We start from the raw sequence: 54,539 nt of genomic DNA on the forward strand, positions 1-54,539 counted from the left end.
GCAACCTGCCGCGGCATCAACATCACGGGTCGCGGGAGCGGGGCTGTTCTCAAATACGATGTGTCAGGGGGTCGGGCTCAACAGCCCGCCATGGAACGCTGCCCCGCGACGGACGTTGTTGCCGACGAGCGATTTGTCGCGAAAGGCACCGCCATGAAGAAAATCTACCAAAAGCCGACGCTCGTGAAGCGAGGCAGGCTCACCAGCCTGACGGCTCAGATCGTCGCTTCTGGGGTCATTCTGGGGGAATGATCCCCAAGATAACGGAAGGGATAAATCGATGAGCGAGCGCGGCGTTGATTTCCTGCAGGGCTGGATCCACGAGCACCTGCCGGGCGAACTGCCTGCCGACAAGGCAACGGCTCGAACCCTAACCACGCGAGCTGCCCTGGACGCTCGGCATTTAGGCCTTGAGGTCAGCGAGATCGAAGAGGATCTCGGTCCGCTGGAACGGGTGATTTTCGAGGCGCTGGATCAGCCCGATATCTGAGCCCCGACATCTGAGCCCCCGATATGAGCCCATCGCAGGCGAATATCGGCCCATCGCCATCTTGGCGGGGGGCTTTTCCGTGATGGCATCCGTGGGTGCGCAGCCCTAGGCAGCCCGCGCAACTGACGCTCCCCGTGCCGGCGGCAATTCGAACACAGTGGCGCCGTTCTCTCGGCCGCGTTCGACATAACCGATGACACGGAACCATTTGCCGACGTCGGCCCGCTGCAGCCAGCTGCGCGAGTGGATGGGAAGGTTGCCGGCCAGCGCCTGAATGTGGCGGATGTGGCGCCTGCAGAAGCGGACCGTCGCGGCGCTGAAGAAACCCTCCTGCGCGGCAAACAGCGTGTCGGCGGCGTCGCTGTTCTCGTGCCAGGCGACGATCGCCACCGTCTTGTCGCCCTCGACCAGCGCGTGCGCTCGGCCTTCCTTCAAATTCATCATCAGATTGTCGTAGGCGACCTTGCTGTCCTTGCCGGCGGCCACATACTCGTCCGACATCCGCGTGGACAGATCACGGAAGACACTTTCGAGATCGCCGATCGTAGCTGCGCGTGCTCGCATTTCTCCTCCTGCAGCCCCGGCAGGCAGTTTGCCCCAGGGAGAGGGGATCACCAAGCAAAGCGAATCCGCCATTTGGCCGATGGGCGCAAAGTGATTTCATTGGGCGGCAAATGTTGGACTCCGCCATCTCCTATCGCGGCAAGCCTGTCATTCGCGTTGCGCCGGTTTTCGTATTTGCTTGACATTGGGCTGATGGAGGCGCGGGTTGCGCCGGGCGTTTGGCCTTGGGGCATATTTCAATGAAAAAAGTATACGAAAAGCCGGTCCTGCACCGGAAGGGCAAACTTGCGGCGCATGTTGCTTCGCCTACGTCAGGTGGCGGCGGAACCATTGACGTTCCGCCATCCACTGACGAGACTTGATACAGACCTCCACTGAGCGCGAGACTTGCTGATCAACAGAAAGCCCGCTGGCTCAGGCTGGCGGGCTTCTTTCGTTTCTGGAACATTTCAGTGCATGCCGAATTGACTCGCGATCGCGTTCGGGAGGGGAAGCATGCAAGACCAGCATTTCGATGAGCCGGTTCGCGTGGCGCTCGGCAGGTCCGGAAACACCATCTACAAGGTGGAGCGCGTGGCGCAGGCCGCCGATATCCTGATGAACCGCTGGCCCGCGAAGACGGGCCGCTATCACGTCGCCGCCCGCAAGGCCTGCCTCGGCGTTCTCGAAGGCCTGAAAGAGGCGCACTATGCCCGCGCTGCCTTCGTCAATGCGGCGATCGAGGCCGATATCCTCGTTGAACGCGACGCCTAGGCTTGAGCGGCCACCGCTCAAGTCAGTTCAAATCGTGCTGTGGGGCACAGGCCGTGGCTTCCCGGCCTACTCAATGATCGAGAGGCCACGCTGCCTGAAGTGCCGCAACGGTCCCCCCGTAGACATTTAGGTCCATGTCAGGGTCGGTCCCCGGTACTCGGTATGGGCAGGAAGCAGCAGAGCAGTTTATCTCACTGGAGAATTGCCAGAGCGTGTAGCCGTGCCAAGGCCCTTCGGGGAAGTCGGTTACGTGCCGCTTGAAGCGTGCATACCAGAGCGGGACGCCGCCGAACTCGGTCGAGCCGTGCCAGTGGCGGGAGAGCTCTTTGGCGACGGAATGGTTCACATAGAGCAGCGGAAACCGTCCAGTCTCCGACTTCATCCTGCGAAGCGCGCTCTCGATCTGCACGAAAGTGACCTTGAACGTTCCATCCTGGCAGTCTGAGGACGTGGAAAGGCATTCCACATCAACGGCATGGGTCTCTGTCGTATCGTTTCCGACCACCTGGAGGTAGTTGCTGATCTGCCGGTCAACGTCGCTTTTTGTCAGGAGGTGGTATGAGCCCCATTTGAGACCGAGCGCCTTTGCCTCGCCTTTGCGGGTGGCATATGCGGAATCTCTGCCGAGCCCCTGCGTCGCCTTGTGAATAACCGCGGCGACGCGCCGGTCCGTCTTTACTTTGTCCCAGACGATGCCGTTGCCCTTGAACGGATCGAGCACGATTGCGTTCTGCGAATTTTCCCAAGGCGCTGAAAAAGGATCAGAAGTATCGGAAGGCGCCTCTTGCCGTGCAGCCTCCTCGCCATTGCCGGCCACGCAGGTACCCTTGGCGATGGCCCCGTCCGTCACCTCCACGAACTTACCGTCCGCTCCGGCGTAAAAAATTGTGAGGGCCGGCGTCTCGGTGGTGATTTCGCCCCCTTGCATCAAACCTTTCGCATGAACGAGAGCGGCGAGGGCGCCGTCCAGTTCAACGAATGTGGCGTCAGAGGAAGTGCTGCCCTCTGCCTCAAGATCTTCGGGGTTTGATGCGACCATCTGGTAAGAATAGTTCGAATGCTCTGTGTTGATTTCGATAAGCCGGCTGCCATCGACGCCAGCCTGCCCCTCATAGGTACATTCGAGCGATTTCGCGCCACTCGGCGAATTCATGGCGATCGGGAAAAGCACCGATATTCCAAAAATCCACACGCGCACAATGCCTGACATGCCAGTGCCTTCATAAATATCAGAATTTGCCCAGCACAGTGCTACTGCGCCGCACGAAAATAGACAACGATCATTCAAAAGTGAGAAGCCGACAGGAGAAGGTTAATTTGATCTATTGTAAAAATCCAGTGGCTATTTCAGCGTCTTCGAAAATACCTGAATGCCATGGAAGGAATTGAGCGTGTATCGAGACAAAGACTTGAAGTGCGTCGCAGGATCCCGTTTAAATACGACGCGCTTCGGAAGAAGCTGTTCAAAACGGACAAAGCAAGTCAATCGTCTGCTCCACCCGTTCCCGACGGCTGTGCCGCATCGCGCGTTTGGCATGTTCTTGACGGGCCGGCGGATGGATTGAGCGCCATGACATGGTCGATTGACTCTCGCAAACTGAGCGCCTCGCTTGTGGCTGCGTGCCTGGCGGTTGGCTGGAGCGGAGCGGCGCTTGCGCAGGCTCCGCAACCTTGGACGATCCAGGGCAAGCTGACAGGCAAGCCGAAGAATCTCGAGGGATCGGAGAGCAAGAATTCCAAAGATGTGAGCGGCATTGCCTGCGCGACGGAAAGTGGCTTCCCGCGGCTTTGCCTCATTGCCGATGACGAGACGCAAGGGGCACAGATCATCATCCTGCAGGACGGTAAGCTGATCGCCGGGGATTTCGTGCGGCTGATCGACGACAGTTTCGTCGGCAAGCCTCTCGAACTGGACGCCGAGGGCGTGGCCTTCGCCGGCGGAGCCTTCTACGTCATAGGTTCGCATGGCCGGCCGCGCCATGAATCCGGCGTCGACGCCGCCGCCGAGGTCGAGGCGAGGGTCATGGCGAGCAGTGAGATTTTCCGCATTCGCTTTGCGCCCGATTCGATCGATATGACGACCGGCAAGCTCATGGCCGAGCCGGAAAAGAGGCGATCGACGGAACTGCCGGCAATCGTGCGCGCCCAGCCCGAGCTCGCGCCCTTCGCCCAAAGCCCGCTTGAGGAAAACGGCCTCACCATAGAGGGCGTGGCGGTGCGCGACGGCGCCCTTTTGGCGGGGCTGCGCGGGCCGGTTCTGGAGGGCAACCGGGCCGTCATCCTGTCGGTGCCGCTCGGCATGCTGTTCGATCACGGGGCGGGCGGCGCGACCCTGCTGAAGCTGGAACTCGGAGTCGACGGCGAGGGACATGCGCGCGGCGTGCGCGATCTTCTCGCCTATCAGGGAAAGCTGCTCGTGCTCGCCGGTCCCGTCAACGACCCGCCCGAAGGCCAGCCCATCAAGCTCGGCGACTACTCAGTGTTCTCCGATGGCGATCAGGCCGATAAGCTTCTCGATCTCGAAGGCTATGGCGCCGAGATCAAGCCGGAAGCGCTGCTGCCGCTCGGCGAGGCCGATGGCAGGCTGCGCGCGCTTCTGCTGTTCGATGGGCCGGCCGGCGGTCAGCCGACGCCGGTCGAGTTCGGACTGAAATAACCGGCGCTAATCGGCGCGGCGTTTCGGATGGCTGCAGGCGGAGTTCAACTCACTGGCGGCGCTGACACCGCGATGTGCAGCGCGGAGGCATTGCTCAGCTATGTGTCCGGAATGGACCCTAGGGTGATGGTGCCCAGAGGCGGAAAAGGCAGAACGCAGAAAAAACCTAGCAAAATCAATAGCCGGGGCAGCCCCGATTTGCGACCTGTGTAACACCGATGTGGTGTAAAAGTCGAATCGATGTCGTTGACCGCGTGTAGATCATACGCCGAAGGAATATGGTTCTGTCGCGACAAGGGAAATTATGCCTGACCTCTCTGCCGTCACTAAAACCGCGTATTGCGGTTGGGGCTGCCGACAGCCTTTACGCGATCAGGGCCTAGCATCTCCGCCGACTTCAATTTGCCCAAATGGGACTGCCAACCCTTATCGTCACGCTGAGCCCTGTCGAAGCCGAGGATCAGGAGTCGGGGCTTGCTGTCGATGATTGGCGGCGACGAACTTTCCGCGATGCTGTTCACTAGCGGATCAATTTGAACTGCAAAGATACCTCCCGCCACAAGCGCTCGCATCGCGGATATCCTCAGCAGAGCTCGCGCGACATTGAAATATCCTTCGGCCAATGAAGCGGCGTTGCCAGACAAGGCCGTCTCATAATCCGTAATTTGCTCCAGCACAGCCGGTCGTGCGTCGCCGAGCGCTCGCAAATCCCCGTTCGAGAAATGCTTCGCCTCATAGAATGTAATCACGGGGCCTTTCGTCGAGCCACGAACCACCGCGGCATCCAGCCGATCCTGTCGCCTTGCCGCCGGAGGGGCGAGGATTTTCTCTCCTTCCTCTTCGTCTTTCTCGGCTTCTGTCGCTCGAACGAGAGCAATTTCAGCATCAATCACCCTCGGATCGTTGACCAGCATCGGATGCAGTTCGGTCTTCTCCCATCCTGCAAGCTTCTTCGCGGCCTTTATCATCGAGTCGAGTGTTTTGGGTCCCGCATAGTTTCGCCAAAACAGCTTATCCATGGTGATCTCGAACCCAGTGTCGGTCAGAGGGATATAGTTTTGCTCCTGCTTAACGAGATATTTGGCATGTGTGGACAACGACACAGCTCGGCCGTTCCAGCCGACCTTAAAGATCGAAGCACCGTGATTGTAGACATTAATCGAATTGCGGCGAATGGCTATGACGAGGTCAGGTCGCAGCAACACGTCACGCCACCAGTTCCCCGCAGATGACCTAGCCAGATCGTCAAGCGCCATCAAAAATTCTTCGTCGAGATATCGAAGAGCTGCTGCGATTTCAGACATAAGTCACCTCTATTGGGTCCGGAAAGCTTCTCAGATTTCGACCCAGTTCCCGTCGGACGAGAGCTGAACATTATCGAACAACTCGCCGAACTGGCTTGGGAAGAAGGTATGAATCGGAACCAGCCTAATTGGATTCACCGCAGCTGCGTATTGTTGCAACGCATGAATATCTGCGTGGCCGGATGTATGGATCGTCTCTAGTGGAATTTCGAGGCTTCGGCATTTCTCGGTGAAGGCTATGCCCGACTCTGAGGTTAGGTAGCCATCCCACTGGGACCACACAGCTCGAGCGCCTTCAAGAGCCCCGACTTCTTGCAAATCGGTCAGCATCCAAGGGCGGACGAGCATTACAGACCTGCTAGCTTGGCTAGGCAATTTCTCAGGGAAAATTCGCCTTCCCCTATAACCGTCCACCAAGTGAGCGATCGCGTTCTTCACAAGCAAGCGCCGTTGAAACTTTGGTATGTAGACCTTGACGTTATCCCAATCGCCTGACGGTTTTGGAATCGAGGCTGTGTCGGTCGCCTTCAGGATCTCCGCACCATAGGCGTCAACAACGAGTTGGCGTCCTGAGCGCTTGGCCGCTCTGTAGACACTAACGACTCGGTCGATATTTTGCACTGAACAGGCCACAAGAAGCATCCCCTCGGTGGCCGACATCGTCTCAACTAGACGCTGCTCGATAGCGGCCTCAGTGTCAAAGCGCTGCTCTCGCGACAGTCGGCCAAGACTCGACCCCTCCATCAGCAGTACGCCCACCGGGGTGGGGGCGTCAGCCAAAAACTTCCGAAAGAGAGCTGCCTTTCTTCCGTGCGAGCGGATATCGCCTGAATAGAGCAGCGATTTCCCGTCAGCGCGGATCAGCAAACTGTATGCATCGAAGCCGGAATGATCCACAAGATAAGGCGTCACTTCGAATGGCCCTACACTAAAAGGGATACGATCCTGGTAAGTGATCGCCCGTTCGGGGACATACCCGCCGGGAACAAAAGGCCGCGCTGCGGTCATAATCGAGAGGGTCTTGCGACCTAGGTAGACGTCGATCGGCCAAGGTAGCTTGGGTAGCAATCCCCAATGATCGCGGTGTCCATGGCTGAGCAAAACCGCGAGAATATTCGAATTCGGTTCGTCCAGTTCTTGGATTTCTGGCAGCCGAGCCGTGTCAAATTCTTGATCAAGCGGTAGCCCAAGGTCCACGAGAATGCGGTTGCCTTCATGTTCAAGCTCGACACAGCTTCCGCCAATCTGTTTGCTGCCACGATGAATGCAGAACTTCATGGGCGGGTAGCCTACCTCAGCTCAGGGCCTTGCCCACTGCTTTCCAATCAGCCGCGATGGCCGCAAGTCGCTCTGAATAAGTTGCACTTGGCAGTCGGCCGTTGATCCCGAGTTGACCGGGATGAGCGAGTGCAAAGATCGACAAGTGACCGTGCCTAACCGGCTTCCGGGCGTTCATATGCGTTCGCCAATCAGCGGAACTGCCCAGCCAGCCCATCACACCCTCGAAAGCAGGCTTTCCGAGACAAGCTACAACCTTCAGGTTCGGCATATTCTTGGTCACGAACTCAAATACCGAAGCCGACGCCCTGACCCCCTTCGTTGGGGAGACATTCCCTTCCTTGAGGAAGAATGACGCGTTGCCGTAAAGCACTCCACTGTCGAACGATTTTCTGCCTGCGAGGTCAACGTTTCTGCCGAAGCTTCCGAGATGACGGCAAATGTTCTCGTTGGTGATCATTCCAATGCCGTAGCGACCATCGCCGTCATTGTGACGCCAAGCGCCTTTCGAGCCATGCTTTTTGAGAACTGCTCGCACTTCGTCGGCGGGCGCGAAATCCTGCGCCAACAGCAATAGATCACCATCCCAATCTCCGCACAGGGTTTCCGTGCCAAATAAGTTCGGGCCAACTATTCCGATTTGCAGCGGGTTGACGAAATCTAGCGGCGGCTTCAACCGACGAATGCTGTCGGGGATCGAAGGTGTCTTAAACATGAGGCTCACTCCCTTTTGCCCCACGTTTCTTTATCGGCTGTGGGGTACAATTTACTAAGAAAAACTGATCTGTGATGCAAGAAAATCTGCGTGTAAAAACTAGCACATGGGATTAGCGAGTAAATTCAATGAGATGTAGAATTTGGAGGAATCGTCCGAGAACCATTTTTACTGGCAGGTTTTCGGAAAATCTGAAACTGACGTCTTTCGCGAAGGCCGCCAATCCAGATGTTCCTGTACCGGCGCGGCTCGGAATTTGATTGGCTGAAGAGAGTGTAAGCCATCGTTGCTGAACGACGCCGATGTCACCGGGGCCTAGTGGCCCGCTCCAACCTTGATGGCGAAACGGCCGGAGCTAAAGCGCTGATTTTGCTTGGATTATTGACATAGGAATATTTTCCTTGTATACTGGTAACGGCGAGCTGTGTCGGCTGACGCGGTTAGGCCAGATGCTAACAGGAGCTAAAATATGCCTATGACAAAGCGACCCGGCACCTTGTGTCGGCAGCCAGCACAGCACACCAAAGGGGGCCTTTCGGCCCCTTCTTCATTTAAGGAGGTCTTGCAATGAGCGTCGCCTCCGAGACTACCCCCTCGCTGATCGTGTTCGGAAGGGATGAGACCAGCAAGGCTCATGCCTCGGTCTTCCTACTGCCCGATGTCGAGGCCGCGGAAGATGCAGCGAAGCTGATGGGAATGCACTCGCACCGTATTGAGCCGGGAGAAGCCGTCGATATCTCGATGCGACTACCACGCGGCAAGCTGTTCGACAGCGGCAAGGCGTTCGTGCCCTTCGTCAAGGGCGATCTGTATGCTCGCATCGCGGCCCTCGCGGGTGTCGCTGACGAGCCGCGCCGGGCTTCGACCGACACCGATGCCCTCGAAACCGCCGAAAACGCTTCAGCGTGCTCGCCTGAGGCCGTGGCAGGCAATGCCGAGGGCGATGGCGGCGGCGGTCAGGGCGGTTTGGCCGACCCATGGGCCGGTTTGGCGATCGGCAGCATCGTTCTGGCGTCGGAAGGCCCTGACGAGGGGTATTTCGAGGCTCGGATCATGAAGGTCAAAGCAAAAGGGATGTTCACGCTGAAGTTCCGTGACTACCCGGACGCGCCTCAGGTTGATCGTGCCTACTACCAGCTCGGGCTGATCCACCCTCGGCAGCTGGCGAAGAAATAGTAGCGCTTTGCAGCGGGCCGGGCCCACGTCCTGGCCCGCCAAGCGCAACTGAACCAATCTCAAATCAAAAAGGAACTGGCCATGACACGCTCAAAGACGCGCGTCGATCGCACAGATGCGGTCGCAAAACCGACTCGCGTTCAAACCCTCAACGACCAACTGCGGCAGACCGGCGTCGGCGGGCGCGTTGTGCTCACAGCTGGCATCGCCTCACTGCCTGCAAAAGACATTGCCGAAATCCTGCAGGCAATCGCCAAATTCGATGCTTTTGACGGCAGCAATGACCCATGGGGCGATCACGACGCGGCATTGCTCCACGTCGGTGACCGCCAGCTTTTCTGGAAAATCGATACCTACGACCGGGCGATGACAAACTTATCGCCGGACCCGGCTGATCCTGCCGTCACGATCAGAGTCATGACCATTATGCTGCCGGAGGAGTACTGATGTTGACCTCCGCACAGTGCACAGGCGTCCGGTGGCTCGCCCGTCTAACCGACCTTGGGCTTTCTGCCCGACCTCAGAGGGGCAGGTTCCTGCGCGCCAGCAGGCGGCTCGGCCAAGAGAGCCGCGGGGGCAACCTTCAGCGCACCGGCCAAAGCTTCCAGAGTGTCCGTCGTAACGTTTTCAGACCCGCGCTCGACACGGCCGACATACGCGCGATCGATGTCTGCTGCCAACGCCAGTCGCTCTTGCGACAGACCCTGCTCCACGCGGAGCTTGCGAAGGTTCCAACCAATGATCTTGCGCACATTCATCGTGGGCAAGAAAGCAATACAAACGGCTTGACAATCGACGGACTGACAGTCCCCTATTTAGCACGAAGAGCGCGACACGCTCGTTCAAACAGCTGCCTACAGTTTTGGGGGGAATAAAATGAAGGTCGCAATCGGAATTATCGGAATCATGCTTGGCTTGGTCGTGCTTTTGCAGTCTTGCGCGGTCGCGACCGGCGGAAATCTGACGTCGAACCATGACCTTGCCGGGGCTGGGTCAGTCGGCGTGTTTGTCGGCCTGCTCTTCTTCGTCGGCGGGGCTTTCGCGTTCGGCTTGCCGTTGGTTTCGGCGATCGTTTTCGTGCTGGGAAGCCTGCTCGCCTTCCTGGCCGCGAGTTCGTTCGGCGACATGAAGATTTGGGCGTTCGCGGACCTGATTCTAGCGGCCATGGCCTTATTCGCGTGGCGTAGCGCCCGCAAAGGCAAGATCGCTTCCGCGCTAGGACAAAAGCAATGAAGCGGCTGGCAACTCTGGCGCTCGTGCTCACATTACCGCTCTCGCCCGCCGCCGCCCAAACGGCAGGTGATTATCTTTCCAACACCCCTCAGATGACTAAAGGCATGACGTGCTATGTCACCTACAGTCGTTTGATGAGCATTCCTGGACCACAGGAACAGGAGGAGGCTTGGACGTTTGCTGCTGATGACGAGGGGAATTTGTATGTCAATGGCAAGGCGGCAAGGCCAAGCGATGCGGGAAAGGCAACAATTGCAGCCGATGGCACCGGCGTAGACTCGCTGGCGAATGTGCTACTCGCGGGCTTCGTCGGACTGAAAGGGCCGGAGGCCGAGGTACCCTTCAACCTGATGATCTTGCCCGTTTTGCAGCATCGGGCGAAGGAGCGATTTGTGGTCCTGGACTTTCCGTCAAAGATTGCGGCCGCCGACTGGGACAAGGCCAATCAGAGGTTTGTCAACGCGACCGATATTCCCTGCGAACCCATTGAAGGTGAGTAGCCCGATCGCGGGAATCAATGAATTTAGTATTTCTCGCTTTGATGCATCTTGTAATTCACGTTACCGGCCGCCAACGCTCGGTTGTGGGCTACCGAATAGTACAGAGAGGTTTTTGGGAGGTCTTACGCGGTGCAAAATCTGTTGAACAAGTTATTCAAAAGGCCATAGAAGAGGCCATTCAGGGCAACATCGTCTCCCTGAAGAAAGCCGTGGCATTTATCCGAACGAAGCGCCCTGACCTAAAGGAAGAGCTGGACGAATTGGGCGAGGACAATCCTTTGTGTGAAAGGGTGGTCTTAATGGCCTCACAGAGCGGAAGAGCCGTTCTCTTCGACCTGCACGATTAGACAGGGGCGGCGACAGCCCAGCACAAGTCAACGACGCTCTCTCTAGACTCTTTTCCGAGACGGAAGCATTCTCCCTGCGGGAGATGGCTATGGGCAATTCTGTTCAGCCGTGGGTTAGACGGCGAAGGCCTTGGTGGCGTTTGCTTCTGCGCGCTCGCCTCCCTATTTCTCTGGCGCTGCTTGGCATGGCGTCCCTCGCTTATGTCTCGACAGGCACCCGGCACTCACTTTCAAACGTTCATTATCCCGGCACGTCAACCACCTCCGTCGCCATGCGCAGCGTGGGCTGTGACATCAAGGGAAACATCAATGATCGCGGGGAGCGTATCTATCATGTGCCCGGCCAGGAATACTATTCGGCTACACGCATAAACCCGGCGCGTGGGGAACGCTGGTTCTGCTCCCAGTGGGAGGCTTGGTGGGCTGGATGGCGGAAGGCAAAGTTATGAGACGGCCTGACGGCGCGGTTGAAGGCGGCCGAGGAGCACTGCCGCGAAAAATGGGAAAGAACCAAAGCCATGAGAGAAGAAATTACCGCCGAAATGAGCAGCGGGAACGTGTTTGCGGACCTGGGCTTTGACAATCCCGACGAAGAATTGCTCAAGGCCGAGCTGGTCCGCGAAATCCGTGCCACTATTAAACGCCGCCGCCTGACCAAGGCGAAGTCGGCTGAAATGCTCGGTATAAAACAGCCCGACGTCTCCGCCATTGTCACGGGCCGCATGGGGAAGTTCTCTATCGATGACTTTGTCCGCTGTCTTGATCGCCTCACCACAAGGTCGATGCGAAGGACAAATAGACATTAACTCCGACACCGTTCTTAGTTGAACCGCGTCCAGGCCCGGAGCTTCCATGTTATATGCGCGACCGTGACATATCCAATTGTGTTATGCAGACGACGAAGGCAGTCCAAGGCTTTTCGTCCGAGTAGTGTCTTGCTTACCTCAGCGTTTAGCCGCCTCTAAAATCGCCCTCTCTCTTTTCCGCGCCCCTGAGCGTGACTCTGAGCGGGTAGTTGGGAATCCTGCCAACCCATAGGCTTGGAGTATCGAGCCAAAGCGCGACCTGAACACACTAGCCGCAGGAAGGTCCGGGTCGGCATTGATGAGAGAAGAGGTAATATATCCAAATTTTTCGTGTAGCCGTCGGAGTCCATCCAGAAGTTGATCATTCGTTAGTCCCCACTTAAATTTGCAGTGAGGATGTGCCGTCGCCCTTTTCATCCCCGCGCGAACCGACTCAGATACAGTTGAAGGAAAACCTGCCCGCCCATAGGCCCGCATTAACGAACCAAATCGGAACGTGAGCACACGAGCCACTGGAAGGTCTGGGTCTGCATTGATCATTTTAGCTGTGACATATCCGAACTTGGTATGTAGTCTTCGTATCCCCTCGATTAGATAGTCATCGGTATATCTCAGACCTTGCTGCCAAAGGCATTTATATCCAACGAGTTCATAGGATGCTACGAGACTACCAAAGTGGTTAACATACGAACTCGAAGAAGCAGTGTATGAACAGGCATCAATTATTCCCTGAGAGAGCTTTCCCTTCTCCCTGAAAAGCCTCCTCAACCTATCGATCATGTCCGTCTTCGCATAGGCATTGCCGACTTTGCGTCTCATCTCCTGTTGGACCTTCGCGAATTGTTTTGGGTCAACAATCGGATCCATTACCCGCGTTCTGATCCATAGGTCGGCAGGATTTCGTCTGGACGGCCCTTTCAGCCGCCGCGTTCGTACGTTGTAGACGTAGTATCCTATCATCAACTCGCTTGTGAGCAGGGTCCTGACGCGCCTCTGGGTCCAAGGCTGACCGTGTGTTGAAGGGACACGTTCAAGGTTCAGTTTCCAGGCGATGGTTGTCGTTGTTCGATGCTGGCTAACGAACATCCGGAAAATGCGGCGCACGGTTGTGATTTCATCCGGTGGACCGGGCACAAAGACGACGCGATCTGTGCTTAGGCCTTTTTGCTCGCCTAAACCCAGGAGAAATCGATGCTCTCCATCTTCGCTGACCAACAGGCGTCTTACGCCGTAGAGCACCCCACCGCCCTGTCTAAACCCAAGACGCGCTTGCTGTGTTTGCGCCCTTGAGACTCTGGCAGACAGTTCGCGGCTGTACTCACCGGCCATCACCCGCTTCAGGTTTTTAACGATCATCGAGACCATACTGCCGTCGTTCTCGAATGGTTCGCCGCAATACTCGACCGCGACCCCGGCGTCCCGACAGATGAATTCGTAATGCGCAGATTGGTCCGTATCCTGAAAGCGGCCCCATCGGCTGACGTCTAAAACGAGAATGGCAGAATAGGTGTGTTGGCCGGTCACAACGTCAGCCAACAACTGCTTCAGGCCATCTCTTCCCTTCAAGGTTAAGCCACTTTTACCGGCATCGGCGTAGGTATCAACGATCGCGAATCCCCGTTTTTCGGCATACTCCGCGATGGCAGCCATCTGGTTCTCTAAAGAATATCGCTGATGCTCTGTTGACATACGGAGGTACTGCGCAGCCGGAACACGGAGATCGGTTGTAAGCTCAGCCACTATAGTACCTCCGCGTGAGCTGTATTTCATTGCGGCAGGAATGACGCTGATGGCGAAAGCGCATATTACATCTACTATGTGCTGGAGCAAACGTTCCGAGCGGCCACGGGTGTTAATGTTGCGCCCGCTTTGCGGCAAGGACTTATAATCCTGGACTCCCCATCGAAGATTGCGGCAGCATAAGGGAATATCGGTCGCGTGGATAACCTCTGATTCTAACCCCTACAACGGGACTCGCCGATGCCGGATTGATCTGGGTCGACTTCGGCCTTGGACAATGGCTTAGTGGACGGGTCTCTCAGCTGTCCAACCCGTTCAATTCTTCTAGCATGTGTTCGCCGATTTCGATGACAGTAGAGAAATCGCAAAGCATTTGCCCATGAAGCCAGACAGGTCTCGCATTTTCTCCAAATGAATGTGTCACTACAGGTTCAAAACGACCCAAAGCCTTCTGGGCGCAAAAAAGAGCATCATACTCATCAAAGTTCCCGGCTTTCGCGGCACGGACAAGCTCTTCCTCGATCCTTCGCCACTCGTCGCCGTCTTCATTGCTAAGCGTTTTTGGAGGGATGTAGACCGGTATCCGGTGGGCGACCGCATGGCGGTAGTTTGCTAGATATTCGAACCAGTGAGCAGCGCCTTTAAGGTAGTCCTGTAAATTGTTCGAGAGGCTATCCCGAACCGTTGTGTTTTTGGGGCCGAGGCCAATTTGCCCGTCCGCGAGAGGTCTTCCCTTCCCGTCTTTCACTTCGGCTTCCCAACACCAAATTCGAGCGATGTTGTCCAAGCCACCGTAGACGCTCACCAGAAATGAGTGAATAAAGGCAGTAGCATCCATCAGCTGATCGCGGCTTGGAGGCTCCTCCGCTTCCGGCGGTATCGCTTCAAACGCGCGATCGATGCCGTGACGAAGGCTTTGCAATCGCCTCGACAATCCATGCCGCGCGTACTCGGATGCCTTCTCACTTCGATAGGCTTGAACCATATAGGCCGTCATCAATTTTTCTTGGCGGGGGACCCATTGTTCGTAAGCCTCTTCGAATTGTTTGATCGTTTCTCCGGAATACGCCCCCACAATGCCCTCCCCGCAGCTAATTGAAGCCGACGCTCTCCCAATAAAGGCGTCGAAGCTTGGAACAAGGCCTTAGCCGTTCGTGAAAAAGTATCCAAGCAGCTTACCGACGTGCGAGCTCAAAATTTGTCCAGCGTAGTCGGCACAGGCGAACCTAGGATGGCATTGCGCCCCGTGCCAGCCACCTCGATGCAAACGACGAGTACATTACCGACTTGCATTGAAGGCAACAACGTGAGACATATATAAGATCAAGCCAATAGTCATTGTAGCATCCTGCCTAAGGTATGGAGTTGCTGATGTCGGTTGCACCAGATCCCCTTCCTGTGGAAGAATTTATTGCTGAGCTCTCCAGCATTCGCGACGAAGCTCTCGTCGGGCTTAGAGAAGGTAGGTTTGGTCAGCCCGTCTTCTTAGCGAACGAACATGCAACTGAGGCGCACAAGCGCCCGGAAATCATTTTCTTGCTGCAGCTCGGGGTCTATCCGGAGTTTAGAGAAACTCATTTTCTCTCTCGTCAAATCCAGCGATTGGACGACGTTGACTTAGTGTATCGAGTTGGACAGCAAATTTATGATGAAGCTAAGCATACGAAGGTCTTAGTAGATCAACTCCGAAAATGGGGCGCTCCTCCGCTGGTGTTTTGGGATGAGCCCATTTATGAGTGGTCCGCCGCTTTTGATTACATGGATAAACAGACGAATCCAGCAGAATATTTTGTTGGGTCTAATTTTATTGGTGAAGGATTATTTCTAGCTTCGATCATGGCGCCTATGGCGAAGTATGACCCCGAAACCTTTAACGTGTATGTTGAGCAGATAATGCCAGACGAACCGAGACATATTGGCATCGGCAAAGATATTGTATCTAAGTACTGTACGACGTTTGCCCTTCAAAGGCGAGTTAGCCACGTGGCGCGAACGGTAGCTAAGCAATATTGTCTTGGTTTCGCCGCCGCCATGAAATATGCATCGGCAGCGAAAGACGGGCAAAACTTGTCTGAGGTTCGTGACAGCGGTTACAGTTGATTTGGGCTAAACGAGATCTTGTTACTATACTAAGCGGAAGTAGATCCATGAAGCCGCTTCCCCAAGAAAGATTGCAGAGAATCGCGCGAGCACGAAATGTGCACTACGAACCACTGCCCAATGACAATCCGTTGATTGTAGCGACCCGCATGTCAAGAGAATTTCCTCTTGCGAGGGATACGGCTTTTGCACTCTTCGCCGATCCAGCAACCCACGTGCGCCTATTTTCGATCATCAAAGGATCTTCTACAATTCCTAGGGAACCAATAGCAAAAATGGTTCCCATCAATCAATTCTACGCTGTAGAACACGTCGAGGAGCGCGATCCCACTCCAAGATTTATGTTAGTTCGATACACGCTCAGCCCACCAGATGTTATCCTCAAAGAGGGTGTGCCCGATCCGTTTGGAGACCTTGATGGCCTTGGGGATGTTGGGCCTCTTGACAAGAAAAAAGCCAAAGTCATGATTCGCCTCGAAGACGCGGGGGAAAATACGTTCCTCCTAACCACTGAATCAGCTTTTGTGGCCGAGACTGGTGAAATATTTGTACGCGGTCTGATTGACCACGTCTGGCTTAATTTCTACGAAAATCTAATGGTGGAGTTGAAAGAGATTAGACCAGACCAAATCATGACGAGGCCGTGAACCCTAGAGGGCCATTGGGGATTTGTATCGTGGATGCTCAGGAAGTTATTTTAGTAGAGAATAGCTTCAGGAAACTCGGCCTGACAGCAGACTCGGTTGCACAAGAATTCTACGAGAACCTCATTGAGCGGGCGCCAGACGTAATTGGTCTGTTTCATGTCACCAAGCGGGACCAGTTTATGAGACTGACTACCGGTTTGAGTACGTTGGTCCATACTTTGGGCAATCCCGTGGAAATGAGCAGACGCGCGTCCCAGCTTGGATCGCGACATAGGAAATATGGGGTGCGTGATGTCCACTACGATCATGCAAAATTCGCCCTTATGGAGGTCCTGCGTCATCGCCTAGGCAGGCAGTTCAATTCACAGATTGAGGCGGCTTGGTCGAACGCGTGTGATGAGATCTTCTCAGCAATGCGTTCGGCATAACCTCTTGCCATCCAGTAGGCAGTCGTTTGTGGCGCCAAAAAAGTTCGAAGGTGGCGGTTAAGTCTCGCCAATCAGATGGCAAAAAAAGTCGTGAGCAAGCGGACCGCAAAACGCGACTTCGGGCTTAGACTGAAGCTTGCGTTCGTTGAGACAAGCGAGGGCAGGCGCCTCGAACAATTCTATGGCGAATTGTTGCGTCTACCCATTAGAAGGCGGTTCGGGGAAGACTGGATTGAATACGATGGTGGCGCAGCAAACGTAGCTGTCCATCAAGTGGCTGAAGAGCCGTCGAACGAACCGCGTATATACCTGTCCTTCGAAGTGGCAGATATCGATGCCCTCTGGAAACATCTGGCAACCAACGGTGTGAGAGTGTCACCTATCAGATCGAGAACTCGGGGCCGTTTTTTCGTGTGCCAGGATCCGGCGGGCGTACGACTCCACTTCATAACCTTCGAAGAAGGATGGCGAGCGGACACAGATTATTAGTGCGCTCAAAATGGAGGTGTCCGGCCGAGGCGGTCCAAAGTCGGCAGCCGGAATATCCTCATAAACTTCGGCGCCTAGCAGGAGCCGAGATAGGACACGACAAAGGGAAGTCTGCGCGAACAGTTTGCGATAGAAGCGATGTCAAGCTGTCGGAGGTGGTTGTCTCTATAACCGGTTCGAGAATGCGCTCGTTTTAGATAGAGACGCCCGGCGGTTCTTTGAGAATGCGATACACCTGCATCCTCGAGCATCCCATGATCTTAGCTATCTCGGAAGCTCCAATTTTGCTGCTATACAGTTCGAATATGCGTCTGCGGTCAATCCGAGCTTTCCCACCACGATAAACGCCAGCGCCCTTGGCCCTTTCGACGCCTTCACGCTGCCGTTCTTTGATGAATCGACGCTCCATTTGAGCCACCATCCCCAAAACCGTCAGCACGATGTGGCCGATCTCTCCACGGGTCGAGACATGAGGGTCCAGGACTGTGACAAAAGCTCCTCTTTCCTCGCATTCGTGGATCAAGTTCAGGACGTCGCGCGTGTCGCGGCCGAGCCGGTCCAACCGTGTCACGACCAGTTCATCCCCCGGCCGTAAAAAGTCGATGATGGTCGCCAGTTCGGCCCGGCCATCGCGGCTGGCACCAGAGACCTTTTCCGATCGGATGATGTTGCACCCTTCGGCCTTCAGCTTGGCTATTTGGGTGTCGAGGTCCTGATCGATCGTGCTGACGCGAGCGTAGCCTATCCGGCTCATGTAGTGTCACCTCAAGGTTTAGGCCCGAGGCTACCTTGTCACAAATAGTCGCTGTCAACTCCGATGTTACGCATGAAGGCCACGAGCTTGTTACGTCACGCCGGGGTATACCCTGATGTTTATTTGTCGACATGAAGCTTGCCCTTGCCATGCCGCTTCCGGGCGAGAAGGCGGATGCATCACTTTCCAAGGAAGGCAAACGCGGCTGGCAGGCGAAGCAGGAAGGGGCAGAAGCAGAAGCAGAATCGACCACGCGGTTATCGGCAGTCGCGCGACAATACCATGAGGAGGAGGCCCGGTCCTTCACACCATTATCAGGCGGACTGGTTTAAGATGTGGCTAGGCTTAACTCCTTAATGCCCACTCAATTTCGGGCGGTGGGGTTCTGGCGATAATCGCTGAGTATACTTCCTCATTAACACGGTAGGCATTGCGAACTAGGACCTCAAGCTCCTGCTCACGAGACCGGATGATATGCCAAAGGGTGTCAATGGTTGTTTTTGCCTTTGTGTATCCACTACGCAGTAGTTCGTTCCGCGTCGATGAAGCCGGACCATAGATTTTGGAGGCGCGCGCGAGAAATGCTGCCTCTGAAAGTGTCCAGAACTCGCCGAGTTCAGATAAAGTTGCTTCCGGGTGCGCAGCTGACAAATCTACGTTGGCGTCACGCAAGGCGTCACGTAAGCCTTGCCATTTTGCCTGGAGATCGAGCGCTGCGTCGCCCAGCGCTGCCATTGTGGCGGGACTCATTCTGGGTATGGGAACGCTGGCGAGGTCAATCTTGCTAACTTTGGGAAACTTATCGCCAAAGAGACGATTAGCCCTTCTTTCATAGCTTCCAGTGATGAACCTACTATTCAACAACGCCAGAACACATGCCAAAGTTACACCGCGTGCATTGTAGATAGCGAAGAGCGTATTAAGGTACATCTCGGGCTCAGTTGGAGCCTGTAAAACTGCAGACAGGCGTCGCCAAAAGATTTGCTGAACTAAGATTCGTGGCTCTGCATAGTGAGCTAGATCGCGCTTATCCCTCAGCCGATCATTGAAATGGAGCCACTGCGTTGTGGACTCCTTGCTGTAATACCGCTGGACGTCATTTGCATCAATGTATGGATACCAATCAGACCCCTCTCGCATCGCGCTGTGGAACCCGCGTCTTTTGATAAACTCCTTTGGCACCTTCGTGTGGTGATAAACTTGAATCCCAACTGTCACATCTGCAACCGCGTCCAACCGGCGGCATCGAGCAGCAATCTGGTCGAGCTCCAGCGCGGCTTTCTGAGGGTAGATCACCTCAAATCGGTGATTGGTTTGGCCATACTGAAAATCGTGCGTTGTACGGTGCCCGATGGCCCACGTTGCCTCCGCAAGCTGCTTCAGCTTTACGCTCTCGGAGCGGCCCCGTTCAACCGCTTGTACCCGGAACTCTTTAACTCCGTCGGGGCTGCCCGGGGGAACAAGTGCGATGGGCATCGGTCGCTTACGGGCGATCAGGATGCTGGCGTCGTGATTTACGTCGGCGAACACCTTCCAAACATTTGTTACCTCGACGAATTCGAAGGCTTGCAACAACCAATCGCGAAAAGCCGAATAACCGTTAACTGTTAGCCAGGAGTTGGGAATGATGAACGCTAAAACTCCGCCCACCTTGAGCATTTCCCATGCGCGGATAACAAAGATAGCGTAGGAATCAATCTCGGACCCTGAACTTGGGAAACGTTCGACAAGCGAGCCCTCATCCCACCCATCCAGCGTCGCCCCCCAAGGTGGATTCCCGATAACTGCATCGTAAATGTTGTGATCGGTCGAACGCAGTGAATCACCGGTTACGATGGTTTGGTCGAGGGTTTCGAGTTTTTCACCTCGCTTTGCCGTCCTCAGCCATATGCTGAGTCGCGTGATTTCGACCGACTCGGCAAGGATGTCTCTTCCAAGCAGGTTTTCTCTCAAGATAACGCGGTCAAGATCGAGGAGGGATAATTGACCTTTTGCGCCCGTCAGCTCCGACAATGCGCGATTGACCTTATCGTATTCAGACTGCAGCTGATCGAGCGCCTCAACGAGAAATGCGCCGGAACCGCACGCGGGATCCATGACTTTGATCGTACGTAGTTTAGAAGCATAGCTTGTGAAATATGCAGTTTTGGTACGCCGGTCACCGCTTCGTGACGGCGTGGCCATCGCCTTACCGATTTTCACGGGACTGCTCTCGGCTTGCCCAGCAAACTCCTCGAAAATGAGTTCGAATGCGCCCCGGACCATATGGGCCGTGATTTCGCGTGGCGTATAGTAAACGCCACCAGACTCTTGGCTGCTAACGCCCATCTCCCCGACGCCACGAACGAGGGCTTCGCCCTTCTCGATGTCTTTTAGGCTTTGTTCAAAAATGGCGCCCAAGGCCTGAACGTTCAAATCCTCGCCAAAGTCATAGATATCAAACCCAAAAATACCGGTGATCTCGAGACTTTGTCGCCGTCCTTTGCCTGCCCGGAACCGCCTTGTGAAAAGCGTGGTCGGTATCTCGATAGCGTCGAAGTAGGGGTCTTCAGCAAACAGGCCACCGTTGAATGCATTGAGCGCCATCCCACCCAAGCCGCCGCCTGTGTTAAGCGTTCGAAACAATTCCTTGTATTCCCGCCAATAGCTTCCCGATGATGAATTGGCGCGAGCTCGGTTGACGACTTGCCGAAGAGTATCGCGCGGTACCAGCTCAGCGGGATGCTGCTGACAAAACGCTATGAACAAAACGCGGTTGAGGAGTTTGTGGGTCTTCCCGTAGAGATCGGTTCTGGACAACGCGACAGAAGCAGGCTGACCCGAAAGCTCTGCTATCAAAGCCTCCTGCACAGCCTTATACAAACCGTAAAACCCTTCTGTGAGGTCACGACCAGCCAAAATCGATTCTTGAAATGCTCGGCTCGCGATTGGCTCGCGGCCGCGGTTCAATAAGCCTTCCGGCCTTAGTAAGGCATAGAACTCGAAGAGCTTCGACGGCTGGATCAGTTCCTCAAGATTCCAACCGTGATAGTTGCCAGCATAACCGTTCTTGTACAGGCGAACTTCGCGAAAATTAGTGACCAGAATCCACTCGACGCCAGCTCTTCCTTTGGTCGCGTACCTGAAGGCCTGCTCGACCGGTGTTTCCTTGTTTGAGCGTCCCATTTGCGGCTGATCGAGATCAGTTTTAGACCCCTTTATCTCCCCTACGACCGCCCATTCCTCTAGCCCTGCACTAAGGTCAAATCGTCCGAGCACAAAGTCTGGGATGTCGCGCCCAGATGGTCCTGTTCTCTTGGGCATAAGCGAAGCCTCAACTGCCGTGCCAATCTGCTCATAGCCGAGGACGGTCCCAAAAATCTCCTGGTTAAAGGTTTGCTCCGCTGAACTCTCAGTCATTTTGTCGAGAACACCTCGGCGAAGCTGGTCCACCCAATGAGCGATGCGTTCAGTTGCAAGTTGTGGAACGGCAACCCCGCGATCCTCCTCCGCGCGAAGGATTTTCTTCAGAATTCGCTTTTTGAAAAGTGGATCGCGCTTGTGGATCAAAGCCAGACCTCTTTGCCCGGGAACCAAGGCTTGATGGAAATATCCCCGGACATAGGCGCTCGGGTCATTTGGCGGATTTGCTTAGGTAAGGGGCTTGGTTGATGTACATTATCCATCTGGTATCGCAATCGTTTTGACTTTCACAGACGGAAAAAATATTTACGATGCAAACGGGTCCTTTACCGCTATGAGCCTTCGGGTCCAGAAAAGCAAACACACCCAGTAAAATTGTATTTTCCAGATTCGCTACACCGTCTGCGTTCGACGAGTCTTGCTAAGTCCACGATTAGCCCTAGCTCCGCTGAATGCCCGACGACAGGAGCGACATTGACCGATGTCAGTGACCGTTCCGCATTAAGTCTGCTCACCGAATTTCTATGCGGCGTTGAGCAGCCTTGTGCATTCACTAACAACATACTCTGGCACACTTTCGAATTTGTGGGGGTTAAGCTGCATCACATACTCGTTTTCGATATGATAGGACTCATTGATGAATTTTGTTATGATGTCATCCTCATGCTTCCCTCTAATAATGCGAAACAATTGTATCTTTTCGTACCCAACATCAGTTGCAAAGAATTTCTCTTTCATGGCTTTATCATCGCACACTACGTGCAATAAGGAGTCGTAATCGAATTCCGGAATACGTTTTTTGATATCTAACTCTGCTTCAGCTTTTTCAGCCCCAGTCATATTTCGATTTTCCGTCGCAGATTGGACGGTTGGCGTCGCTCGCTTTTTGAACAAACTTGCGAGGAGATTGTACTCCAGACTCATGTTATCTGTTATCTCATAGTAACGTCGCAAGTATATGGCTTTTATCAGCGTATCGCCGTGCACCCCCAATATCTCTGTGCAGATTTTCGCGAACGTATGAATGTCGCTGGACGTAATTTCTACCTCCGTTATCGATCCATTCCTTGACGACAAGAAGGTCGCGGAGGGATGAGACCCTTGAAACACCTTGGCCGTGCTCTTGATCACATCGATTGCTGGCTCTATATCGTGTGTCAGCATAAGTGTCGTGCGATCTCTGAGACTTGCCTTGCCCCGAAAAAGTTCGTGCAGAATTGCGAACTTCTTGTTTTTATCGAAGGACGATATAGGATCATCGAGAATGATGATATCAGGATGTTCGCTGATAACCTGATGCATGAAAAGTACTAACGCAAATGCGTTCTTTTCACCATAGCTGAGGTGTTTGGAGGCTGAATCGATATGGCCAGTTAAATCTTGATGTAATAGCTTCATTTTATAGGAGTCTGGCTCTGGAATAATAACCACAGAATATTTGTAACCTGCGGATTTCAAGAAATGATTGATGCTGTCCTGATTTTCTTCGATGGTTTTCTTAATCTTGGCTTTATGTTTGTTGATGCTACCTTTTAACGCGCCGACTTGCTTTATAAGCTCTTCGAGCTGCGAGTTAATTGGGTCAGTCACTTTGCGAGTTTCATCTGAGTCCAGCTTGTCGATCATGCCAAGGTCGATTTTTAGTAGCTGTATTTTGTCGCCGATCTCACCCACGTCTCGCAGAGAAAAGAATGAGATTGTTCGAAGATCTTCAAGTTTCACAATGAGCGCTTCGATATCCGTCTTGAGACCGCTCAGGAAACTTTTCTCAGGTGCTGTTAATTCGAGCTTCGCTTTGGTAATCTTTTCAAGATTTTCCTGGCATTTGGCGCTGAAATATTTTCCGAGACGTTCAATTACTGCTTTGAGAGTGTTAAGATGACCAATCGCGGTCGCGTCATATTCTTTGGCCACGGCGAGAGGGATGTCCTTTTGCGGCCCCTCGGGCAAGGCTGTTGAGCAGTATGGACACGTATTCCCGAGCTTCAAGAATTCGTTGCCCCTGATCTGCCAGCCAATCCATTTCGATGGGTCCGTGCTTTTGATAAACGATTCAAAGGGCTTAAGGGCTTCCGGAATATTTTCGATTTTGTTGCCCGAGCCATAAGCCTTGAGTAGTTTGCTCGACTTTGGGATGGAGCCGTCCGCATTAGTTTTGCCGAATGCATCACGGAGCTCCTTCAGGTCCTTTGTCGTCTGTTCTATTTCCTCATTGTCCGAAAAAGCCTTCTTGATCCCTGCAAATAGGGCTTCAATCTCAATCATGGTTGTGGAGTACTCTGGTGTTTTTATAAATATATCGAAGCTGTTTTTAACAACTTCGTCCTGCTGAAAAGCAAATTGATTTACGTATTCTTCGTCAAATACCAATGCAGAAGCGATTTCCTCGATGCCACTTACCTTCGGTTGGTTAGAGCCAACCTTGCCCCTGCCTTTGAATGGCGCCAAGTCCTGCAAAGTACCGTCATTGCGAGCCTGACTAACTATGGCTTTGGCGATAGAACTTTTGCCTAAACCATTTGGTCCATATTTTATGTTCAAGCTGCCTTTTTTTAATACAATATTGGCGCAATCGATACTGTTGCAATTTTCGATTTTAATCTCATAATCGGCCATGTTGCCCCCTCCTATTGTGAATCGTCCGGATACGCTCTCTGGTGGTCGTTAGGCAAACGCAATCTTGGACTTTGCCGCTTGGCTTGGGAAGAGCGTTCGGCCGCGATGGCGCCGTTGAGAGTAGGGTATCTAGCGTGCCAATCAGCTGAAGGTGTGCACGTCGGCAGCAGCTCATGTTGGCCTTTCGAGATTCAATGATTTACTTGCCGAGTCCCTCAAGCGTCTCGGCGACGAATGCCCAACCGGCCTGCGTGACTAAGAACTCCCCAGCGCTTTCGTCGACCGTTAGGTAGCCTTTCTTGACGAGCGCTCCTGCGACCCAGACGTCGGGCCTGAAGAAGGTGCCGTGCATTTCGATTCCGCGTAGCGGGATGCGACCTCCCGAGAAGATGAGATAGGCCATGAACAGGGCCCGAGTCCGCGGCGTGTCATTTTTCGAGTCGTTGTTGTCCTGGCCCCAGTTGCCATAATCAGCAAGGTTTTCATAGGGAAACTGGTTGAAGCTCTTCGCAGGCGACGGCTTACCGTCTATGGCGACGGCTATCGCGTCGATGATCCGCGTTGCCGTGTCGCGTTCGATGTCCAGCATTATTCCCACGTGTCAGTGTGACGATGGTTCAGTCCTCGATCTAACATATCCAGCAAGGTCTGCTAAATGCATGAACGTACCAGCTCTGCGCTATTCGTAACTTGGAACGTCGAGCGGAAAAATCCGAGCAGCCGCCAAGCTCTAACGATGGTCGAGCGCATTGCCGCGCTTTCGCCCGATGTCGTTTGCCTAACGGAGGCGTTTGAGGGTTCAACTGCAGAACTCGGAGGGTTCGTAATTTCGGTGAAGGGCGTGTCCTGGTCTAGGGAAGTGGCACTTGAGCGAAAAGTTGTCCTATGGAGCCGCAACCCTTGGACTTACGTCGACCCGTTAGGCAATCAAGAGCTTCAAACCGGTGGTTTCATTGCCGCGACTACCAGAACGCCTCTGGGAGATATCAGGGTACTTGGTGTGTGCATTCCCTATCATCTCGCTTCGCCCATGGGCGTTGTGCCAAGGTGCCCGGCATGGTCGCAGCAAATCTTGTTCTTGGAAGGCTTGAAGCATGTAGTCGCCTCCAAAAGCGCTGAACTCCCGATGGTAGTCCTTGGGGACTATAACCAGTTCGTGCCCCGGATTTGGGGACCGAAAGCGGCCAGCCTCGCTCTTTCTGAAGCGCTCAAAGGCCTGTCAATTTGCACCGGCGGTCAAATCAACGGAGTTGACCGGCCCGCAATCGACCACATTGCTCTAAGCCCCGAGCTTCAGTCTTTATCAGTCTGGGGAATTGATGAGCACGATGGTGACGGTCGGAAAATGAGCGATCATTTCGGGGTGGCTGTCAGGGCGGACTTGGCATTGAGCCCCTTAGACGAAAAATATGACATTTCGGGATCTCTGCTGCCGTGATCTTGAGTGTAAGCTTGCTGAGAGAGTTTCGGCTTCCGCGCAACGAATTTTGACGCGATGCCGCCAGCGGTTGGGCCGCGAAAGTTAGAGTCTGGCAGATAGCCGCGCTCGCACTCGACGAGCCGGTTCTTCAAGCCGCAAAGCTCCCTGACGTCTCCGATGGGCTACACGTAAGAGGGCGCGGTTGTCATTACAGCGATCTCGAAGAAAAGCGGCCATTCGCCAGCTGCCGTATCTTTATTAAGCAATAAAGATACGGCAGTTGGCAGTTGTCGCTGTCGGAAGTTGTTGCTATACGTCTTCAGGTCGCGCGCTGATTTGGCGTATGCAGGGAGGGGTCAATGAAGTTCCAACGTGCTCTCAGCACTGCGTGTGGGGCAATTCTCGCCTGTGCCGTAACCAGCGCGGCTTTCGCAGCTGATTGCGGCAACGTTAGTTCCAGTCCGCGCAAGATCACAACTGGCGTGGTGTTCGCGACGTCCCTCCTGAATGTCGATGCGGATGGAGCTCCCAATTCCTATCGGGTAGACGGCAAAGGTTTATCCTACACCTGCGACGGCGTGACTGCTGTCGGATCCACGCCGAAGAGCGATCCGGATCATTGGCAACAGAAATGCCGGGCGGCTTGGGCAAAGGCTGTAGCTACAAAGGACTATTCAGGGGTACGCATTTTCGGCTTTGCAAAGGACGCTCATGGTGTGCCCGTCGTGCAAACGGACGGCGATGCACTGCCGAAAGATGCTTTTGTCAGCGAGACTCGGGTGCCGGTTCCTGACGGGCCTGTTGGTACGCAGCGGCATTGGGTCGATGCCACCAAGATCCCATATGTCGTGCTTACCAGCAGCTTTGTCGCGAAGTACCACGTCAAACCCGGCGATCTCGCAGCGGTCTATTGGCCGAACAGCCACAAAGTGGCTCTCGCTGTTTACGGGGATGAGGGCGGTCTGGGTGAGGCCTCGGTGCGATTGCATTATGATTTAGGCAACGACCCAATGGTGAAGAGTGGCGGCGTTCAACGCGCGAAAAACGCTATAGGAAGCCGCGTTATTACCGTTGTTTTCCCGGGTTCATCCACCAATCCGACAGTCAACAGCGATAAATGGATTGCGCAGATTCGAAGCGATGGCGGACAAGCTCTAAAGGACTGGGGTGGCGAGGGGTTCTTGAAATCCTGCCATTAGTCTTTTTCAGCGCCGTAGTAGATACGGATGTGGCCTGCCGATGAGATATCAGCAATAGAGCCAACTTCGCCATTCAATTGTGGATTCCGTTGGCCTGCCTTTCAGAAGAGGCGCCTGCGCGCATGGGTGTATATCCTCTTTTTCGTCGTACTGGCTGTAGCCCCTTATTGCCCTCGCAGCTGGATCGTGCAGTGTGCCGCTCAAGATGAGCATCTTGCGTTGGATTCTCCCCGTATTCCTTCCGACAACTCTGAGGCCGATCACCTGATTTCGTCAGGCTAAACACTGGAGGTCCAATGTCTCGATCTTGGTTGATAAGACTCGGCAAGTTTGGTGAGCAAGAGGCAGCAGCTCTCGCCTCAGGAGAGTTGGCCACAGGATGGGCGATTCCGAATTTCCCTGCTCCGCCCACAAAGGAGGGAATCGCTGCAGCCGTTCAAGCTACCTATCCCGAGCAAAAATCCGGAACCTTACAGAACTGGTCCGTTCAACTAAACCAGCTCGCCAATGGTGTTCAAGACGGCGATCTTGCCATAGTGCCGCTTAAAACCACGGGTCAGATCGCGATAGGACAGGTGACGGGCGATTTCTTTTTGAACTCTGAAAATCGCCCGGCGAGACGCGTGAAATGGCTACGCACCGACCTCCCTAGGGACGCCGTGAAGCAGGACCTACTTTACAGCCTAGGAGCATCTCAGACAGTTTGCGAGGTGCAGCGGAACGATGCCGCTACTCGGTTCAAGGTCCTGCTTCAATCCGGCCACGATCCGGGACCCAATGGGAAGTCGTTCAACACGTCCGGCGCGGAGCAGAACACAGCTGACTCGCTGGCTGACGCCCAAGTCGACTTTATTATCCCGGCACAGGATCAAATCGAACGGCATATCTCAGCCAACTTTGTCGGACATGCCTTCACAGAGCTCGTGGCGGCCATCCTTCGCGCCCAAGGTTACCAGACGAGGGTCTCGCCCCCGGGTGCCGACAAAGGTGTAGACATCGTGGCAGGCCAAGGTGCGCTTGGACTCGAGAGCCCGCGGCTTGTGGTCCAGGTCAAATCGGGAGACATCGTTGTTGATCAACCAGCACTCCAAAGTCTGCTCGGGACGATTCAGGACACCCATGCCGAATATGGCCTTCTCGTCAGCTGGTCCGGATTCAAAAGTTCCGTTCGCCAACGCACCAACGATCTGTATTTTCGTGTCAGGTTTTGGGGCCGACAGGAACTGATTGAAGCGCTCTACTCGGTTTATGACCGGCTCCCCGAGGAGATTAGAGCCGACTTGCCGCTCCGCCGCATCTGGGTCCTTGTGCCAGAAGCCTGAAGCAGACCCACTCGTATTTCCCCCATGAGTGTCGGCAACCACCCTACTGCCTGACCCTGCGTTGCGTCCAGAATGCGGGAGGGACCGGCTTCCATGCCAGTTGTTTTGAAGCGGTGGCCAACCGTGGTTGGGGCGGCATTTAGATCTGACACCAAGGCGCCCCCGAACTCGGCGAGCCCGTTGTTAACGCCGCGCAAGGCTTCCACAACTTTTCCGGCGGATCGGCATTCAAGTGGGGGCGGTCTGCGTAGACGACAGTTCATGATAAGCCTACATCTGCTAGGAAGGATCCTTTGGGGGGTAAGATGGTCGATTTCGTTGCCGTCAAAGCAAAGGGAACTATTCGGTCCGCAATCACGGCGTGGCGAAACGCATTTAGAACGCTCGGAACGACGGACCACGGCTTCTCAGATCATCTGGTTTGGGTAGAAGCATCGGGGATTTGGTTGAATGTGCGCGGATGGGATCGAGATGAAGGCTTTAGATACTGGAATGGGCTTGGGGACCGACTAGGAGGCAAAAAGGACAGGAACCTTATTGTAGAGGTCAACCCACCTGACGGAGAATATCCTGGTCGTTTTCAAGGCTTGGTCGCTCGTGACAACGATAGGCGGCTTTGGCTCTTGCATGCTGGTGAAATGAATATGGGCACGAAACGTATTCATCTCAGCAATAATGATAGAGCGCACGGACTTACTCCAGCTATAGTGGCGTTTTCAAACGGTACGAAGAAACCCTATTATCGCGTCGCACAACTGGGTGACTCCCAGCAGGCAATAGTGGATCAGACAAAAACGTTCGTAGACGCATGTCGATTGGTCCGCATCAATTCAGCAACCGAATCAGAAATGGCATTGGGCGTGGCACAGCAGGCCCGGATCTTTGAGGAAGCGCTTGGTCGCTATCTGGTTGGCCCGCAGGAAGCGAAATGGAAGGACCGCACCCACGCCAAAATTTGGCATGCGTTGAAATCGACCCTCGAAGCCAAGGGTGTACGAGTAGCGAATGAACGGGTGAGTTCACTTGGGCCGGACTTGTTCACCTACGAGGAAGCCGTACCGCGCCTTTTCGAAATCAAGACAGCCGCTGGCTCTTCTGACTACCTTAAGGCAATCGGTCAACTGATCGTCTACGAGAAGCTCCTAAAGCGGGGCTTCAGCAAAATGATTGTAGTCCCGAAGGAGCTTCCTGCAGCAATGAAGGAAATCTTAGAAAGCCTCGGTATCGGGGTGGTCACCTACCAGATCAAGAAGGGGGTTCCGGCATTTACGGGGCTTTGACCGAACGATTCCAGAGGAAGAGACGTTGGGTGTGGCGGCATACCCCCGGGAAAGCAACTTAGGGCGATGAGCATGAAACGCGAACTCATGGTGCTGGTTGCCGTCTTCTGCTCTCAAACCGCATTTGCGGAGGACAGTTTGTGTCTGTCGAAATACAAGGTACTCAGCGATCAGTTTTACGCTTATAACGAGAAATCAGCAGTCTCTAACGCGATCATGGATCGCATTGCAGCATACACGGATGGAGTTGACCTTGAAGGTATTCACCCATCGGATGCAAAGGCTTGGCGGGCAGCTATTGAGGAGTTTGTTGCTATAGGGCAGCCCATGTTGCAAAACCTTCTCGAGTATAGGGCCATGGGATGCAGCCCGGACCAACTAATGCAGATGAACCATCAAATTAGCAAAAACACCGAAGATCTTAAACTCGCGCGGGCGCGCCTCAACGCTCTTATAAATGGCTTACCGGCGTCTACCTTTCAGTGATCGTGCCCCGAGAGGATAGTGTGGAGCAGCAAAGTCTCATTTCAGGTCAGGGACCCGGCGGCTGAACGTTGAAGCACTTCCTTGCGTCGGAGAGCAGGATGCCAAAAAAGGCTTTTTTCGTGGTTCTTGGCTGTTTGGTTGCTGGATGCGGAAAATCCGACGACCGTATGAGTGCCGCATGCGTGAAGATTTTGGAGGCGCCGTACCGTAGTGATGGTTTTTCCCGAGGTAAAACAACTGAATCTCATCGAGAGGTTACGGTTGAGGATTATCGCGCCTTTTTCGACCAGCTTTCCAAAGGTAGCAATGTCGATTTCGACGATGCAAACATGATGGACAAGACGATGAACGAGAACATTGTGGTCATGCAGCGCGAAAATCGTAAGCCCATAGAGTTCAAGAAGAGAATTGAATATGATGTGTTCGTTGGCAAGCAGGACTATCCTGAAGTGGGCGAATGCGTTTTTATGGATGGTAGCAGCGATCCTTCGCCCGACAACGCTACAGCGGTCCTGATTCAAGCGGCAGCTGGCCCTCGATACGACTAATCGAAACCAGAATATCACATAGCAAGAAGATACAGCCGGGGTATGCGCTACCGTTACGGTCACGCAACAACGTTGACTAGGGCGCAGAGCCACGATCTACGAAGATCGGGATGCCCGACGAGGTCGCATTCAAGGTCGTGGTGAGGAAGCGGCGAGAGATCAAGCGGAAGGCAGGCTGATGCTTTCTGCCGCAGCTCCCGCAACTCGTGTTTACGCAGACTGCTTGAGGTGCGCCCACAGTTCAGTCCGCCTACTTGGCTAACCACTCTGCGTAGGCACGAACATCGATCATGGGTACGGTGGCGCTCGCTTGCAACTTCGCAGTCAGTTCCAGGAGGAAGGCCGTCGCCGCTTTGCCTCCCCGTGGAACGTGGTAGGCTCCTTGAGCGTCCTTCCAGAAGGCCCCGTGCGCAGCGCAGCATCCGATATCGATACGCCCACCGGGATCGCTGTTTTCGAGGGCGGCATAGAACGGCTTACCAAAAGCGGGCGTCCATTCACTGTCGAATGACAGAATGCCACCCCAAATATGTTGAGGGGACTTTGGTGGCATTTCCCCACCGATAGTTGGGACTGGCAAACTGGTGCGCTTCAGCGCGCGCACGGTCGCAATCTTCTCATGAGCGTAGGCCATCATCGCACCATTGATGATTTGTCGCTTTCGGCCGGGATGATGACCTGACCCTCATAGTGAAACACAAAGGGAGAATATTGCCGATCAAACACCACGACATCAATTTGGTCGCTGAATGCACCAGTGCTGTCCACTACATGCGCGGTCGCAACCTGATACCGCTTCGGGAGGTATGACTCCAAGAGATCGCGCCACACCCTTTCGCTGGCATCACCCTTGACCGTTGGGTGATTGAAAACCCTTCTCGCCCTCTCCAGACGCCGCTCGATATCGTCTGCAATGCGGAAAGGAGAACTTGTAGCGACCAATCGCTCATCGCACGATTTCCTCCCACGTCCTCGCCGCCAAAGTATTTTCAGCGGCTCGCCTGATAGCCATCTTCTCACTGGCGGTGAGGTCGTCAGAGATGATGTTATTGGTGTTTGCAGGATCGATCACCCTCGCGGCCAAGAAACTGTCTCGCAAATATTCGAACACGCGCCACACCCTAGTAGACAACGTGCCGCCACACCCGCGAAGAGCTTCGATCACCGTTAGCTCGAGATAGAATGAGGGAAAGTCCACGCCTTTCTGATTACGCCATAGCTTCACAATCCGGGTTTCCATCTCACGCCCGGCACCAGTCACGACCGCGATATGGCGCTCCACATTTGTCTTCGTCCACGTGTCCGCCTTGCGGCGATATAGACTGTGATCAGAGCTATTATTGTCGTGCCGTTTTGCCGGAACAAGATCGACGTCATATCCACCGACTCTGATATTGATCGAAACGTTCTGTCGCCTTGGCTTGTAACCAGCCTTGGTCAAGGCATTGAAGAGCGTGTTATGAATCTCCGCCAACGAGAATGGCGTATTCGAAGCAAGGGAAAGGAATAGGTCGATATCGGTGCCACTCTTGTTCGCCGTCCCCTTGGCAAATGAGCCGCTTGCGCCGACGCTGCTCAGATGTCCTGCACTCCAAGTTTGAATGAGCGGAGCGAGTGTCAGCGCAACGGCTCGCACGGGAGAGTTGATGCTGCGATCCACAGCTTCGCGCATCAAAATGCCACCTAAGTAGTAATCGGCAGTCATCAATATCCCTACAGAAGCCGAGACGTCGAATCGGCATATGAAGATGATACTAGCGCAAGCACCTTAATAGCGCCTACGACCATACGAGGAGTGCCGCTCGCAATAGACCTACTAGCTGCCTGAACGGTCAGACTTGCGGTCTAGATACTTGTCGAGTTCTCTGTCTTCATGATGCCCCTCCATGGCATCCATGATGGATAGTACGACCGCAGCTGTCGTTATCACATCGAAAGTCATCCGAAAGGTAACAGCTTCATTTGGGTCGCTATCTGGCGAGATGCCGGGATACGTCGCGCCGATTTCAGGAGCATCGTCGGCGAACTTGAGGGCCTCAATGCAACATTTCCGTGTTTTCCAGCTTTCTTGGGTTTTTGTGCCATAGTCTCTCCGATGCTTGCAAAGCCACTGGCTAAGGGCGGTGAAGAGCTGAGTTGGAAAGTCGGTCAAAGGTGGCTGGGGCTTCCTGAAAGCAAAACAGACTGGTTCTGTTCGCGAAGGGTAGACGCAGGCCTGTGCGAAACCCCCGCTGTAATTGGCAACCACATCCGTTGCTCACGGCTGACACGCCGCCAAACTGCCCGATGCCCCTCAAACAACCTGTTGTGTCAACTCGTGCACGGCTGGTGCGATGTCCGGAAGCGGGCGCTAGGGCTGCTGATCATTCGGGCTTGCAGAACGAGCAACGCTTCGTCAACGAGCCGCCGCCGTCGCCTCTCGTGCGAAGTGCTGCGCTTAGATCAGCTACTCTGTTGCCGCACAGCTTCCGGTAGCCTCGTTCCGTGAAAGCGCCGTACGGCGACTTCGACCCGGAAATGAGAGCGCAAGACGCGCGATGCAGCACCGCATACCCGCTTGACGGCCCACGTCGAAGATTGACGACGAAACCATCTGGGTGAGCAACAAGCCAAGCGTGGTATCCAGCTTCATCCAACCAGAATTCCAAACAGTTGCTCATGGCGACGCCTGCTGATCAATCAGCTGTGCGAGCGTCGCCAGAAAAGCAGGATCATGTTTCTCCGTGACGTGGCGCTGGTTCCATAGCCCTGATCCAACAACGAGCGGACGGTTCGATGCAGAGCCAAGCCAACTCGGTGTAGCCGGATCAAGTGCCGGTCGCTCAAAGTTGGTCAGAAGTGCTATAGATTGCCGCTCTATGGTCCCGCGGAGGCTGACAGGTCCCGGTTCATCGTCTACCGACAGGCGGGCAAACGACAGCTTCAATAGGTAGCACGACACCGCTTCCTCAACCGGTAGTTCAGACGCCGTCAGCTCGTCACGCGCAATCCCCACGGCAAGGCCAGCCTTGGCTGGATCGCCCTTCACTCCCCACGAAAGGCTTTCAGGTACTGCACCACTTGAGAGCAAGGCCTGCCCGACCAACAACCTAAAAATCGACCCTCGATGGTTTCCACCACCACCATGCTTTCCGCGATGCTGTGCCAACCGCTGGCGCAATGATGATGCTGAGCCTGCAGTAAGGGCGTGGGTGCCAACCCTAACAACGCGCGGCCCTGAACCACTGTCGCTACGCGGTTCGCGGTCATCGAAAAAGAAGTAAACGCCACGCCTTGGGATGGAGGAGCCAAGTTCGGCCAAGCGGCTCACCCCGCCTTGAATGTGGATGAGCCGGTCCATCAGTCCATAAAACTGCTGTAGGTCATTCAGCCGCATTTTGGTCACGCGCGAGCCAAGCCAGCTGTTCGCCCTGCCGGAGGTTTGCCATCGGCACGTTGACCGCTACACCACGCCTCAACAACGCCGGTTCTAAAAACTCACGATAGCGCTTGCCTGCGAGGATGGTGACCCGTTTTAGGTTAGGTTCTGCCTTAATGAGTTGGTCGAAGGTTTTCGTTGCCCATGCGCGCCGCTCAGCCACCGCCAGAGAGTTCAGGGTGTAGTCGTATGGCGCTATGACAGCATCCGGTTCAACCAACCCATAGAGTGCCGAGAGCACGTACCACGAGCCGCCCGCTGCCTCTGCAAAGCGGCGTGAACCTCGGAACTGGGCAGAAATGTACAAGTCCTGAGCTTTCGCCTTGTTTGGCAGCTTCGACTTCACGCATGAGACAAGTACGACGGTATCGCGAGCCACGAGTGACTGGGGCACTGGTGTGCCGCTGGCTTCCTTCGGGAGAAGAGGTGGCGGAAGTGGCGACGGCTCCATAAACGCAGGTTGATCCAGGACCTGAAAGCGAAATCGCGCATTTGATCCGTTTGACGGTCCAGTTCGCTCAATCGTCCTGACACCCGCAAATTCTTCAAACTTGTTGCTGCCGAGAGCACTGCAGACAGCTGGCATTGCATTTGCAAGGGACATTTCCCGATGTACGTCGCCAGCTCTAACCTCGACCTCGCTGAACCTTCGGGCGCGAGCAGGACCGATGTACGCGCTCACCACAAAATCTCGAATGCGATCAGCTTGGTTCATTGTTTTTCCTCCCCGCACGAGCCAGTCTCATTGAGCTTCAATGAATAGCAAGGCAATTTCGCAATCTCCGTCGCCATGGTCTTCAACGTGACTTCGCCATATGTGTCGGCCACCGTCCGTGCTGCTTGTCCCTGAATCGCATCCAGAATGCGGGGAGGGATACCGGCCTCCATTCCAATCGTTTTGAAGCGGTGACGCCAGCCGTGGTTGGGAGCCACATTTGGATCTGGCACGAAGGTCCGACCGAACTCAGCAAGCCGGTTTTTCAAGCCCCGCAGAGCCCCTCGGACGTTTGCACGCGGATCAACATTCAGGAAGAGGTGGCCGCTTGGAGCACCTTGAACAAACGCAGGGAATCCGAGGTTAATTACCTGCCGGTGGAGGGGCACCTCGCGAGCTTCATCGGTCTTAACTGTCCCGGCATCAGGTGTAATGCGAATGACCCACATTTCGCCGCGCAATGATACATCCTGCTTTCGCAACTGCGCCAGTTCGCCTACCCGAGCTCCTGTGAACGCACACAGCCACGGGATCCAACGCTTCGCCGCAAATGTCTTCGGATTTTCCTGCCCTCTCTCATGAGACAGCGCGCCAGCAAGGATCTCTCGGGCCTCATCGTCAGAAAAGCCCTTCGATCTATGGCGGGTAGGTTTTCCGACCTTTAGGGTAACACCGACGGCCGGGTTATGATCGACTTTTCCGTTGGCAACCCCCCAGCCGAAGACGACTTTCAGAGCTGAGAGATTGCTGTCCTTAAAGGTCTTCGCTGAAATCACCCTGCCGGTCTTTGGCGAAGGTGTGCTCAGTCGGTGGTCTTTGAATGCAATGACATTCTTGGCCGTGACCTTTGATGCATCGTTGTGTTTCAGAAACCGAGCAAGATAGGCGAAGGCGTCTCTGTAGCTCTCATAGGTGCTCGGTTTTCTGCCTGCTGCTTTGCTCTCCTTCCACCAACCGTCCACGAGTCCAGTCAAAGTCGCTGCGTCAGAGCTCTGCTTTGCAGCCGTCTTCGGCAACCGGCTGTCAGCTGGCTGGGCATTTGCCGAACGATGAATCCGCCCGGGCTCCTCTGCTGGTTCAAACTCCCCGCGTTCAAGCCTTTGTAGTGTCAAGCTAGCTCGCTGCAACGCGGCTCCTACTGCACGTGCAGTCTTGTGGACGCTCCATGGATCGTCACTGTAGTCATTGTCGGCAAGGATGGTCTCAGCCCTGCTGATGCATCCGGCTCTCATCGATTTCCAAAAGATATTCTCGATTGGCATTGTCCCCGGGATGGGATCAGCGACGCCTTCCACTCCAGCAACAGGATCGGTTGAAGGCAACGGGTACCTTTTCCACATGCCCTCGTACAGTTCGGTGTGCCAGTGCAGCTGTTCGCTGGGAACTTCCCGGAATTTTGCGATCCATTCGTCGTGCACCGCCGTGGCAAAGAGGTGCGCCTCCCGGTCCGTGATAAGACGCGGTGTGAGCGCATCTACGCCAGCTGCGGCAGGACGACCCAAGCCGCTTCCGTTGACCGAATGATTTCCGAGCCGAAGCTGCGCCCATTCGTGTTCAAACTCCGCAAGGACCTCCGCGTACTTTCGCTTTGCCTCTTCGGGGTCTTTCGTTCCGAGGGTCTTGTTGACTTCTTTGCGGCCGGTCAACACGGCAATGTCGGCGGGTACCCGCTTACGGAACCAGTACACGCCGGTCTTTCGATGTTTTGTTGGACGGCTCATAGCAAGGACCATGTGTAACACCTGTGTGTAGCACTCGGGTAGCCCTAAGCATTTAATTTTGCTGGTTTTTCAACTGCATCAACACGTTAGGAAGTTGATGGTGCCCAGAGGCGGAATTCAAGTGAAGAAAATCCCGTTTTGCTTTCAGATACTTAGGGGAATGTTAGCCGCATCTGCTACCAACATAAATACCAACAAAATATTCCTGTGGATTGGTTCGGTTCCTGCTATTTCTCTCAATGCCTTGCACCTGCACCTTGTCTCTTCCGGTTTAGTCTACATCCTTCTTGGTCATACCTCATCATGCGGGGTCGAGTGAAGACCACGGCTGGCCAAGACGACTTAATCAGAACGGATGGCCATTGCGCTCAATATCGGGATCGCTTTAGGCGGTTTCTGAAAGCCGACATCGTGCGAAGAACAGGTGGCTATTTACGGGTCCTGAGACCTTGGCCCATACACCGCTTTGTAGGGTGGACGCGGCGCAACGAAAAGCGCGGCCAGCCGTTCCTCATGTTGCTTGACCAGTGAGGCAGCAATAACAGGTAACTCTGCGGCGGACCGGTGTAGTCGTCGAGGTCGATCGGATTAGACTTCATAGCTGCTCCGTCGACGCGTAGTAGACGGTCTCGTCATACCAGCAGCCCAGCTTTGCCCAGTGCATTCTGGCTTTGCAGGCGCATGGCGGCAGAAATGATCTCGCGCCAGTGCCTGATACCGCCCTTGGCGATTTGGTCCTTGGTGAAGGCGAACTCCAATTCAACGCAGCCGAGAGACAGGATGTCGATTTGATGTCGGTCAATTGCGTAGCAGGCCATGGCATCGACCAACGCTGTCATATAACTGGCATAGTAGGATCGGCGCCTCGGAGGTGCCGGGCCACATCCCACCCGCTTGGGCCGTCCCCAAGTCTGATATCTGTCAGGAGAGCCACAACTCGCTCCGGCTCACGATCGAAAGTCGCAATCGCTTGAAGGCCCTTTCAAGCCGGCGACCACCTCGAACCCGGCCTCCCGGAGAGAGTTCTCGACGTCTCCACGATCAGCACGGAACCCGATGACATTGAAAGCCTGCTTCGTGCGCCCCAACAGTTGAACGGCTGCGAACTCTTAAGGTTCCTGGCGCGCAATAGCACTCGTTAATCCGGTGGAAAGCAGGTTGTGATCCAGCCGTTTCGAACAGGTTGCGGCAGGCGAAAAGGATTGAGGACAGCTGAACTTTGCGCGCATCATCGACGCACTGACCATTGGCCTTCGTCTCCTCTAGGCAGCGGGAACATTAGCGCCAACTAAAAGTTGGGAGCAAACACGAACAGGTTCTTGATGGCACATGATCATTCTTTCAAAATGTTGATCCGCAAGCTCCAAGCCATCTCGGAACTCGCAGAATCAGACATTGCGACCTTGGGGAACATCTCGATTCAGGAGAAGAGATATCAGGCCAACGAAGACATTCTGCGCGAGGGCGATAAGCCGAGCCTTTCGTTCGTCGTTCTTGAAGGCTTAATAGGGTCGATCAAACTAACCGGGGAGGGGAAGCGTCAAATCTCCTCCTTTTTTGTTCCGGGCGACATTCCCGACCTGCATGGTTTGCATTTGTCGGTCATGGATTGCACTTTCACCCCTCTCATGCCCGCTAGGGTGGGCTTCATGCGGCACGACGAACTTCGCGCCGTTTGCGACCAGCACTCTTCGATAACGAGAGTGTTTTGGCGCTCGACGGTGATCGATGCGGCGATCTATCGAGAGTGGGTCACCAACGTCGGTAGGCGCGACGCCTACTCGCGTATGGCTCACATTCTTTGCGAACTCATTGTTCGCCTTCGCTCGGTAGGCCGCATTGAAGATCATGTGGCCTATCTCCCCATAACGCAGGCTGCACTTGGCGACGCACTTGGCCTCTCTACCGTGCACGTGAACCGAGTGCTTCAGGACCTTAGACGCGACGCTCTGATATCCACCGTTGGCTCGCGTTTTCATGCGACCGACTGGGCAGGGCTCGTTCGCGCCGCAGATTTTGACTCTACCTATCTTCATCAAAGGGCTGCGCAGACGGGTGCCGGTTTCTGATCCTGCTGGGTCGCTCATGATCCGTTGAGCCCTCGCGATCCTCAAAACCGAATCTCCTGTAGAACCCGCACTCCAACAGGAATGTCGATCACCGCTTGAGAACTGGACCGCAGACTTACCTAGCGACGGCATGGCTTCTCAAAGATTCGACCTCAGGAGGGACTCGACGAAACCTGAGCGGTGTTTGACGCGTTCACTGGCCAACCAGCCGAGGCGTGGGGCGCTCCGGCTAAATATCTGGACGGGGAATATTCCCGCGATTTTGTAAGCCTTCTGACCGTGTCGACCTCAAGCGAAGTTTCGCCGGGGGGTAATCTCTAAAGTGCGACTGCCATGGAACACGTGCCGAGCGCCGGAGAGTGTCCAATTCCCCGGTCTGTGCATCCCGGGCACAAGCTCAGCCATAGTGGAGACGCGGCTTTGGCAACGTTCCTATAAATTGAACCCCAATTCGGTCGTTCCTGCGCCACCGCCGGACTGCCTGGTAGGCAACGCCGTCGGTCGGCACGTAAACCACGAACCGCTCAGGGACACGCGATTCCACCGGGACTTTGAGCTCAGCTCTGCCACTGTTTTGGTTCCGAATGGTGCAACTGATCTCGGAGTTTGTGATTCCGCTGATGATTGAGGCGCCTTTCAGCACCCGCTGCCTCCGTTCGCGGCGATGCTCTTCATCAACCATGTGACCTCCATCGGTCACCCGCGGCCCTATATGGTACGCGCACCGGCGAATAACTGTCCATCTAGGTCGTCGCTCGTTAGTGTCTCACTTTAAAGTTTGACGACGGAGACGGACAGCATAAATGCCCGTTGCGCCGGTGAATTCGCAACGCGAACAGACCCGAATGGGCTCGTCGTATAGCGTTGTTAATCCGGCAGCAGCATCTCCTCTTCATCGGCCGCGGCTTCGAACAGCAGCCGGAAGTCACTACCCGGCATTTTGCCATCCATCGCAGATAGGCAAGCCTCGGCCGCCAGCCGCCACTTGGGGCCACGATTGGACCACTTTAGGAGCTCCTCGGCGGCGGCATCAACCCGGTTGACACCAAGGCGAAGCCCCGGGCGCTCAGTCTTCACATAAACCGGAGGGTTGAACCAACGGTGGGGCATCACGCCTCTCGAACGTCAAAGGCGATGAACAGTCCCCAAACGGAGGCTGATTTGACGATCATTTCGACTAACTGGCAGTCAGTTTCGAGAAGATCGCCGCCGCGCTCACGGACCGCTACAATGGTCGCTTTGACGGAAATAATGTCGCCGGGTTGAGAGCCCAACAGGACCTCGCGGACCAGCTCCTTGGCCGTTTGCTGCGTAGGCCGAACAGGTGCTTGAATGTCCATCCCATCCTCCCAGAGAGATAGAACCTCAATCAGCTATTCTGTGGGTCACTTTCCGAAAAAGGCAAGAGTCGGAAACGTACAAAGTAGGTTCCCGCAAACACCGCCCTACGATGGCTAAATCCCGCGACAGGCGCTGATTTGCACCTCACCGTGTCAGCTGCCGACGCGACCATAAGGAGCGAGGGCCCGCCTCTCTCCCAAGTTCTCACGGACGAACGCGGACAACGGTCTTGCCCGCGCGTCGGTCCGTTGAGTTGAAGGTGCCGATGGCATCATCCAAGCTCGAAACCTTGCCGATGTTCGTCCGCAGTCGTCCATCGCGGATCCGCTGCACTATCTCAGAAAGCTGGGCTCGATCAGCCTCGACGACGAAGTCAACCGCCAGGCCGTCTGCAGGTCGAATATCCGTTGGTCCGACGACTGTGACAAGGATACCTCCGGCCCGGACGAGCGTTGCGGATCGCTTCTGGACATCGCCGCCGATGACATCGAACACCAGATCGACGCCGCCGACATCTTCAAGGGTGTCTTTTGCGAGGTCGAGGAATTCATTTGCACCGAAGTCGAGCGCTTTCTGGCGGTCGGCGGCCCGCCCGGTGCCGATCACATAGGCTCCGGCCTCCCTGGCAAGCTGCGCCACCATAGAACCGACGGCACCGGCAGCGCCATGCGCGAGAACGCTCTGCCCGGCCTTGATGCGGCCATGCTGGAACAGCCCCTGCCATGCGGTTAGGCCGGAGATCGGCAGGCTAGCGCCCACCGTAAAGTCGACATCGCCGGGCAGCGGCGCGAGGTTACGGGCCTCCATGGCAACATACTCGGCGAGGGTGCCGTCGCGATGCCAGTCCGCGAGGCCGAACACCCGCTGACCTATAGAAAGCCCCGTAGTGCCGTAGCCGAGCGCAGTGACCACACCAGCCAGTTCGTGGCCGAGGATCGAAGAGGTCCGGTCACGGAAGGCTCGGTCGGCCCACGTCGAGGGCCACTCCAGTTCGGTGTTGACGAATCCTGCCGCATGAACCTGTACGACCACGTCGTTAATTGCCGCCCGAGGCTCGGGCAACTCTACCAACTTCATCCCGGCCGTTCCTGCAGTCAGGTCCGTCGCTACGATTGCTTTCATGGGGCGTCTCCTCACCGTTGGGGTAAATTGCGGGCGCGGAGGGTCTTCGATGTCTCGCGCAGAGTTGGCGTTGAGTTCATCGTTGGCGACCGCGAGCGGAAGCTAAGCAATCTCGTCGGATTCTTCCAGCACGGGTAAACTTGCGTTCGTGAACACCCCTGCCATCGCAATCTCAGACACTTCAGGCATGTGGAACAAAAGCAGATCAAATACGTTGTGCCGTTCCCAACATGGAGAGCGTCATGCAAACTACACCCCGAGCCAAAGGCGAAGCTATCAGCAAGGATCCTGACGAATGGACGACGGGAGACGAGCCAATGACTCCGTCGCAAGCTTCCTACTTGAAAACATTATGTGAGCAGGCGGGCGACGACAGAAGCTACGCCGAAGATCTAAGCAAAGCCGAGGCCTCGAAGCGAATCGACGCGCTAAGGACTGAGCTCAAGCTCTAAAGGCGCTGGGAGACCTACGACAGGTTGGTCAGTTTTGCGGTATTTGGCCTCTGATCTGGACGGTCGTATTAGTGAAGGTGGTAGAGTTTGCTAAGGATCTTCAATTCTCCTGCGATCTTGAGCAGAGAAAGATAGTCGGTGAACCTTGTGGTTCCAAATTCGTCCTCGACCTTCGCAGTGGCTGCATCGCCCGCAATGTCGAGCGATGCGACTGCCCTGTTGGGGCTGGTGTTCGGCGGCAAGGCCGCACTCATCACCTCGCCGACATAGGCATCGACACTCAGCCATGGAGCTCGAAGAGATCGCGGCCATCTACCCGCTCTATCAGCAAACCGGGTATGGGCGGAAAGTGGGCGTAGGCCGACCATGTGGTTGTCGACGCCGAGATGCGCAGTGCTGGTATCGGCGCCAAACTGATGGGGCGGATCGAGAAGGAAGCAGCGCGTTTCGGCTGCGACATCACCCGCATCTCAATACGAGCGCACACACAAATTCTACAGCCTAAACGGTTAGGCCGATGATGCGCTCGTTCTGGTCAGCCACTGAGTGCGTGGGCCGAGGCAGAGTTCCCACAATGCACAAAGTAGCGACAGAGCGGGCCTAGAAGCGACATAGCGCCGGGTGTGAACGCGAACGCAGCCGGCGCCCGAATGCGTTCAGCGAGCGCCGTCGCGTTGACCTGGGACCCTTGTTCCCTCCAGTTCAATGGAGAGTCCGGAGTTTCATTTCTGGCCTCATGCGGCCTGTTTTTCCAGAGCCATTTTGATGGCGAATTCGATGGGCGTGATGTTGCCCAGGGCTGAGTGTGGTCTGTTCTGGTTGTAGTCCTCCTTCCATAGATCGATTGCTGCCCGTGCTTGCGTGAGAGTGGAGAACAACGTTTCGTTCAAGCATTCGTCGCGAAATCGGCCGTTGAAACTCTCCACGAATCCGTTTTGCATCGGCTTGCCGGGCGCGATGTAGTGCCATTCGACGCCGCCTTCCTGGGACCATTTGAGGATCGCCATCGACGTTAGCTCGGTGCCATTGTCCGAGACGATCGTGCGAGGCCTGCCGCGGCGGGCGAGGATGGCATCCAGCTCCCGAGCGACGCGGGCGCCCGACAGCGATGTATCCGCGACCAGCGCCAGGCACTCGCGCGTGAAGTCGTCGACGACGGCCAGAACCCGGAACCGGCGTCCGTCCGTGAAGGCATCGCTTACGAAGTCCAGGCTCCAGCGCTCATTCGTCCGACCCGGCGCGATCATCGGCCGTCTTGTTCCCAAGGCCCGTTTGCGGCCGCCACGTTTGCGGACCTGGAGCTTCTCCTCCCGGTAAAGCCGCCGCAGTTTCTTCTGGTTCATCACGATCCCTTGCCGTTCAAGCATGATGTGGATGCGCCGATAGCCAAAGCGGCGGCGCTCGGCAGCCACCGTCTTCATCGCGGCTCGAACGGCGGCATCGTCCGACCGGATGCTTGTGTAGCGAACGCTTGAGCGGTCGACGAAAAGAGCCTTGCACGCCCGACGCTGGCTCACCCCATGCCGATCGCAGGCGTGGGCCACAGCGCATCGCTTGGCATCGGGCGTCACCATTTTTTTGCGGCGACATCCTTCAGGATGGCATTGTCCAGCATCTGCTCGGCCAGCAGCTTCTTCAGCTTGGCGTTCTCCTCTTCCAAAGCCTTCAGCTTGCGCGCATCGGAAACGTCCATGCCACCGAACTTGGCCTTGTATTTGTAGAAGGTCGCTTCCGAGATCCCATGCTTGCGGCAGACATCGGCGGTCTTCATGCCCGCCTCCTGCTCCTTCAAAAGCGCGATGACTTGTTCTTCCGTGAACCGTGAACGCTTCATTCGTCCGTCTCCTTGAGTGGGACAGACTCTACCAAAAACTGGAGGAGCTTCAGGGTCTCAGGTCAGCGTCCACCTTGCCTTTCTTTGACGGCCCTGTGTTCAGCTTCCCACGGCAACGCGTGGAAGTCGGGCTGGTGCCCCGCTTCACGGTAGCCAGCCTGAGTGAGTAACTTGCTTTGTCCCGCTCCACAACGCAAACAAACGGCGGATTCCCCAAGCACCTATAAACGCCTACAGCTTTTTCCATGCGACAGGTGTGCTGCGGGTGCTCGAAGATGTCGTCCTTCTTTGCGATGACAGAACAGGGAGCGAGGACAACTCTTTTTTTGATTGCAGAGAGAGTCTGAGCGGGCTTACTAGTGAGGGGTTTGCCATCGCTTTGAGGGAGGCTGCGATGGTTGCAACGCCCATAGATATCGCTCAAGCGGCCACTACGGCCACCTTGCTGATGTGCCTTCGTCAACGTCATCGCGATGACGTGGCGCGAGGCTGGGAAGATGCCGACCCTTCTACTGTTGCCGTCTCCCGTACGCCTGAGTGTCAATGGCGCGATTTAGCCAAGGCCCTGGTGCACGATTGGTTCGAGCTGATCGAAACTGGCTTGGTGGATTGGATCGTCAGCAAGTAGCCGCTGCCCGCCAGCGACCCAGCAGCCTTCTGCGGGACTTTGCAGCGGGCGCGCTGGGCCTGACCGGTGGGGCGGTGTGGTATCCGCCGGCTGGCGAACATATGCGCCTCCTCCCAACGCCAGCGAAACATCCAAACGAACGAGGCGATCTAACAGCGATCTCACCGTCCAGCCAACACATAGGCCTACAGCAAAGGCTTATAATCGCTGAGAGAACGAAAATGGCCGACGCCATGGTTGGGGAACCCGGGTGGGTAGGCGCCGGCCACAAGCGGAACAGGCCCGCCGCGCCACACACATGGCTGATTTGTCATCACGTGGTTATGGTGTGATCGCGTAGGGCTAGACCAGCGGAACCTAGTAAACGCCGCTTATTAAGCGATCCTCGACGCGATCGTTCATCGCCACGACGATCTGGGGAACTTGACGGTTGCAGCCCTCTGCCATGTCGAGCTCAAGTCATGAACATCGGCCCTCCGATCATGAGCAGGCATGCGCCCATCCTACCATATCGCGCTGCCGGTATCGCAAGGCGCCGGCAGCAAGGGGGAGGCGACCAGAGCCGATGTGAAGGGACTAGGCAGCTAATATTCGCTTGCGCTAATTTAAATGTGCCGTAACGTCAGGCTTAGCCTTTTTGGGGAGGCACAACGTGGGGAGTATGATGAGAGTAGCTGTGTTTTGCGCGGCGATCGTGATCGCTGTGACTGGTGTCGCTGTTGCCAAGGAGAAGAAGGTGGTGGTGAGTGACGCCACGGACCTTTGCTCTACGAAGCACTCGGCCAAGAAGCAGGTGCTCGAGCTGGACTGCAGGCCGACCGGAACCGCCAAATTGCCGGCCGGTGGAACGCCGGAAAAGCCGCGCCTCGGATACGACACCGATCCCTGGCTGGTTAAAGGCCTTTAGACACTAGGCGACGGCAACACAGCGCGGCTAAGGGGACTGTGCGCTGGCGGTGAAGCCTTCTTTGTTTCTCGGTGGAACATTGTCGCCTGGAAACGCTTCGGACGGTGCACTGCCCCATCAGTGCAACGTTCCCTTCCTTGTTTGCACTGGCCGGCTGCCGAAAGGTGGCCGGCTTTTTTTTGTATACAAGCGCAACCTGATGTTTGGAGCTTGTTGATTGGACAGCAGCGAGTGGCCGCTGCTGGCTTAGCGTCCAGGATTAGAATCTGTAAAGGCGAGATCACCAAGGCAGGGATGACCAGACTAAATAACGGTTTCGTCTGTTAGCCGCCACGCCGACGATAATTGAATTCAGAAGGGAGTCGGCCCGGCTGCCCAACATCAGGGTGCAAAAGACAGCCGGGCCAAGGCTGGAAAGAGTTCCGCTCCAGCCCAGCCGTGCCCGGCACGATACGCATCGCACCTGGGCGCAAGCGGTACCAATGGCTCGCCTATTCCGCCGCGCCTTTTCGGCAGGAAACCCTCGGCCTCATCACAATGGAGGGCGAAATTCGCACCGCCCTATGGAACCATCCAGAGTGACATAGGCTGTTTCATGGAACTTGCTGATGACATCAGGAGGCCCTGTTAAGCATGCCAGTTGTTCGCGCTCGAAGCTCAGATGCAGGTTGGAGCTCTGCCTACTGCACCAGTATGGCAAGCGAGAACTAGGAACCGGGAGTGCTACGAATAGATTGCCGCAGTCGAGCTTTTATCAGAGCATGGCAAGGGCTGCCTTTCTCTCCACGTTGGCAGTCGTCCTGCTGCTCGCGCTATTGCCAGACCACTTGCTGCACGCCCTCGGATTGGCCTTTACGTCTCATCACGACAAGCTCAACCACGCCGCCGCGTTCGCCACCTTGTCGGCTTTGGGTAGCCTCGGCTGGCCCCAACAGGTGGTCCGGCTGGCGGTTCTACTTGCTTTAACGGGCGCAGCGATCGAAATCCTTCAATGCGTCACAGGGCGTGACATGAGTGTCTTCGACTGGTTTGCCGACTGCGCCGGAATGGCATACGGGCTGAGAACTATGAGCTGGGTGAACGAGATTCTAGGCGAACCGGTTATTTGATCGCCACAGGCTCCGCTTTACCGCCGCCGTCTTGGCCCCACTTGCCAGCTTCACGCCCGGGGCCGCCTTCGATCACCCTCGTTATTGCCGTTCAATTTCCGACGCAAAGGCCGATAGCAAGGGAAATAGGTTTCTGGGCCGCTCACCATTTAGACTTAGGTCCGATTCTCTCGCGCAAATGGCCGAAGCCGGAAACATTTCTCCTTCTACTTTGTTGCAGTGGCCGTGCCGCTGAGGAGAACATGCACAGTGCCTCTATCAAATGAACTGCGCGACGTACCGATAGAATTCCAATGCCCCTCCTGTTCGTGCCCAATGGTGAGAAGGGGATCCTGGCTGAAAACGATTGCCGGTTTCAGCTGCGATAGCTGCAGGTCCAGAGTGCGGATCGGCTACGAAGCGAAGCTGGCCATATTCGACCGGCACCTTAAGCGACGCGCGCCGGATCTGGGCCGACGACCAATGGAGTGCGATCCCGGCAACGGTTCCTGAGAGTGTGTCGGCAATTCAAGCTCCAACTGCTTGCGGTCTGCCGCAAGTCCAAGCTTTCATCTGGTCGCAGGGTCAGGCGGCTCTTTCGTCCGTACGGAACCGATGATGGCGAGAGGTTTCGATGCGCTCGGAGCACCGAGCAGGTCGACACGTTTTTCGTAGCGACCACCAATCTCTAGCTGGCCGCTCCGATGCTCTGACGAGGTGCGAGCAACTTGATCTTCAATAGTCTTTTTCGAGCCAGCATGCGCGCCGCCTTCGCGATGCGGTCTCCGTAAGCATCGGCGACGAATGATAGCGTCGACAGGTCGATAATGAGGTCGTCGATCGCGCCCGCCAAGACACTGGACCCGCGCCCAAATTGATGCACAGCGCCAGCACTTCCTTAAGTGCCGTCGAGGCTTCACCCGCATCCAGCAGCGCCTCGATGTCATCGAAAACCTGCATCCCGACCCTCCCGCTTTAAAACGGTGGCAATTTCGCGCGAAAAGAAAGCGCCTGCCAAAGTGCTCGCGCACGAAGGCGGCTATTCAAACAACAAGATGGTGGCCCAACGATAAAGGGCGTCCATGGAGGGCGTTCAGCGAGACGCAACTGAGATTCGGCGCGACATTAAAGGACGGCGATGCTTCAGCCGCGCTCTCTTACGAGCAATCCGAGCAGCGCCCAGCCGCCAGCCAATCGAAGATGTACGCCAAGACCGAAAAGCTGGCGGAGCGTTTTGCCGAGACTGAAGACGCGGTGAATCGCTCAGCGAAGACATGACCGAGGTGGAGGCGGTCTCTGCCGAGGTGACCCGGTGGAAGTTGATGGGCCTCGGCGCATTGGGCGTCACTGGCATGGCAGCGGCGGCGCTCGCCTCGCTTAGTTACGCCCTGTTGGTCTATCTGGCGCGTGCTGCGCGGCGGATGACGAGCAGGCGGCATAGTCGACAGGCTCTCAAGATGGCTGGTGATGTGTGATGATCGCGTCGACGGGAACAGCTTTGCGATTACGCACGAGTTCTTGTCAGTTATGCTCGGTGTCAGGCGGCCCGGCGTCACCATAGCGCTGCAAACCTTGGAGGGCCAAGGTCTGATACGCTCAACGCGAGGAGAGGTAGTCATTCTTGATCGCGCGCGACTAATTGCGCTGGCTGATGGGTCATATGGCAGGGCTGAAGCCGAATACGCTCGGCTAGTCGGCAAACTGCATTGACGGCAGACGCCGCGCCCGTGCACACTGCCCCTGAAACAGAGCCCGCCGGCTGAGCCACGGGTGTTTTTGCGTAAGGCGGGAACATTCCCGCTCTGAGGCTGTTTGGCTACAACCGGCTCGTTCTTCAGCGGTCCGTGCCGGTGACCAAGATGCGTCCCTCACTCGTCATGGTCGGCCCGCGCAGCCTCGGAAGCAGGCGCGGGCCATCCCATCAAGCCCTAGCCCCACGGCAGGGGCTTTTTGCTGTTCGGATCTGATGCGGTCCTGGCGGGAGTAAACACTGTCACTCCGTACCGAGGTGAGTTCCTCCCGGAAATGATGCATGAGCGCTCGCTCTTCCGCCAGACATGATCGGAGCGAACGTGCCATTTCGATACAAACGGATGATTGTATTGCGTAATCTTTGCTCATCGTCGCATTCAAACTCGCGCTGAGTCTGATTGTTCCATGAGCAAGAGCGCCCGGCTATTGAAAGCCGAGCGACTTCTTTCGTTTGCCGACTTAGCTATTGCGCAAGAGCAACACTCAAACGTGAGGTATAGCTCCCTCAGCGCCTCTGGTTGACAATCGTTTCGGCCTGAGATTCCGACGACCTCGGTGCGCCGCTTGATCTCGCCGTTGAGACGTTCGATCGGATTCGTCGAGTGGAGCTTGGCGCGATCTTCCTTGGGGAAGGTCATGTAGGCCAGCACGTCGGGCTCGGCGTCGTCCATGATTGTCGCCAGCTTGGGCACCTTCGGCCGGATCTGGTCGGCGACGGCGCGCCATTGCCTACTTGCGGCCCCGGGCGTTTCCTGGGCGAAGGCGGTGGCGATGAAAGCGGCGACGACGCGGCGCCCGCTCTTGCCGGCATGGGCCAGCACGTTCCTCATGAAGTGGACGCGGCACCTCTGCCATATCGCGCACAGCACCTTGGTGGCGGCCGCCTTGATGCCTTCATGGGCATCGGAGACGACGAGCTTGACGCCGCGCAGGCCACGGCGGGTCAGCTTGCGCAGGAACTCCGTCCAGATCGGCTCGGCCTCAGACGTGCCGACCTCCATGCCCAGCACCTCGCGTCGGCCGTCCGCATTGACGCCGACAGCGATGATAACGGCGACCGAGACGATCGCCCACCGCGGCGCACCTTCAGGTAGGTGGCGTCGATCCACAGATATGGCCAGTCGCCCTCGATGGGTCTTTCAAGGAACGCTTTGACCTTGCCGTCGATCTCTTCGCACAGCCGGCTGACCTGGCTCTTGGATATGCCGCTCATACCCATGGCCTTGACCAGGTCGTCAACCGACCGGGTCGAGATGCCTTGCACATAAGCTTCCTGGATGACGGCGGTTAGCGCCTTCTCGGCCATGCGGCGCGGTTGGAGGAAACCTGGGAAGTAGCTTCCCTTCCTGAGCTTCGGGATGCGCAGCTCGACCGTGCCGGCCCGCGTCTCCCAATCCCGGTCGCGCTAGCCATTGCGCTGGGCGAGCCTCAGCGGGTTCTTCTCGCCATAGCTGGCGCCGGTGGCCGCGCCCACCTCCATTTCCATCAGTCGCTCGGCGGCAAAGCCGATCATCTCCCGCAGCAGATCGGCATCCGGGGTCTTCTCCACGAGCGTGCGCAGGTTTATCATGTCGTCGGTCATCAGTGGTCCTTCCGAAATGGGTTGGGGTCAACAACCAAACCCTACCGGAAAGCGCCGATGACCACCCACACGCCGCTCGCTCGCTACAGAGCTACTAACGGCGCGCTCGTGAGCGGCTTCGCTACCGCCGAGCTACACCACCTGATGGGACATGACCTTTCATTTGCTTTAGGAACAACGCGTAAATGGAAAAGTTGGTCCACCGCAGCGCTCGTGAGGATGCCTTACCGCTGCCGGCCGGCGGCAAAGGGTCCGGCCCGCGCTTTCATTCCTAGTGTGACGTGGCCCTGAAGGCTGCCAAGTTGTTCCTGCCTCACTGATCCAGTTCAATTGGATCGTGATCTGGTTGCTCGTGCCACATCACCTGGCGGAAATCGCGTTTGTCGACCTGCTGACCGCAGATCGGGCATGCGTGAAATCGATCGTCACAGTCCTGCGGTTGGTGTGGCTTGCCGGGGATAGGCGGTCCAAGGTCGGCTATTCTAGCCATGCGCGACCGAACAAGATGCTGCGGCAAAGTTCCGTCAGTTTGGTTTTCTCAGTTGGTGAAAGACATCGCACCAAAAGCGGTAGTCATCTGGTCGACCGTCGAAATGCGCCTCCAAAGCGCAGTGCGCCACGGCGGTCGGTGCTTCCATCCCATAAAGTTCGATCGCAGATTGAGCGGCCTGATCTCTGTCGACGAGATCGGCAATCTTCAAAGCGGCGAAATCAGCGCTCCGGATCGCGAGCCTCCGTGGACCAAATATTCCCAACACCTAAGGGTGACTATATGATCCCCTCATGGCAACTCTGCGGTACGACGAAAGGCAGGAACCGGATGGGACGTGGACGGTATTCGACGTGTTCACCGGGCTCCCGGCTATTGTAGCGGGCCACCCATCTGTCGACCTTCCCGACATGGAGTATGCCGAAGAGCTGGCCGCCATCCTGAATGCCAACGACCTGAAGCAGAGGTTATCTCACGGTAGGTTCCCCGGAGGGTTCGCCTGACCGAAGTGGCATTAGCCCCCGGTCGTATTGCCCATCCAGGTTGGTTCGTCCGATCCGAACAAGCAATTGTTATTGATCTACCGGCTACGACGGTTTTAAGTCGACTCGCCATTGCTTTTCGTAGGGAGGACGTGATGGGCAACGTGGTGCCAATCTGCAAGGCCGCGCCTTGCGTGGAAGTGGTCGGAGCCAGTGGCGAATGGGTCGTCCGCATCATTGAAACTGACCAGGAAATTACACGCTCATTCGCCCTGGAATCGTTCGCACTGGCCTTCGCAGAAGGCCAGCGGATACGCCTGCATCTCGACAAGGTTGTGCGGCTTTAGGACCCTCCTGCGGCTGGGTACCCTCAGGGCCGCGACGGTGATGGCCGATTGTTCCATTGCTGGTGAGGCTTGCGGTGTGACGTCTCTGTCGTCCGCCCGCGCGGCCGGAAGGGCGGCAGGCTTTTTATTGGTTGAGATCGAGCGGCTCGTGATCGGGCTGCTCGTGCCACATCACCTGCCGGAAGTCGTGTCGGTCTACCTGCTGGCCGCAGATGGGGCACGCATGGAAATGCTCCGGCCAGTCAGCGTCATGTGGCTTGCCGGGCTTAGGCGGTCCAAGGTCAACAATTTTCGTCATCACCAACGAACACGGCGACCCGGCAAAAGTTCCGGGGGGTGTGTGTGCATGCGTTCGACGGGCTGACAACAAGACCCCCACGCCGGAAGGTGAATGATGATCGCGACGCTAGCCTAGCCATTCCCCAACGGCTCGGACAAATCCGGTTCCCGGCGGCGTTCCCGTCGTTCTTCAAGGAACAGCTTGGTGTGCTCGTCCCACTCAAGGGGCGTTGTCCCGCGCTCTTGACGAAACTTTCCAAACTCCTTGCGCAGGTCGGCAAGGTCCAATGCCCAAAGATGCTCACTGCTTCCGGGGTTCGACAAAGCGCTCATCAGTTCCGTCCGCTCTCTCGGAATTAAGTTGGCTTCGCGGTTGAGCCTTCAAGGTGGCATTGCGAGATAATTTGCTCGCTTGATAATATGCCTATATCTTAAACAGAGGAGTGGGGGTCCCTATATCTTCCCGCAGTGGCCGGTGCGGTTAAGCCCCACAAGCACCCCCAACTGCACCGGCCATGTCCCACGGCTGGGTATGGTCTTTGCGCTAGGCATATCTTTTCAAGAGCTTCCGTGAAGCCTGACGCAAATTTGTTGCTGCTGCGAGCCGCACCCCCCGTTTGGCGGAGCTTCGTATATCTCTCGCTTTACCACGATCTTATCCGAAGTGATTAGGCGAGCTAGGCGCTTCAGCGAGCTGCCACTACCTCGTAGGCGTCCAAAGCTTCTTGGTGTGCCGATGCCGAAAAGCAACCCAGCGGCCGGTCCATAAACGGCCAGCAAGTCGAAGTCCTGGCCTCCATTCGTAGGATGGGTCGACGAGCGGGTCGAACAGTGGCGCGCGCGCCCCCGAGAGGAAGAGGGAATGTCTTATAACGGAGCGTCCGCAAGTGTCGGACGCTGACCGGGCTGCCCAGCGCAACCCTGCTGAACCCGACGCTTTGGTGTCACTTCCAAGTATACCCTGATGTGCAACAACAACATATGCGCAAATCGAAAGCCGTCCGGCTTACCGGTCAAGAACGGGAGCGCCGCTAAGACGAAAAAGCATCTCGCTGTAGGGTAGCCGAGCAAGGATCTTGCCGTGGTTGGCAATTGCCGCAGCTGTCATTCCTCTACATAGGAGACTGACGCCCCCTTAGGTTCGTTGGCAGATGGCATCCGGACTGTCAACGAGATGCAGATCCGGAACCCCATGTACTATGGCAGTTACACCCTCAGGAATGGCTCCGATCGGTTGAACTACCAATATGCGCACACCGAGCAGCCACCCTATCATAATGGCGGCTACGCAACCAGTGCAGCCAAAGACGCCGAACTTCTTCATCGCATCGCACCTATTCCCCGCATCCCATCATCGTACCTGATGGCGTGATGGTGCATTCGTTGCCTTCAGTGTCCACGGAATGAGTTCCGGTGCTGTCTGTCAGGAGCGAATGGAGTAGGAGTTTCCTTCGCTATCGCTACTGGTGACCTCTTGGCCTCCGTTCGGAAAGCGAAGAGTTTCGGTGTCAATCGAATAGTTATTCCTTCGGTATCGTACGATCTCACATGTTGATCCCCATTTTTGCCGGAATAGGAATCTGTGCAGACCCTGTAGTCGCTTTCACCCAAGCAATCAGCGTATGCGGAAGCGGTGCAGCCGAGTAGAAATGCTGCCGTCAATCCGATGACGTTTACTTTCATTGAATTTCCTCGATAAAAACACTAAAGCCCCGCCAACAGTCATAACGGCTCTGGGCGCGAGGAACCGCAGCGGCTAGGTATCCTTGAAGTTAAACCGCCTATCAAGCCAATCTGCGCCTCTGAAATACACCGCACTCGAGTGCCACGAGTTGTTCAAGGTAAGCGTCCAGGCCCAAAGGATTATGGATACAAATGCACCAATCCACCCGTACAGCAGAGCTGCCGCAAAAAGCGATGGGGTCGACATAACGAGTATCCACCACTCCCAAATGAAGCGCAAGGTAATACCGACGCAAAAATAAATAGAGATGAAGAGTATAATCCCGACAACGACCCCTGCAAATTCCATTATCCTGCCAGTAGTTTTCTTTTTTGCTGTTCGAATTCTTGATCTGTGATGATTCCGGTCGCCTTCAAAGCGCCGAGACGCTCAAGCATTGACACCACGTCGGTACCCTGCGGTTGATTGTAGACTGGAGCTGGCTGCCTTCTCTGCTCCAGTGCATCCCTAACCTTATTGACGAATTTGACAACAGTCTTCTTCCAAACGTTGCTGATGTGCCGCTGCGAAGCTCCGTCTTCGATGGTGATCGAACCAAAGATGAGCCCCGTTTTGCCGCTAACAGCATTTACCTTGTCAAGGCCTATGCTGGCCTGCTTCAGGCCGTAGATCATTCCTTTGTCGAGAAAGATGATACGTCGGTCTGTCAGGGTGATGAGCCACGTGTCGCCGTCCATGAGCCCAGAAGTGAATGCCAATACCTGCTCACCGTCTGAAAGAATCTCCGGAAGGTGATTTAGCTCTTTCTTTGTAAAAAATTGATCGTCGCCGATTTCATCGGCGATACGTTTATACTCAATTCGAAGCTCCGCCTTGGACGCATTTTTAAAATCGAAGGTCATATTCTCTCCAATCGCTATCCGAGTCAGCAGCGCACAGATTGTATTTCTAAGATTTAGGCTAGGTTATCCCACCGGGCGAACGGCTTTCGTAATTTTCAACCAATCTGATGTTCTATTTTGTTTGAAACGCCGAGATATGGGAGCTTCGTGCAAGGTGGCTAGATGAAAAGAAGCCACCACATTCGGCGCGCTTGGAGCAGCTTGTGCACTCGTTCAAGTACGCATTTTTCCAGTCACTAATCGACCGCTTTGCATACTTGTGGATAGAGCCATCAAGAAGACAGAGCTGGTGATTGTAGACTGAAACATTGATCCTAGCCGCAGCCAGATATTGCACAGCCGCCCGCAACTCACTTCGATAGTCGTACGGGTCCATCCAGAGCTTATCCATATTTGCCCTTGTGAAGCCAGTGATCTCCAGTCCCATAAACGTCACGTGGTCTACGAAGGTGAGGTTTCTAAAAATGAAATCTGACAGGTCGACGAGACCTTCATAGGTCTGCTTGTGAACGACAACTCGTATCTCAACCTCAGCCCCGACGGCCTTCAGGTTCATGATCCCGCGGATGGTCTCATCGAAGGCGCCTTTGGACTGAACCACGTAGTCGTGAACTTCCGGGTCGGCGGAATAGATCGGTATGCCGACCGAAAGACGAGGATGTCCAATCCCTTGATAGCGCTCTGCGAATTGCCGATCCTTGAACGTCCGGCCATTGGAAAGAATATGAACCGGCGTAGACGGAAGGTGGTCACGAGCTGATGACAAAATGTCAAAAAAGTCCTCACCCACCAGCGTTGGCTCACCGCCAGTGATCCCGAGAAACGGGGTCGTTACGGGCAGCAGGGGCAGCACATCCAAAATCTCCCTCGCCAACCAGCGATCATCAACGTCTTTGGGTGGCTGGGAGCACATCAAACACAGGTGGTTGCACCGCTCCGTTACGAGGAAATAGTTCGCGTTGGCATCCTTTCTGAACAGGACACGCACTGCCTTTCGATCCGGCACAAAGCGGATGACGTCTCCTTCGCTAAGGTAGTCGAACTCGTGGGGCAGAACGACTAGTCGTCGGTCTGAAAACAGTCGCTCAGCTTCCGGCCGATGCTCCTCAAAGGTGACAACCCACTGGCATTCAGGATGAAACGTCTGCCCCTTGAAAAGATACGCATCATGTTCTCGGTTAGGCGCTTGGTCAGCTTGGCCCGTCACGAGCCTAAGTGCCACTCGCTGTGAGAAATCACCGACGCTTGCTGACACAGCGAAGCCACTCAGTCGCAACATCCTAATTCGCCCAACTTAGAAAGAGTTCTCGGGCGGTAACGTCCCTCTCCATAAGGTCGATCAGCCTCTTGAAGATCGACATATTGCGATTGCAGAATCCCGACCGCGTTTTGAGGCCAACAAAGTCGCCCTGCGTTGCGGTATGGAATACTGGATCGGAGCCACAGAACGGCTCGTAAGCGCAGTCGGCGCAC

62 protein-coding genes and 2 pseudogenes (1 of these 64 only partly in view) are annotated in these 54,539 nt (G+C 55.6%); 31 read left to right on the forward strand and 33 right to left on the reverse strand.

What is annotated here, in order from left to right; translation table 11 throughout:
* Positions 1-90: 90 nt before the first annotated feature.
* Both NKI64_RS22940 and NKI64_RS22945 read left to right on the forward strand, forming a co-directional pair.
* A complete protein-coding gene (locus NKI64_RS22940; RefSeq protein ID WP_023669672.1) occupies positions 91-252 on the forward strand; it encodes a hypothetical protein in 162 nt (53 codons plus the stop codon).
* A gap of 28 nt (positions 253-280) precedes the next feature.
* The gene (locus NKI64_RS22945; protein WP_023669673.1) at positions 281-490 is read left to right on the forward strand and encodes a DUF768 domain-containing protein; all 210 of its coding nucleotides are present in this window, start codon (positions 281-283) and stop codon (positions 488-490) included.
* A 105-nt stretch (positions 491-595) separates the two neighbouring features.
* On the opposite strand, the gene NKI64_RS22950 is transcribed toward NKI64_RS22945, so the two are convergent.
* Entirely contained in the window at positions 596-1,054 is a 459-nt protein-coding gene (locus tag NKI64_RS22950) for a hypothetical protein (RefSeq protein WP_352670134.1), read from the reverse strand.
* Between the two features lie 495 nt (positions 1,055-1,549).
* Between NKI64_RS22950 and NKI64_RS22955 the strand changes: the two genes are divergently transcribed.
* On the forward strand, positions 1,550-1,807 hold the full coding sequence (locus NKI64_RS22955; RefSeq protein WP_352670136.1) for a DUF982 domain-containing protein: 258 nt from the start codon (positions 1,550-1,552) through the stop codon (positions 1,805-1,807).
* Positions 1,808-1,877: 70 nt separating this feature from the next.
* Here NKI64_RS22955 and NKI64_RS22960 read toward each other — a convergent pair whose 3' ends face one another.
* A complete protein-coding gene (locus NKI64_RS22960; RefSeq protein ID WP_352670138.1) occupies positions 1,878-3,017 on the reverse strand; it encodes a glycoside hydrolase family 25 protein in 1,140 nt (379 codons plus the stop codon).
* A gap of 360 nt (positions 3,018-3,377) precedes the next feature.
* Here NKI64_RS22960 and NKI64_RS22965 point away from each other — a divergent pair, with 360 nt between their 5' ends.
* Complete coding sequence (locus NKI64_RS22965) at positions 3,378-4,463, forward strand: DUF3616 domain-containing protein (protein ID WP_352670140.1); 1,086 nt, start codon at positions 3,378-3,380, stop codon at positions 4,461-4,463.
* 326 nt (positions 4,464-4,789) lie between these two features.
* Here the strand turns inward: NKI64_RS22965 and NKI64_RS22970 are convergent, their stop codons facing one another.
* Genes NKI64_RS22970 through NKI64_RS22980 form a run of 3 tightly spaced genes read right to left on the reverse strand, consistent with a single transcriptional unit; the run spans position 4,790 to position 7,760 of the window.
* Positions 4,790-5,767 carry a hypothetical protein gene (locus NKI64_RS22970; RefSeq protein WP_352670142.1) on the reverse strand — a complete coding sequence of 326 codons (978 nt, stop codon included), beginning with the start codon at positions 5,765-5,767 and terminating at the stop codon, positions 4,790-4,792.
* Between the two features lie 30 nt (positions 5,768-5,797).
* The gene (locus NKI64_RS22975) at positions 5,798-7,045 is read right to left on the reverse strand and encodes an MBL fold metallo-hydrolase (protein WP_352670144.1); all 1,248 of its coding nucleotides are present in this window, start codon (positions 7,043-7,045) and stop codon (positions 5,798-5,800) included.
* Between the two features lie 16 nt (positions 7,046-7,061).
* Entirely contained in the window at positions 7,062-7,760 is a 699-nt protein-coding gene (locus NKI64_RS22980; RefSeq protein ID WP_352670147.1) for a hypothetical protein, read from the reverse strand.
* A 567-nt stretch (positions 7,761-8,327) separates the two neighbouring features.
* On the opposite strand from NKI64_RS22980, the gene NKI64_RS22985 reads away from it, so the two are divergent.
* Both NKI64_RS22985 and NKI64_RS22990 read left to right on the forward strand, forming a co-directional pair.
* On the forward strand, positions 8,328-8,936 hold the full coding sequence (locus tag NKI64_RS22985) for a hypothetical protein (protein ID WP_352670150.1): 609 nt from the start codon (positions 8,328-8,330) through the stop codon (positions 8,934-8,936).
* Positions 8,937-9,017: 81 nt separating this feature from the next.
* The gene (locus tag NKI64_RS22990; protein ID WP_352670153.1) at positions 9,018-9,383 is read left to right on the forward strand and encodes a DUF3768 domain-containing protein; all 366 of its coding nucleotides are present in this window, start codon (positions 9,018-9,020) and stop codon (positions 9,381-9,383) included.
* Positions 9,384-9,427: 44 nt separating this feature from the next.
* Here the strand turns inward: NKI64_RS22990 and NKI64_RS22995 are convergent, their stop codons facing one another.
* Positions 9,428-9,694, reverse strand: coding sequence for a helix-turn-helix domain-containing protein (locus NKI64_RS22995; RefSeq protein ID WP_352670278.1), 267 nt, complete (start codon positions 9,692-9,694; stop codon positions 9,428-9,430).
* Positions 9,695-9,812: 118 nt separating this feature from the next.
* Between NKI64_RS22995 and NKI64_RS23000 the strand changes: the two genes are divergently transcribed.
* The 4 genes from NKI64_RS23000 to NKI64_RS32155 all read left to right on the forward strand — a co-directional run bounded on the left by NKI64_RS23000 (position 9,813) and on the right by NKI64_RS32155 (position 11,465).
* Positions 9,813-10,169, forward strand: a complete 357-nt coding sequence (locus tag NKI64_RS23000; protein ID WP_352670156.1) for a hypothetical protein — start codon at positions 9,813-9,815, stop codon at positions 10,167-10,169.
* Positions 10,166-10,669 (forward strand): hypothetical protein, encoded by a 504-nt coding sequence (locus NKI64_RS23005; RefSeq protein ID WP_352670159.1) that lies wholly within the window; start codon positions 10,166-10,168, stop codon positions 10,667-10,669. The genes NKI64_RS23000 and NKI64_RS23005 overlap by 4 nt, the downstream gene beginning before the upstream one ends.
* Before the next feature lie 17 nt (positions 10,670-10,686).
* The gene (locus NKI64_RS23010; protein ID WP_352670162.1) at positions 10,687-11,016 is read left to right on the forward strand and encodes a hypothetical protein; all 330 of its coding nucleotides are present in this window, start codon (positions 10,687-10,689) and stop codon (positions 11,014-11,016) included.
* A gap of 272 nt (positions 11,017-11,288) precedes the next feature.
* Complete coding sequence (locus tag NKI64_RS32155) at positions 11,289-11,465, forward strand: sunset domain-containing protein (RefSeq protein WP_502901396.1); 177 nt, start codon at positions 11,289-11,291, stop codon at positions 11,463-11,465.
* Here the strand turns inward: NKI64_RS32155 and NKI64_RS32160 are convergent.
* The 3 genes from NKI64_RS32160 to NKI64_RS23025 all read right to left on the reverse strand — a co-directional run bounded on the left by NKI64_RS32160 (position 11,460) and on the right by NKI64_RS23025 (position 14,637).
* The gene (locus tag NKI64_RS32160) at positions 11,460-11,870 is read right to left on the reverse strand and encodes a hypothetical protein (protein ID WP_502901392.1); all 411 of its coding nucleotides are present in this window, start codon (positions 11,868-11,870) and stop codon (positions 11,460-11,462) included. The genes NKI64_RS32155 and NKI64_RS32160 overlap by 6 nt on opposite strands.
* A gap of 90 nt (positions 11,871-11,960) precedes the next feature.
* Positions 11,961-13,592 carry a recombinase family protein gene (locus NKI64_RS23020; protein WP_352670284.1) on the reverse strand — a complete coding sequence of 544 codons (1,632 nt, stop codon included), beginning with the start codon at positions 13,590-13,592 and terminating at the stop codon, positions 11,961-11,963.
* A gap of 268 nt (positions 13,593-13,860) precedes the next feature.
* Positions 13,861-14,637, reverse strand: coding sequence for a hypothetical protein (locus NKI64_RS23025; RefSeq protein WP_352670165.1), 777 nt, complete (start codon positions 14,635-14,637; stop codon positions 13,861-13,863).
* A gap of 296 nt (positions 14,638-14,933) precedes the next feature.
* Here NKI64_RS23025 and NKI64_RS23030 point away from each other — a divergent pair, with 296 nt between their 5' ends.
* The 4 genes from NKI64_RS23030 (at position 14,934) to NKI64_RS23045 (ending at position 17,226) form a co-directional block, all read left to right on the forward strand.
* Positions 14,934-15,662 carry a hypothetical protein gene (locus NKI64_RS23030; protein ID WP_352670168.1) on the forward strand — a complete coding sequence of 243 codons (729 nt, stop codon included), beginning with the start codon at positions 14,934-14,936 and terminating at the stop codon, positions 15,660-15,662.
* Positions 15,663-15,709: 47 nt separating this feature from the next.
* Complete coding sequence (locus tag NKI64_RS23035) at positions 15,710-16,309, forward strand: hypothetical protein (protein WP_352670170.1); 600 nt, start codon at positions 15,710-15,712, stop codon at positions 16,307-16,309.
* A gap of 29 nt (positions 16,310-16,338) precedes the next feature.
* Positions 16,339-16,737, forward strand: coding sequence for a globin domain-containing protein (locus tag NKI64_RS23040; RefSeq protein WP_352670173.1), 399 nt, complete (start codon positions 16,339-16,341; stop codon positions 16,735-16,737).
* Positions 16,738-16,812: 75 nt separating this feature from the next.
* Positions 16,813-17,226 (forward strand): VOC family protein, encoded by a 414-nt coding sequence (locus NKI64_RS23045; protein WP_352670176.1) that lies wholly within the window; start codon positions 16,813-16,815, stop codon positions 17,224-17,226.
* A 193-nt stretch (positions 17,227-17,419) separates the two neighbouring features.
* On the opposite strand, the gene NKI64_RS23050 is transcribed toward NKI64_RS23045, so the two are convergent.
* Entirely contained in the window at positions 17,420-17,980 is a 561-nt protein-coding gene (locus tag NKI64_RS23050; protein WP_352670179.1) for a recombinase family protein, read from the reverse strand.
* 131 nt (positions 17,981-18,111) lie between these two features.
* Here NKI64_RS23050 and NKI64_RS23055 point away from each other — a divergent pair, with 131 nt between their 5' ends.
* Positions 18,112-18,312, forward strand: a complete 201-nt coding sequence (locus NKI64_RS23055; protein WP_352670182.1) for a hypothetical protein — start codon at positions 18,112-18,114, stop codon at positions 18,310-18,312.
* Between the two features lie 13 nt (positions 18,313-18,325).
* On the opposite strand, the gene NKI64_RS23060 is transcribed toward NKI64_RS23055, so the two are convergent.
* The 3 genes from NKI64_RS23060 to NKI64_RS23070 form a co-directional block, all read right to left on the reverse strand.
* A complete protein-coding gene (locus NKI64_RS23060) occupies positions 18,326-21,529 on the reverse strand; it encodes an Eco57I restriction-modification methylase domain-containing protein (RefSeq protein ID WP_352670184.1) in 3,204 nt (1,067 codons plus the stop codon).
* Positions 21,530-21,904: 375 nt separating this feature from the next.
* Positions 21,905-23,998 carry an AAA family ATPase gene (locus NKI64_RS23065; protein WP_352670187.1) on the reverse strand — a complete coding sequence of 698 codons (2,094 nt, stop codon included), beginning with the start codon at positions 23,996-23,998 and terminating at the stop codon, positions 21,905-21,907.
* 199 nt (positions 23,999-24,197) lie between these two features.
* Positions 24,198-24,587: a hypothetical protein gene (locus NKI64_RS23070; RefSeq protein WP_352670190.1), complete on the reverse strand. Its 390-nt coding sequence runs from the start codon at positions 24,585-24,587 to the stop codon at positions 24,198-24,200.
* A gap of 66 nt (positions 24,588-24,653) precedes the next feature.
* On the opposite strand from NKI64_RS23070, the gene NKI64_RS23075 reads away from it, so the two are divergent.
* The 6 genes from NKI64_RS23075 (at position 24,654) to NKI64_RS23100 (ending at position 30,253) form a co-directional block, all read left to right on the forward strand.
* Positions 24,654-25,436, forward strand: a complete 783-nt coding sequence (locus NKI64_RS23075) for an endonuclease/exonuclease/phosphatase family protein (protein WP_352670193.1) — start codon at positions 24,654-24,656, stop codon at positions 25,434-25,436.
* A 341-nt stretch (positions 25,437-25,777) separates the two neighbouring features.
* Positions 25,778-26,617: a glycoside hydrolase family 75 protein gene (locus NKI64_RS23080; RefSeq protein ID WP_352670196.1), complete on the forward strand. Its 840-nt coding sequence runs from the start codon at positions 25,778-25,780 to the stop codon at positions 26,615-26,617.
* Between the two features lie 296 nt (positions 26,618-26,913).
* Positions 26,914-27,939, forward strand: a complete 1,026-nt coding sequence (locus NKI64_RS23085) for a restriction endonuclease (RefSeq protein ID WP_352670199.1) — start codon at positions 26,914-26,916, stop codon at positions 27,937-27,939.
* A gap of 305 nt (positions 27,940-28,244) precedes the next feature.
* Complete coding sequence (locus NKI64_RS23090) at positions 28,245-29,219, forward strand: hypothetical protein (protein ID WP_352670201.1); 975 nt, start codon at positions 28,245-28,247, stop codon at positions 29,217-29,219.
* A gap of 72 nt (positions 29,220-29,291) precedes the next feature.
* Entirely contained in the window at positions 29,292-29,705 is a 414-nt protein-coding gene (locus NKI64_RS23095) for a hypothetical protein (RefSeq protein WP_352670204.1), read from the forward strand.
* A 98-nt stretch (positions 29,706-29,803) separates the two neighbouring features.
* A complete protein-coding gene (locus NKI64_RS23100) occupies positions 29,804-30,253 on the forward strand; it encodes a hypothetical protein (protein ID WP_352670206.1) in 450 nt (149 codons plus the stop codon).
* A gap of 250 nt (positions 30,254-30,503) precedes the next feature.
* Here NKI64_RS23100 and NKI64_RS32165 read toward each other — a convergent pair whose 3' ends face one another.
* From NKI64_RS32165 to NKI64_RS23135, 8 genes are all read right to left on the reverse strand, one after another.
* Complete coding sequence (locus NKI64_RS32165) at positions 30,504-30,890, reverse strand: hypothetical protein (protein WP_502901393.1); 387 nt, start codon at positions 30,888-30,890, stop codon at positions 30,504-30,506.
* Positions 30,887-31,195: a DUF6602 domain-containing protein gene (locus NKI64_RS32170; protein ID WP_502901394.1), complete on the reverse strand. Its 309-nt coding sequence runs from the start codon at positions 31,193-31,195 to the stop codon at positions 30,887-30,889. The genes NKI64_RS32165 and NKI64_RS32170 overlap by 4 nt, the downstream gene beginning before the upstream one ends.
* 4 nt (positions 31,196-31,199) lie before the next feature.
* Positions 31,200-31,958, reverse strand: a complete 759-nt coding sequence (locus tag NKI64_RS23110; protein WP_352670209.1) for a nucleotidyltransferase domain-containing protein — start codon at positions 31,956-31,958, stop codon at positions 31,200-31,202.
* Positions 31,959-32,069: 111 nt separating this feature from the next.
* The gene (locus tag NKI64_RS23115) at positions 32,070-32,405 is read right to left on the reverse strand and encodes a hypothetical protein (protein ID WP_352670212.1); all 336 of its coding nucleotides are present in this window, start codon (positions 32,403-32,405) and stop codon (positions 32,070-32,072) included.
* Positions 32,406-32,909: 504 nt separating this feature from the next.
* Entirely contained in the window at positions 32,910-33,629 is a 720-nt protein-coding gene (locus NKI64_RS23120; protein WP_352670215.1) for a GIY-YIG domain-containing protein, read from the reverse strand.
* Positions 33,616-34,386, reverse strand: coding sequence for a DUF6884 domain-containing protein (locus NKI64_RS23125; RefSeq protein WP_352670218.1), 771 nt, complete (start codon positions 34,384-34,386; stop codon positions 33,616-33,618). The genes NKI64_RS23120 and NKI64_RS23125 overlap by 14 nt, the downstream gene beginning before the upstream one ends.
* Positions 34,383-36,119 (reverse strand): DUF6538 domain-containing protein, encoded by a 1,737-nt coding sequence (locus NKI64_RS23130; protein ID WP_352670221.1) that lies wholly within the window; start codon positions 36,117-36,119, stop codon positions 34,383-34,385. The genes NKI64_RS23125 and NKI64_RS23130 overlap by 4 nt, the downstream gene beginning before the upstream one ends.
* A 620-nt stretch (positions 36,120-36,739) precedes the next feature.
* Positions 36,740-36,946 (reverse strand): patatin-like phospholipase domain-containing protein, encoded by a 207-nt coding sequence (locus NKI64_RS23135; protein WP_352670224.1) that lies wholly within the window; start codon positions 36,944-36,946, stop codon positions 36,740-36,742.
* Positions 36,947-37,429: 483 nt separating this feature from the next.
* Here NKI64_RS23135 and NKI64_RS23140 point away from each other — a divergent pair, with 483 nt between their 5' ends.
* Entirely contained in the window at positions 37,430-38,176 is a 747-nt protein-coding gene (locus NKI64_RS23140; RefSeq protein WP_352670227.1) for a Crp/Fnr family transcriptional regulator, read from the forward strand.
* Positions 38,177-39,043: 867 nt separating this feature from the next.
* On the opposite strand, the gene NKI64_RS23150 is transcribed toward NKI64_RS23140, so the two are convergent.
* From NKI64_RS23150 to NKI64_RS23160, 3 genes are all read right to left on the reverse strand, one after another.
* On the reverse strand, positions 39,044-39,286 hold the full coding sequence (locus tag NKI64_RS23150; RefSeq protein ID WP_352670232.1) for a DUF982 domain-containing protein: 243 nt from the start codon (positions 39,284-39,286) through the stop codon (positions 39,044-39,046).
* Complete coding sequence (locus NKI64_RS23155) at positions 39,286-39,516, reverse strand: hypothetical protein (protein ID WP_023669678.1); 231 nt, start codon at positions 39,514-39,516, stop codon at positions 39,286-39,288. Before NKI64_RS23155 ends, NKI64_RS23150 begins: the two co-directional genes overlap by 1 nt.
* Positions 39,517-39,721: 205 nt before the next feature.
* Entirely contained in the window at positions 39,722-40,639 is a 918-nt protein-coding gene (locus NKI64_RS23160) for an NADP-dependent oxidoreductase (RefSeq protein ID WP_352670235.1), read from the reverse strand.
* Positions 40,640-40,881: 242 nt separating this feature from the next.
* On the opposite strand from NKI64_RS23160, the gene NKI64_RS23165 reads away from it, so the two are divergent.
* Positions 40,882-41,091 carry a DUF3072 domain-containing protein gene (locus tag NKI64_RS23165; RefSeq protein ID WP_031193277.1) on the forward strand — a complete coding sequence of 70 codons (210 nt, stop codon included), beginning with the start codon at positions 40,882-40,884 and terminating at the stop codon, positions 41,089-41,091.
* A gap of 68 nt (positions 41,092-41,159) precedes the next feature.
* On the opposite strand, the gene NKI64_RS23170 is transcribed toward NKI64_RS23165, so the two are convergent.
* Positions 41,160-41,459, reverse strand: a complete 300-nt coding sequence (locus tag NKI64_RS23170) for a nuclear transport factor 2 family protein (protein WP_352670238.1) — start codon at positions 41,457-41,459, stop codon at positions 41,160-41,162.
* Between NKI64_RS23170 and NKI64_RS23175 the strand changes: the two genes are divergently transcribed.
* Positions 41,460-41,612, forward strand: coding sequence for a GNAT family N-acetyltransferase (locus NKI64_RS23175; protein ID WP_352496840.1), 153 nt, complete (start codon positions 41,460-41,462; stop codon positions 41,610-41,612).
* Between the two features lie 213 nt (positions 41,613-41,825).
* Here the strand turns inward: NKI64_RS23175 and NKI64_RS23180 are convergent.
* Positions 41,826-42,925, reverse strand: a protein-coding gene (locus NKI64_RS23180; RefSeq protein WP_352670241.1) for an IS3 family transposase whose coding sequence is annotated in 2 segments (ribosomal slippage) — positions 41,826-42,673 and positions 42,673-42,925 — 1,101 coding nt in all. Because the reading frame shifts where the segments join, the coding sequence is not laid out codon by codon here.
* 394 nt (positions 42,926-43,319) lie between these two features.
* Here NKI64_RS23180 and NKI64_RS23185 point away from each other — a divergent pair.
* The 3 genes from NKI64_RS23185 (at position 43,320) to NKI64_RS23195 (ending at position 45,569) form a co-directional block, all read left to right on the forward strand.
* Positions 43,320-43,553, forward strand: a complete 234-nt coding sequence (locus NKI64_RS23185) for a hypothetical protein (protein WP_352670244.1) — start codon at positions 43,320-43,322, stop codon at positions 43,551-43,553.
* Positions 43,554-44,217: 664 nt separating this feature from the next.
* Positions 44,218-44,460, forward strand: a complete 243-nt coding sequence (locus NKI64_RS23190) for a hypothetical protein (RefSeq protein ID WP_156936204.1) — start codon at positions 44,218-44,220, stop codon at positions 44,458-44,460.
* Between the two features lie 734 nt (positions 44,461-45,194).
* Complete coding sequence (locus NKI64_RS23195; protein WP_245260896.1) at positions 45,195-45,569, forward strand: VanZ family protein; 375 nt, start codon at positions 45,195-45,197, stop codon at positions 45,567-45,569.
* Between the two features lie 667 nt (positions 45,570-46,236).
* Here NKI64_RS23195 and NKI64_RS23200 read toward each other — a convergent pair.
* A complete protein-coding gene (locus NKI64_RS23200) occupies positions 46,237-46,401 on the reverse strand; it encodes a hypothetical protein (protein ID WP_196813799.1) in 165 nt (54 codons plus the stop codon).
* A gap of 421 nt (positions 46,402-46,822) precedes the next feature.
* Here NKI64_RS23200 and NKI64_RS23205 point away from each other — a divergent pair, with 421 nt between their 5' ends.
* Together NKI64_RS23205 and NKI64_RS23210 are read left to right on the forward strand one after the other, a co-directional pair.
* On the forward strand, positions 46,823-47,023 hold the full coding sequence (locus NKI64_RS23205; protein WP_023695071.1) for a DUF1515 family protein: 201 nt from the start codon (positions 46,823-46,825) through the stop codon (positions 47,021-47,023).
* Positions 46,992-47,258 (forward strand): annotated as a pseudogene (locus NKI64_RS23210) (Crp/Fnr family transcriptional regulator); the annotation flags it as partial. The gene NKI64_RS23205 and the pseudogene NKI64_RS23210, both read left to right, overlap by 32 nt.
* Positions 47,259-47,839: 581 nt before the next feature.
* On the opposite strand, the pseudogene NKI64_RS23215 reads toward NKI64_RS23210, so the two are convergent.
* Together NKI64_RS23215 and NKI64_RS32175 are read right to left on the reverse strand one after the other, a co-directional pair.
* Positions 47,840-48,882: pseudogene (locus NKI64_RS23215) on the reverse strand (IS256 family transposase); the annotation flags it as partial.
* Between the two features lie 524 nt (positions 48,883-49,406).
* A complete protein-coding gene (locus tag NKI64_RS32175) occupies positions 49,407-49,640 on the reverse strand; it encodes a Y4oE-related protein (protein ID WP_023699541.1) in 234 nt (77 codons plus the stop codon).
* A gap of 25 nt (positions 49,641-49,665) precedes the next feature.
* Between NKI64_RS32175 and NKI64_RS23220 the strand changes: the two genes are divergently transcribed.
* Positions 49,666-49,875, forward strand: coding sequence for a hypothetical protein (locus NKI64_RS23220; RefSeq protein WP_023672260.1), 210 nt, complete (start codon positions 49,666-49,668; stop codon positions 49,873-49,875).
* A gap of 134 nt (positions 49,876-50,009) precedes the next feature.
* Entirely contained in the window at positions 50,010-50,201 is a 192-nt protein-coding gene (locus NKI64_RS23225; RefSeq protein ID WP_023672259.1) for a hypothetical protein, read from the forward strand.
* 411 nt (positions 50,202-50,612) lie between these two features.
* Here the strand turns inward: NKI64_RS23225 and NKI64_RS23230 are convergent, their stop codons facing one another.
* The 4 genes from NKI64_RS23230 to hxsB all read right to left on the reverse strand — a co-directional run.
* Positions 50,613-50,813, reverse strand: a complete 201-nt coding sequence (locus tag NKI64_RS23230) for a hypothetical protein (protein WP_156940490.1) — start codon at positions 50,811-50,813, stop codon at positions 50,613-50,615.
* A gap of 1,698 nt (positions 50,814-52,511) precedes the next feature.
* The gene (locus tag NKI64_RS23235) at positions 52,512-53,066 is read right to left on the reverse strand and encodes a PH domain-containing protein (RefSeq protein WP_352670249.1); all 555 of its coding nucleotides are present in this window, start codon (positions 53,064-53,066) and stop codon (positions 52,512-52,514) included.
* A 112-nt stretch (positions 53,067-53,178) separates the two neighbouring features.
* Entirely contained in the window at positions 53,179-54,345 is a 1,167-nt protein-coding gene (gene hxsC, locus NKI64_RS23240) for a His-Xaa-Ser system radical SAM maturase HxsC (protein ID WP_050588172.1), read from the reverse strand.
* Between the two features lies 1 nt (position 54,346).
* Positions 54,347-54,539, reverse strand: the 3' portion of a protein-coding gene (hxsB, locus tag NKI64_RS23245; protein ID WP_352670252.1) for a His-Xaa-Ser system radical SAM maturase HxsB. Its footprint extends 1,265 nt past the window's final position; the window shows 193 of its 1,458 coding nt (coding positions 1,266-1,458); its start codon lies off the right edge, out of view; the stop codon is at positions 54,347-54,349.

Origin of the sequence: Mesorhizobium sp. M0478, from assembly GCF_040321305.1 — a bacterium.
GTDB lineage: Bacteria > Pseudomonadota > Alphaproteobacteria > Rhizobiales > Rhizobiaceae > Mesorhizobium.

Bases quoted from the DNA above. Each gene is read 5' to 3' on its own strand.
- NKI64_RS22990 (WP_352670153.1), top strand. From the start codon at position 9,018: ATGACACGCTCAAAGACGCGCGTCGATCGCACAGATGCGGTCGCAAAA.
- NKI64_RS32160 (WP_502901392.1), bottom strand. From the start codon at position 11,870: ATGGAAGCTCCGGGCCTGGACGCGGTTCAACTAAGAACGGTGTCGGAG.
- NKI64_RS23155 (WP_023669678.1), bottom strand. From the start codon at position 39,516: ATGGACATTCAAGCACCTGTTCGGCCTACGCAGCAAACGGCCAAGGAG.
- NKI64_RS23095 (WP_352670204.1), top strand. From the start codon at position 29,292: ATGAAACGCGAACTCATGGTGCTGGTTGCCGTCTTCTGCTCTCAAACC.
- NKI64_RS23010 (WP_352670162.1), top strand. From the start codon at position 10,687: ATGAATTTAGTATTTCTCGCTTTGATGCATCTTGTAATTCACGTTACC.
- NKI64_RS23140 (WP_352670227.1), top strand. From the start codon at position 37,430: ATGGCACATGATCATTCTTTCAAAATGTTGATCCGCAAGCTCCAAGCC.
- NKI64_RS22995 (WP_352670278.1), bottom strand. From the start codon at position 9,694: ATGAATGTGCGCAAGATCATTGGTTGGAACCTTCGCAAGCTCCGCGTG.
- NKI64_RS22945 (WP_023669673.1), top strand. From the start codon at position 281: ATGAGCGAGCGCGGCGTTGATTTCCTGCAGGGCTGGATCCACGAGCAC.
- NKI64_RS23030 (WP_352670168.1), top strand. From the start codon at position 14,934: ATGTCGGTTGCACCAGATCCCCTTCCTGTGGAAGAATTTATTGCTGAG.
- NKI64_RS23170 (WP_352670238.1), bottom strand. From the start codon at position 41,459: ATGGTCGGCCTACGCCCACTTTCCGCCCATACCCGGTTTGCTGATAGA.
- NKI64_RS23185 (WP_352670244.1), top strand. From the start codon at position 43,320: ATGGTTGCAACGCCCATAGATATCGCTCAAGCGGCCACTACGGCCACC.
- NKI64_RS23035 (WP_352670170.1), top strand. From the start codon at position 15,710: ATGAAGCCGCTTCCCCAAGAAAGATTGCAGAGAATCGCGCGAGCACGA.
- NKI64_RS23160 (WP_352670235.1), bottom strand. From the start codon at position 40,639: ATGAAAGCAATCGTAGCGACGGACCTGACTGCAGGAACGGCCGGGATG.
- NKI64_RS23075 (WP_352670193.1), top strand. From the start codon at position 24,654: ATGCATGAACGTACCAGCTCTGCGCTATTCGTAACTTGGAACGTCGAG.
- NKI64_RS23000 (WP_352670156.1), top strand. From the start codon at position 9,813: ATGAAGGTCGCAATCGGAATTATCGGAATCATGCTTGGCTTGGTCGTG.
- NKI64_RS23220 (WP_023672260.1), top strand. From the start codon at position 49,666: ATGGCAACTCTGCGGTACGACGAAAGGCAGGAACCGGATGGGACGTGG.
- NKI64_RS23125 (WP_352670218.1), bottom strand. From the start codon at position 34,386: ATGAACCAAGCTGATCGCATTCGAGATTTTGTGGTGAGCGCGTACATC.
- NKI64_RS23070 (WP_352670190.1), bottom strand. From the start codon at position 24,587: ATGCTGGACATCGAACGCGACACGGCAACGCGGATCATCGACGCGATA.
- NKI64_RS23110 (WP_352670209.1), bottom strand. From the start codon at position 31,958: ATGACTGCCGATTACTACTTAGGTGGCATTTTGATGCGCGAAGCTGTG.
- NKI64_RS22955 (WP_352670136.1), top strand. From the start codon at position 1,550: ATGCAAGACCAGCATTTCGATGAGCCGGTTCGCGTGGCGCTCGGCAGG.
- NKI64_RS23045 (WP_352670176.1), top strand. From the start codon at position 16,813: ATGGCAAAAAAAGTCGTGAGCAAGCGGACCGCAAAACGCGACTTCGGG.
- NKI64_RS22960 (WP_352670138.1), bottom strand. From the start codon at position 3,017: ATGTCAGGCATTGTGCGCGTGTGGATTTTTGGAATATCGGTGCTTTTC.
- NKI64_RS32165 (WP_502901393.1), bottom strand. From the start codon at position 30,890: ATGATGGCCTACGCTCATGAGAAGATTGCGACCGTGCGCGCGCTGAAG.
- NKI64_RS23090 (WP_352670201.1), top strand. From the start codon at position 28,245: ATGGTCGATTTCGTTGCCGTCAAAGCAAAGGGAACTATTCGGTCCGCA.
- NKI64_RS23085 (WP_352670199.1), top strand. From the start codon at position 26,914: ATGTCTCGATCTTGGTTGATAAGACTCGGCAAGTTTGGTGAGCAAGAG.
- NKI64_RS23130 (WP_352670221.1), bottom strand. From the start codon at position 36,119: ATGGTCCTTGCTATGAGCCGTCCAACAAAACATCGAAAGACCGGCGTG.
- NKI64_RS23190 (WP_156936204.1), top strand. From the start codon at position 44,218: ATGAGAGTAGCTGTGTTTTGCGCGGCGATCGTGATCGCTGTGACTGGT.
- NKI64_RS23055 (WP_352670182.1), top strand. From the start codon at position 18,112: ATGAAGCTTGCCCTTGCCATGCCGCTTCCGGGCGAGAAGGCGGATGCA.
- NKI64_RS23100 (WP_352670206.1), top strand. From the start codon at position 29,804: ATGCCAAAAAAGGCTTTTTTCGTGGTTCTTGGCTGTTTGGTTGCTGGA.
- NKI64_RS23020 (WP_352670284.1), bottom strand. From the start codon at position 13,592: ATGAAATACAGCTCACGCGGAGGTACTATAGTGGCTGAGCTTACAACC.
- NKI64_RS23230 (WP_156940490.1), bottom strand. From the start codon at position 50,813: ATGAGCGCTTTGTCGAACCCCGGAAGCAGTGAGCATCTTTGGGCATTG.
- hxsC (WP_050588172.1), bottom strand. From the start codon at position 54,345: ATGTTGCGACTGAGTGGCTTCGCTGTGTCAGCAAGCGTCGGTGATTTC.
- NKI64_RS23205 (WP_023695071.1), top strand. From the start codon at position 46,823: ATGACCGAGGTGGAGGCGGTCTCTGCCGAGGTGACCCGGTGGAAGTTG.
- NKI64_RS23150 (WP_352670232.1), bottom strand. From the start codon at position 39,286: ATGCCCCACCGTTGGTTCAACCCTCCGGTTTATGTGAAGACTGAGCGC.
- NKI64_RS32155 (WP_502901396.1), top strand. From the start codon at position 11,289: ATGCGCAGCGTGGGCTGTGACATCAAGGGAAACATCAATGATCGCGGG.
- NKI64_RS23005 (WP_352670159.1), top strand. From the start codon at position 10,166: ATGAAGCGGCTGGCAACTCTGGCGCTCGTGCTCACATTACCGCTCTCG.
- NKI64_RS22965 (WP_352670140.1), top strand. From the start codon at position 3,378: ATGACATGGTCGATTGACTCTCGCAAACTGAGCGCCTCGCTTGTGGCT.
- NKI64_RS23225 (WP_023672259.1), top strand. From the start codon at position 50,010: ATGGGCAACGTGGTGCCAATCTGCAAGGCCGCGCCTTGCGTGGAAGTG.
- NKI64_RS23050 (WP_352670179.1), bottom strand. From the start codon at position 17,980: ATGAGCCGGATAGGCTACGCTCGCGTCAGCACGATCGATCAGGACCTC.
- NKI64_RS23065 (WP_352670187.1), bottom strand. From the start codon at position 23,998: ATGGCCGATTATGAGATTAAAATCGAAAATTGCAACAGTATCGATTGC.
- NKI64_RS23120 (WP_352670215.1), bottom strand. From the start codon at position 33,629: ATGCGGCTGAATGACCTACAGCAGTTTTATGGACTGATGGACCGGCTC.
- NKI64_RS22985 (WP_352670150.1), top strand. From the start codon at position 8,328: ATGAGCGTCGCCTCCGAGACTACCCCCTCGCTGATCGTGTTCGGAAGG.
- NKI64_RS23080 (WP_352670196.1), top strand. From the start codon at position 25,778: ATGAAGTTCCAACGTGCTCTCAGCACTGCGTGTGGGGCAATTCTCGCC.
- NKI64_RS23235 (WP_352670249.1), bottom strand. From the start codon at position 53,066: ATGACCTTCGATTTTAAAAATGCGTCCAAGGCGGAGCTTCGAATTGAG.
- NKI64_RS23165 (WP_031193277.1), top strand. From the start codon at position 40,882: ATGCAAACTACACCCCGAGCCAAAGGCGAAGCTATCAGCAAGGATCCT.
- NKI64_RS22975 (WP_352670144.1), bottom strand. From the start codon at position 7,045: ATGAAGTTCTGCATTCATCGTGGCAGCAAACAGATTGGCGGAAGCTGT.
- NKI64_RS22940 (WP_023669672.1), top strand. From the start codon at position 91: ATGGAACGCTGCCCCGCGACGGACGTTGTTGCCGACGAGCGATTTGTC.
- NKI64_RS22950 (WP_352670134.1), bottom strand. From the start codon at position 1,054: ATGCGAGCACGCGCAGCTACGATCGGCGATCTCGAAAGTGTCTTCCGT.
- NKI64_RS23135 (WP_352670224.1), bottom strand. From the start codon at position 36,946: ATGACAGCGTTGGTCGATGCCATGGCCTGCTACGCAATTGACCGACAT.
- NKI64_RS22970 (WP_352670142.1), bottom strand. From the start codon at position 5,767: ATGTCTGAAATCGCAGCAGCTCTTCGATATCTCGACGAAGAATTTTTG.
- NKI64_RS22980 (WP_352670147.1), bottom strand. From the start codon at position 7,760: ATGTTTAAGACACCTTCGATCCCCGACAGCATTCGTCGGTTGAAGCCG.